The following is a 57,414-nucleotide window of genomic DNA, read 5'->3' on the forward strand; positions in this document are numbered from 1 at the left end:
TGCGCCTGGCCGGTGTGGTCGTCAGTCATTTGCTCGACGTTGCCGTGGTCAGCGGTAATAAGCGCTTCACCACCGACTTTCTCCAGCGCCTCGGTAATGCGCCCGACGCATACGTCCAGGCATTCCACAGCCTTGATCGCGGCTTCCATGATTCCGCTGTGGCCAACCATGTCGCCGTTGGCATAGTTGACGACGATCACGTCATAACGCTGATGTTCGATGGCATCGACAATTTTGTCGGTCACTTCCGGTGCGCTCATCTCAGGCTGCAGGTCGTAGGTGGCGACTTTCGGCGACGGGATCAGAATGCGCTCTTCACCCGGGAACGGTTCTTCACGGCCGCCGGAGAAGAAGAACGTGACGTGGGCGTATTTCTCGGTTTCGGCGATACGCAGCTGGGTCTTGCCGTTGGCCGCCAGGTACTCGCCCAGCACGTTTTTCAGGCTGCCTGCAGCAAAAGCGGACGGCGCAGGAATGCTGGCCGCGTACTGGGTCAGCATCACGTAGTTGACCTTCGGCTGGCGGGCGCGCTCGAAGTCCTTGAAATCGTCTTCGACGAACACACGAGTCAGTTCACGGGCGCGGTCGGCGCGGAAGTTCATGAACACCACCGCATCGCCATCTTCCACGCGGGCGGCTCCGCCAATGCACGCGGCTTTGACGAACTCGTCGTTCTCGTCGCGTGCGTAGGCGGCTTCGAGCCCGGCAACGGCGCTGTCTGCGTGGAATTCGGCGGCACTGTCGACGATCAGGTTATAGGCAGACGAAACCCGGTCCCAACGGTTGTCGCGGTCCATGGCGAAGTAGCGGCCGACGATCGTGGCGGTACGGCCCTTGCCCAGACGGGCGAAGGTTGCGTCCATTAGCTCGAGGGATTTCTTCGCGCTGCGCGGTGGCGTGTCGCGGCCATCAAGGAAGGCATGCAGGTAGATTTTTTCTGCACCGCGTTTGACCGCCAGTTCAGCCATCGCAACCAGATGATCCTGGTGGCTGTGTACACCACCATCGGACAGCAGGCCCATGATGTGCACGGCCTTGCCGGCGCCGACGGCTTTATCCACGGCGGCGCAAATGGTCGGGTTTTCGAAGAACTCGCCATCGCGAATCGCTTTGGTCACCCGAGTGAAGTCCTGATACACCACGCGCCCGGCCCCCAGGTTCATGTGCCCGACCTCGGAGTTGCCCATCTGCCCGTCCGGCAGACCGACATCCATGCCCGACCCGGAAATCAGGCCATTGGGCATGGTTTGGTAGAGACGATCCATGACCGGCATCTTCGCGGCCAGAATGGCATTGCCCTTGTGGCTTTCGCTGTGTCCGAAGCCATCCAGGATGATAAGAACCAGAGGTTTTGGCGTGGCAGTCATAGAACCCACTCGATGCTGATTGGATAAAGAGATGAACAAAGTACAAGGGAACGGCATTTTAAGGACAAGTTCAAACGGCGTCACTGCCGTACGGACTTTGGCCGACCTTGGCTGCTGTGTATACTGGCCGACATTTTAACGCCCTGGAACCTACTGATGGTTGCTCACCTGCTTGAATTCGCCACTAACCACTATTTGATCACCGGTGCCTTCGTCATTCTGCTGGGACTGCTGATTGCTTACGAAATGAGCAAGGGCGGCGCCAGCCTGAGCACTCGCGAGCTGACCGCACTGGTCAACAGCGATCAGGGCGTGGTCATCGACGTGCGCTCGAAAAAGGATTACACCGCAGGGCATATCGTCGGCTCCCTGAATTTCCCACAGGACAAGGTACTGACCCGTACCGCCGAACTGGAGAAATACAAGGACAAGACGTTGATCATAGTCGATGCAATGGGGCAGCATGCTGGCACCACCGCCCGCGAGCTGCTCAAGTCCGGCTTCAAGGCGGCCAAGCTGTCCGGCGGCATTTCCAGCTGGCGCGGCGATAACCTTCCTCTGGTGAAGTGAACATGGCTCAAGTCATCGTCTATTCCAGCGACTACTGCCCGTATTGCATACGTGCCAAACAGCTTCTGCAGAGCAAGAGCGTGGCCTTCGAGGAAATCCGCGTCGACGGCAAGCCGCAGCTGCGTGCCGAAATGACCAAGAAGGCCGGTCGTACTTCCGTACCGCAAATCTGGATCGGCTCGACCCACGTGGGCGGCTGCGATGACCTGTTTGCTCTGGAGCGTGCCGGCAAGCTCGATGCGCTGCTGGCCTGATATCCCTTAATCTTTCAGCCTAATCTGACAAGGATCCGAGATGACCGATCAACCGAACAACGACGCCGTTGCCAACGAAGAAAACGGCCCACAATTTTCCCTGCAGCGTATCTACGTTCGCGACCTGTCGTTCGAAGCGCCAAAAAGCCCGGCGATCTTCCGCCAGGAGTGGACGCCGACCGTCAGCTTGGACCTCAACACCCGTCAGAAGCAGCTGGAAGGCGATTTCTACGAAGTCGTGCTGACCCTGTCCGTGACCGTCAACAACGGCGACGAAGTTGCCTTCATCGTTGAAGTGCAACAGGCCGGTATCTTCCTGATCAAGGGCCTGGACGACGGCGCAATGAGCCACACCCTCGGCGCATTCTGCCCGAACATCCTGTTCCCTTACGCTCGCGAAGCCATCGACAACCTGGTCGTACGTGGCTCGTTCCCTGCGCTGATGCTGGCTCCGGTGAACTTCGACGCCTTGTACGCGCAAGAACTGCAACGCATGCAGGAAGCTGGCGAAACGCCGACTGTTCAGTAAGCGTTACCGCTGCAAAAAAAAGCGCCTTTCGGGGCGCTTTTTTGTGTCTGTTCAAGAATGGCGGCTGGGCCAAATGGATGCTTTTTATCGCGAAGGAAACCGACGAAGTCGGGCCGGAAACAGGAGCGAAGGACTTTGCTCACTTTGGTCCCTCAAAGTGAGTCGCCGAGGGGCGAAAAGGTGACCTGAGTCGAGCCTGAATCTCACTGAATCGCAGAACCGCTATGTGATGCGGAGCATCAGTCTGATTAAGCAAATGCCACACTTAGGCCTAAGCAAATCCGTGCTGACGCCATGCCTCATAGACGGCCACGGCCACTGTATTGGACAGGTTCAGGCTGCGGCAGCCTTCACGCATGGGCAGTCGCAGGCGATGCTCGCTGCTCAGCGAGTCAAGAATATCGGCGGGCAGGCCACGGCTTTCCGGACCGAACAGAAAGGCATCGCCTGGCTCGAAGCTCGCATCATGAAAAGGCCGCGAGCCTTTGGTGGTGAAGGCAAACAACCTCGGGTTGCCGATCTTCTCCAGGCAGCTTGCCAGGTCAGCATGTGTCTGCAGCGTGGCATACTCGTGATAATCGAGCCCGGCACGGCGCAGGCGCTTGTCGTCCAGCTCGAAACCCAAGGGTTCGATCAAATGCAGGGTGCAGCCACTGTTGGCGCATAGCCTGATGACATTGCCGGTATTCGGCGGAATTTCTGGTTGAAAAAGGATGACGTGAAACATGCACGGCTCCGAACGAAAGGACGGGATGCATTCTACCCTTGAAGAGGACCCGAGACCGAAGCTATGGCCGCGTGTTCTTGGTTCCATGGCGATTGTCGGGTTTACCGTGGGCACGATTATCGGCCGTCTGCAGCAGCCTGACCCGGTTGAACTGGAGCAGATCGAAGAATTGCCTGCCGGTCTGGCGCTCTGGTTCAACGAAGAACCAAAGTATCGCGGCGCGACGGTGGATGGTGCCGTGGTACTCAACGTCGATGCGTCAGGACAGCCGTGGACGGGCCAACTGAGGTTCGACAATAGGGTTGCGCGCTGGAAGGTGGAACGGGGAGAGAAGGGGTTGGTGCTGACGCTCCTGGCAGCCCGTCCACTTCATGGCGACTGGCGCACTGAGAAGGTGGACGGGCGCTGGAGACTTGAGGTCAGTCTCCGGGAGGAATAAAAGAGGGGAATCCCCGGCCTGCCTGTACCAAGGTCCCCAAAACTGGTGATGTAATACCTATTGCAGGGGGCGTGCCAGTTTTCAAATCGTTTCAGAAAAAACGCATCCGCGTGTGAGACGGGTCCTCTCTGTGTGATGCCATGCTTTATTTGTGCGGCGCATAACTCTTTGAATTATAAATATTTATACATGTTCTTCGAGTGCCGAAGGTGATTTGGCTATAGAACGGAGCCGTAGTGCAGCGTCGCTCATCCCTCGTAACGTAGTACATGTTCCAGCCTTCCGGTTTTCAGGAGTGCACTCAATTTGCGCACCACGAGGGTGCAAAAAACCATACTGATGCACTCATTCATTCGAACTCGATGATGGACCGTCCCAGTCTCATGCATAAATGAGCCGTTTGCGCATTCGCCAATCGGCTGGCTGTTACAGCGCCCGACACCAGAATTGCCTTTTTGTTCACGTGGGCTACAGTGAAGGACAGCTCGGAAGGCCGAAAAACGCTTGAAAATGGCCCCAAAAAGCAAAGTGAAAAAAAATTTTTGTGCTTGAACGAGGTGCGCCGTCAAAGTGATGACAACTGTCACATTAACTGACTAATCTCCCCGAAGTTCCCGTAATACAAGGCTTTCGCCAGTTTTGCATCTGTACTCTACTGGCGGAGATCGAGACCGGTGAAGGTGCATTTTTCCGGTCGGGCGCACGAAAATGATAGATCTGACGAACGGTACCAAAATAAGTTTTGGGAAATGGGTAGTTAGGTCGATACACTCCGTGACGTCTTTGCTGACACGAGTTGTGACATATGACTGGATGTTCTCAAGATCCCAGCGATGGTTTCTTCAGCGCATAAGGGTATTGCACCAACGTGTTGTCATCGACAAAAGCGGTCTAGTCAAAAGTCAGGGCGAACAGAATCCATTGATCTCGGATCGGGACTGTCGCCTATCGCTAATCCGTGGGTCAGGGCCAAGCCCGGCACCATGGATATAAAAAATTAGATTCACGAGGAGCGTAGTAATGAAGAAGTCCACCCTGGCTTTGGCCGTCACCGTTGGTGTATTGGCTCAGCAGGCCAGCGCAGCTGGTTTCCTGGAAGACAGTAAAGCGTCCGTCAGTTCTCGTACCCTGTATTTTGACAACGATTTCCGCGAAGGCACTACCCACAACAACCGTGAGACGGCCACTGGCCTGAAATTCGACTACCTGTCGGGCTTCACTCAAGGTACTGTCGGTTTTGGTCTGGACGTCCAGGGCTTGGTCGGTGTTCACCTTGATGGCGGCCGTGGCAACCACGCTCCTGCAGCGAACGGCGGCATTCTGCCTACCGACAGCGACGGTTCTGCTGTCAGCGAATGGAGCCGTCTGGGCGCCAACGGCAAGGTACGCTTCTCGAAAACCGAGCTGAAAGTCGGTAACGCATTGGCACCTAACCTGCCAATTCTGGTCAGCAACGATGGTCGTCTTCTGCCTCAGGCTTTCCAGGGCGGCATCCTGACTTCCAAGGATCTGGACAACGTCACCTTCACTGCCGGTCAGCTGAACAAATCCATCGGCCGTGCTTCGAGCAACTGGACTGACCTGTCCATTGCCGGCGCTTCCGAGACTGCCGATCAGTTCCGCTTCGCTGGTGCTGACTGGAAAGTCACCAAAGACCTGACCCTGCAGTACTACTACGCTAATCTGGAAGACTTCTACAAGCAGCACTTCCTCGGTTTGGTACACGTTTACCAAATCGACGCCAACCAGTCCTTCAAGACTGACCTGCGTTATTTCAACAGCAGCTCTGACGGCAAAAACAGCGACGCAGCAACCGGCTACCGTTTCAACAACAACAACGGTTATGCCAAGAACGCTGGCGAAGTGGATAACTCCACCTGGTCCGCCATGTTTACCTACGCCCTGGGCGGCCATGCGTTCATGGTTGGCCATCAGCAGATTGGCGATGACGGCGGCATGGTTTTCCTGAACCAAGGCAACGTCACCAAGAACGGCACCAGCACTTCGAGTCTTGAAGGCAACGGCGGTTCGAGCTTCTACCTGTTCACTGACTCGATGATCAACGGCTTCAACCGCGCGGGTGAAAACACCACGTTCGGTCAGTACTCGTATGACTTCGCCAAGGTGGGTGTTCCAGGCCTGAAAGCAGCCATCGCTTACCTGCACGCAGACGACATTCGTGATCGCACTACCGGTAAAGAAGAATACTCCGAGTGGGAAACCGACATGCGCGTTGACTACGTGATCCAGAGCGGTCCGATGAAAGGTTTTGGCACCACCCTGCGTCACGGTACTTACCGTGCGGATGGCGACCTGAACAACTCGACCAACACCGATCAAACCCGTCTGATCTTCAACTACACCTACAACTTCATGTAAGTGTATTGATGCTCAAAGAGACCCCGCCCCGTGCGGGGTTTCTTTTGCCTGTTTTTTGATATTCCTGACAGGTCTATAAGGCGCATTATTTATTCTTTTTAACTTTCCTCGACAGGGCGCACAGTAGTGCTATACCAAGGCCTACCTGATAAAGACAAGGAGCAACACCATGACACTGCGACTTGGCGACATCGCCCCTGACTTCGAGCAGGAATCCAGCGAGGGTCGTATCCGATTTCATGAATGGCTCGGCGACAGCTGGGGTGTGTTGTTTTCTCATCCGGCGGACTTCACGCCGGTGTGCACCACAGAACTGGGTTTCACTGCCAAACTGAAAGACGAGTTCGCCAAGCGCAGCGTAAAAGCCATTGCGCTGTCGGTGGACCCGGTCGATTCGCACATCAAGTGGATCGACGATATCAACACCACGCAAAACACCCTGGTCAACTTCCCGATTCTGGCCGATGCCGACCGCAAGGTCTCCGACCTGTACGACCTGATTCATCCCAATGCCAACGACACACTGACTGTGCGCTCGCTGTTCGTGATCGATCCGAACAAGAAGGTGCGTCTGACGATCACCTATCCGGCCAGCACCGGGCGTAACTTCCACGAGATTCTGCGCGTTATCGACTCTCTGCAATTGACCGACAACTACAAGGTCGCCACGCCCGCCAACTGGGTGGACGGTGATGACGTAGTGATCGTGCCGTCGATCAAGGATGAAGCCGAGATCAAGCAACGCTTTCCCAAGGGCTATAAGGCAGTCACGCCCTATCTGCGCCTGACACCACAGCCAAACCGCTGATTTTCGATCTACCAAGCGTGGGGTTATTCGGGCCGATTTATCGGCCCTTTTTTATTGTTCCCTGCCGCTTGCTGCGTCGCTTGACCAACCGCGGACGCAGAGCATGGGCACGATAGCTGAGATTATCGTTCCTCACGCTCCAGCGTGGGAATGCAGGTCGTGACGCTCTGCGTCACAGGTCCGCAACGTGCAGGCAACGGCACTTCCCTTATATTCTTTTATGGAATAACTAAATGAATAAATAAGATTTATAGATATAAAAAAGGGCTGTTAATGTCGTGCCTATTCCCACCTTGCTCGTCCCTCACCGGTCGAGCAGGGGATCACCCCAATAGGTAAAGGAGCGCATATGCGCACTGTCATTTTGCGTCGAAGCCTTGTCGCGCTGTTTGCTGCTGCGGTCGCTCTTGGTGCGGTCACTCAGGCCCAGGCGGAAGATCTGCGCATCGGTTACCAGAAGTACGGCACGCTGGTGCTGCTCAAGGCCAAGGGCTCGCTGGAAAAGCGTCTGGCCGAGCAGGGCGTTAAAGTCCAGTGGACCGAGTTCCCCGGTGGCCCTCAACTGCTTGAAGGCCTGAATGTCGGTTCCATCGACTTCGGCGTCACCGGCGAAACGCCGCCAGTCTTCGCTCAGGCCGCAGGCGCGGATCTGCTGTATGTAGCCTATGAGCCGCCAGCACCGACCAGTGAAGCCATCCTTGTCCCCAAAGACTCACCGATCACCTCGGTCAAAGACCTGAAGGGCAAGAAAGTCGTCCTCAATAAAGGCTCGAACGTCCATTACCTGCTGGTCAGGGCACTGGAGGATGCCGGCCTGAAATACACCGATATCCAGACCGTCTTCCTGCCTCCGGCCGATGCGCGTGCCGCTTTCGAGCGCGGCAGTGTGGATGCCTGGGTCATCTGGGACCCCTACCAAGCCGCAGCTGAAAAGCAATTGCAGGCGCGGACCTTGAAAGACGGCACCGGCATTGTCGACAACCATCAGTTCTATCTCGCCACCAAGCCATACGCGCAGAAAAACCCCAAGGTCATTCAGGCTCTGATCGAGGAAGTCCGTGCGGTGGGCGAATGGTCCAAGGCCAATCCCGATGAAGTGACCCAACAGGTCGCACCGTTGCTGGGGCTGCCGGCCGACATCACCCTGACCTCGGTAAAGCGTCAGGGCTACGGCGCGCAGTTCCTTACCCCGCCGGTGGTGGCGGCACAGCAGAAAATCGCTGACACCTTCTACCAGCTCAAGCTGATTCCAAAGCCGCTCAGCATTGCTGATGTGGTCTGGACACCCCCTGCTGCTGTTGCTCAAGCACAGTGATCGTCAGGCCCTTCGAGGAGACAACTCCATGAGCCTCAGTGCTTCGCAACGCATCGTTCACCGACTGGCGCCCTGGGCTCTTCCTGTCCTGTTGTTGGCAGTCTGGCAGCTATCGGTCAGCGCCGGCTGGTTATCCACACGCATTCTGCCCGCACCCAGCGCGGTCATCGAAGCGGGCATAAACCTGGTCGCCAGCGGCGAAATCTGGACGCATCTGGCGATCAGCGGCTGGCGCTCCGGGATCGGATTCGCCATTGGCGGCGGCATCGGTCTGGCGCTGGGCTTCATTACCGGCCTGAGCAAATGGGGCGAGCGTCTGCTGGACAGCTCGGTGCAGATGATCCGTAACGTGCCGCACCTGGCGCTGATTCCGCTGGTCATTCTGTGGTTCGGCATTGATGAGACCGCCAAGATATTCCTGGTCGCGCTGGGCACCCTGTTCCCGATTTATCTGAACACCTACCACGGCATCCGCAACATCGATCCGGCACTGGTAGAAATGTCCCGCAGCTATGGCCTGTCAGGTTTCAGCCTGTTCCGTCATGTGATCCTGCCGGGCGCCATGCCTTCGATTCTGGTCGGCGTGCGCTTTGCGCTGGGCTTCATGTGGCTGACGCTGATCGTCGCGGAAACCATTTCTGCCAGCTCCGGCATCGGCTACCTGGCGATGAATGCGCGGGAGTTTCTGCAAACCGACGTCGTGGTGCTGGCCATCGTGTTGTACGCCGTACTCGGCAAGCTGGCCGATCTGGCAGCGCGAGGCCTGGAACGTGTCTGCCTGCGCTGGCACCCGGCCTATCAAGTGAGCAAAGGCGGTGCCGCATGACCAGTCTGAAACAGCAACCTCCACACTTGCTGCGTGGCATCCCGCTGGCAGTACGCAAGCTGAAAAAAGCGTTCGGTGCCCGTGAAGTGCTCAAGGACATCGACCTGCACATCCCTGCCGGTCAGTTCGTCGCCATCGTCGGCCGCAGCGGTTGTGGCAAAAGCACGCTGTTGCGTCTGCTCGCCGGCCTCGACAAACCAACGCAAGGCCAGCTGCTTGCCGGCTCTGCACCGTTGGACGATGCCCGCGAAGACACGCGCTTGATGTTTCAGGAAGCGCGCTTGCTGCCCTGGAAAAAGATCATCGACAACGTCGGCCTCGGGTTGAGCGGCGACTGGCGAGCGCAGGCCCTTGAAGCGCTTGAGGCCGTCGGCCTCGCCGAGCGCGCCAATGAGTGGCCTGCCGCATTGTCCGGCGGTCAGAAGCAGCGCGTTGCCTTGGCTCGTGCACTGATTCACAAGCCGCGTCTGCTGTTGCTCGACGAGCCGTTGGGCGCGCTGGATGCCCTGACCCGGATCGAAATGCAGCAACTGATCGAAAAGCTGTGGGGCCAGTATGGTTTCACGGTGCTGCTGGTAACCCACGACGTCAGCGAGGCCGTGGCCATTGCCGACCGGGTGATCCTGATCGAAGAGGGGCAGATCGGTCTCGATCTGCTGGTCGACCTGCCACGTCCGCGTGTTCGTGGTTCGCATCGCCTTGCGGCGCTGGAGGCTGAAGTGCTCAACCGTGTGCTGGCCCTGCCGGGTTCGCCACCTGACCCGGAACCGTTTTCGCCACTGCCTACGCAATTGCGCTGGGCAAATTAACCCTGATACCCAAAGGAAGACATGCCATGACTATTAAAGCCATCAACGTTCGCAATCAGTTCAAAGGCACCATCAAGGAAATCGTCCACGGCGACGTACTGTCGGAAATCGACGTACAGACTGCATCGGGTGTCGTGACCTCGGTCATCACCACCCGCTCGGTCAAGGAGCTGGAGCTGGTCGTCGGCAGCGAAGTCATCGCCTTCGTGAAGTCGACAGAAGTCTCCATCGCCAAGCTATAAACGATGGGCAAAAAACACCCTGGACGGTCCTGACCCTCCGGGGTTTTGTGCTTTTTACCTGGCAGTTATGTGAGGTAGGCGACGTATCGGTTTTGCCGGATGCTGGCAGCTGGCTCTATTTGAAGAAACTGCCATGACCTCTTCAACCCAGTAAAGCAGCTTCATCGAGGCCGAGTAAAAGACGAGGAGGGCATCAAATAGGCTTTGCCAGAAGAGATCCTGTCGTGAGGAGTGCACACCAAAAATATTATGCTGCACTTAAAGCTGCCGATATTAAAAAGCCTAAGGAAACTCTGAAAAAGACTTCCAAATCTGGTGAAATACGCCAGTCCCAAGCACTGAACGGTTGAGTCCCGATGAAGCAGATGTCCTTCGCTGACGCCGAATACGCTGGCAAACGCAAACAAACCCGCCGTGAACGCTTCCTGATCGAGATGGATCAGGTCGTGCCCTGGAATGGCTTGGTCAAACTGATCGAGCCACACTATCCAAAGGGCGAAGGTGGTCGCCCTGCCTATCCGTTGATGGCGATGTTGCGGGTTCATCTGATGCAAAACTGGTTCGGCTACAGCGATCCGGCCATGGAAGAATCGCTCTACGAAACCACAATTCTGCGACAGTTTGCAGGACTGCACCTGGATCGGATTCCGGACGAAACCACGATCCTCAATTTCCGCCGACTGCTGGAGAAACATGAGCTGGCCGGTGGGATTTTGCAGGTCATCAATGGCTATTTGGGCGACCGTGGTTTGTTGCTGCGCCAGGGCACCGTGGTCGATGCAACGATCATCCATGCGGCGAGTTCGACCAAGAACGAGGACGGAAAACGTGACCCTGAAATGCACCAGACGAAGAAAGGAAATCAATATTTCTTCGGGATGAAAGCGCACATCGGTGTCGATGCCGAATCCGGTTTGGTGCATAGCGTGGTGGGCACGGCGGCGAATGTAGCTGACGTAACTCAGGTCGACCAGTTACTGCACGGAGAAGAAACTTACGTCTCTGGCGACGCGGGCTACACCGGTGTCGAAAAGCGTCCCGAGCATCAAAATCGCCAAATGATATGGTCGATTGCAGCGCGGCCCAGCAGTTATAAAAAGCATGCAAAGGAAAGTCTGATCGGGCGCATGCGTCGCAAAATCGAATACGCGAAAGCTCAACTGCGCGCCAAGGTTGAGCATCCGTTTCGAGTGATCAAACGCCAGTTTGGTTATACGAAAGTACGCTTCCGAGGCCTGCTGAAAAACACTGCGCAGCAGACCACGCTATTTGCTCTGTCCAATCTGTGGATGATGCGAAAACGACTGCTGAATACAGGAGAGGTGCGCCTGTAATGTGGACAATTGACGCTAAAAAGCGCTTGTCCGAAGAAAAAAGAGGAGTTGGGCGAGGCAAAGGTCTGATTTTCGATTGAAACGACGTTTTTTGAAACTTTGAAGCAACGGGAGGGTTAAAAAGTCTGCCTACTTCAGACCTTCCCTAAGCCTGATAGTCCTATTTATATTAATGGCACGCTAGAAACTGAAGCTTTCGCTGCAAGAATTAAGTATTTTCAAGAGAAGATAAATTATAGGTCCAGGATTGAAGGTACTGATAATTAGAATTCAACCACCTATGCTGATCAGGTCGCGGCATTGAAGCGAGAAAAAAGAGACCAGGCTAAGTATCTACAGAACCCGAGAGAACAAATAAATCCACTCGGTCGTAATTCTCAATCTGCCCTCTTCACCAAAAACACCGGCAAATACAACCCCAGATAAGCATCAAATACCCGCATCCCTTCCTCAGCCATGCGCGGTGTGATCTCGTCATGCAACTGCACCGACCGCGCATACACGCGATCCCCCAGTTCCATGGCCAGCGCAAACACGTCTACATCGTCCGGCAGTGCGGGCAACTGGAAGTGGCGGTCAAACACTTCAAGCATCAAGTGCCCTAGCTCAATATCGTGCTGGCGGTCGGCCTGGTTGATTTCGGTCAGGCCGTGCTGGGCAAGGATCAATTGGCGGGCGGCGGCGTCGGCGTTGTAGATGGCCAGCATGCGCAGTTCGACGATGCGTGACAGGTCGCGCCAGGTGGTGAGCTGGTCGTGATCAATGGGGGCCTGCAGCGACGCGCGAAAGGCGGCGTGGATGTCGGCGGTCAGTGCTTCAAGCAGTGCAGGGACGCTGGCGAAGAAGTGGTACACCGACGAGGGCGGAATGCCGGCGCGCTCGGCAACGCTGTAAATCGACAGGCTGGCCACTCCTTGTTCGGCAAGCAGCGTGCGCGCGGCGTCGAGAATCGAATCGATTCTGGCCTGGCTGCGTGCTTGAGGTTTGCGAGGCGTGGCGGGGCGTGTCATGGGCGTGGCTCTTGGTTGGGCTGCGGGCATTGTAAGGGATTCTGACGGGATGAATCGCTGTCGTCGCCAAACGATCATCGCTCCCACGCTGGAACGATAGGTGCCGGGGGGCACACCAAACAAAAACGCCGCAAGGCTCAAAGCCTGCGGCGTCTTGTACTACTCGGCCTCAATCAGACCGTATGCAGATACCAGTTGTACTCAAGGTCGGAGATGGAGTGTTCAAACTCTTCCAGCTCGCTCTCCTTACAGGCCACGAAGATGTCGATGTATTTCGGGTCGATGTACTTGGCCATCACCGGGTTGTCGTCCAGCTCGCGCAGTGCATCACGCAGGTTGTTCGGCAGGCTTTGTTCATGCTGCTCGTAGGAGTTGCCTTCTACCGGGGCGCCAGGCTCGACCTTGTTGACCAGGCCGTGGTACACGCCCGCCAGGACCGAAGCCATCACCAGATACGGGTTGGCATCGGCACCGGCAACGCGGTGTTCGATACGTACCGCGTCGGCGGTGCCGGTCGGTACGCGAACGGCGACCGTACGGTTGTCCAGACCCCAGGTCGGCGAGTTGGGCACATAGAACTGCGCACCGAACCGGCGATACGAGTTGACGTTCGGGCACAGGAAAGCCATTTGTGCCGGCAGGGTCTCGAGCACACCGCCGATTGCATGACGCAATGCGGCGTTCTGCTCGGGATCCTCGCTGGTGAAGATGTTCTTGCCATCACGATCCAGGATCGAGATGTGAACGTGCAGACCATTACCCGCCTGACCCGGATAGGGCTTGGCCATGAAGGTCGTGTCCATCTCGTGATCGTAGGCGATGTTCTTGATCAGGCGCTTGAGCAGTACGGCGTAATCGCACGCCTTGATCGCGTCGGCGACGTGATGCAGGTTGACTTCGAACTGGGCCGGGGCGCTTTCCTTGACAATGGCGTCGGCAGGAATGCCTTGTTCCTTCGCACCTTCGAGGATGTCCTGAAGGCAGTCGACGTATTCGTCGAGGTCGTCGATCAGGTAGACCTGTGTCGAGTGCGGGCGTTTGCCGGAGATCGGCGAGCGGGGCGGTTGTGGGCGACCGTTCACGTTCTCCTGATCGATCAGGTAGAACTCCAGCTCGAACGCTGCGCAGATGGTCAGGCCCATTTCGTCGAATTTGGCGACGACCTGGCGCAATACCTCACGCGGGTCGGCGAAAAACGGGTCGCCTTCGAGTTCGTGCATGGTCATCAGCAACTGCGCGGTAGGGCGCTTTTGCCATGGCTCGTTGCACAGGGTGTCAGGGATGGGATAACAGATTCGGTCAGCATCACCGATGTCCAGGCCCAGGCCGGTGCTTTCCACCGTGGAGCCATTGATATCCAGAGCAAATAAAGAGGCAGGCAGGTTGATGCCCTTCTCGTAAACCTTATGGAGGCTGGTGCGTTCGATGCGTTTGCCACGCACCACACCATTCATATCTGCAATCAGAAGGTCAACGTACAGAACCTCAGGATGTTCCTTAAGGAACGCGTTCGCTTCGTTAAGCTGAACGGCACGCGGGGGTACCGACATGATGCAACACCTTTGTTGTTAACAATATCAATCATCAATGATTGCGGATCTCAGTCAATCCGAAAGCCATGATGAAGTCAATAGAGCCTTTTTTTGCCCTAAAACTGCGCCATATGGCCTTTTTTGCCGCTATTTAGGGCGTTTTATTCCGTTTCTGACCGCTGTTAAATACGAGCTAGAGCGGCCTGTCTTCTATTTTTAACGGGTTGTTGTATAAAAAAATGAACGAGGCTAAGCTCGATCGCAACCCAGTAGAGCAACAATAGCGGGGGTCCTATGCTTCACCTTTCCCTGGTCGACACGCGACTATCAAGTCCGTACAGCGCTCATCATGCCTGTGATATCGGTGCTCGTGGTGGGTTGCCACACTGTGCGACACCCCTGAACGGCTATCGAAGCCAGTCTGCTCTACTCTCAGCGCTGGACATTACCACTATAACGGCGTCGTCAGTGTGACCGCTGCCGTCTGGAAATCCGGCCCCGCAGCTGTCACCTTACCCCTAATCGGCGTCTGCCGAAACGAGTTGTACATCATGACGCCGATGCGTCTGGAACGCCTGATCACGATCAGGACAATAAAACCCTGAGGTATTTATGAGTACCAACCTCGACCAGCTCACCGATTGGTTGAAAGAACACAAGATTACCGAAGTCGAATGCATGATGTCCGACCTCACCGGGATTACGCGCGGCAAGATCTCGCCGACCAACAAGTTCATCGCTGAAAAAGGCATGCGCCTGCCTGAAAGCGTGCTGTTGCAGACGGTGACCGGCGACTACGTAGAAGACGATATCTACTACGAGCTGCTGGACCCGGCTGACATCGATATGATCTGCCGTCCCGACCAGAACGCGGTGTATCTGGTGCCCTGGGCGGTCGAGCCCACTGCGCAGGTGATTCACGACACCTACGACAAGCAGGGCAACCCCATCGAGCTGTCGCCGCGCAACGTGTTGAAGAAGGTCCTCAAGCTCTACGCCGATCAGGGCTGGCAGCCAATCGTGGCGCCGGAGATGGAGTTCTACCTGACCAAGCGTAGCGACGACCCGGACTATCCGCTACAGCCACCGATCGGGCGCTCCGGGCGACCGGAAACCGGGCGTCAGTCGTTCTCGATCGAAGCGGCCAACGAATTCGATCCGCTGTTCGAAGACGTCTATGACTGGTGCGAACTGCAGAACCTGGACCTGGACACGCTGATCCACGAAGACGGCACGGCGCAGATGGAAATCAACTTCCGTCACGGTGATGCCTTGTCGCTGGCCGACCAGATTCTGGTGTTCAAGCGCACCATGCGCGAAGCCGCCCTCAAGCACGACGTCGCGGCGACCTTCATGGCCAAGCCGATGACCGGCGAGCCAGGCAGTGCCATGCACTTGCACCAGAGCATCATCGACATCGAGACCGGCAAGAATATCTTCTCCAACGAAGACGGGACCATGAGCGAGCTGTTTCTGAACCACGTCGGTGGTCTGCAGAAGTTCATCCCCGAGCTGTTGCCGCTGTTCGCACCCAACGTCAACTCGTTCCGGCGCTTTCTGCCCGACACTTCGGCGCCAGTGAACGTCGAGTGGGGCGAAGAGAATCGCACCGTCGGCCTGCGTGTGCCGGACGCCGTACCGCAGAACCGTCGCGTGGAAAACCGTTTGCCGGGTGCCGATGCCAACCCTTATCTGGCCATCGCCGCCAGTCTGCTGTGCGGCTTCATCGGCATGGTCGAAGGCATCAATCCGAGCGCACCGGTGGTCGGGCGGGGTTACGAGCGGCGTAATCTGCGTCTGCCGTTGACCATCGAAGACGCACTGGAGCGTATGGAAAACAGCAAGACCATCGAAAAATACCTGGGCAAGAAATTCATCATCGGTTACGTCGCGGTCAAGCGCGCCGAGCATGAGAACTTCAAGCGCGTGATCAGTTCGTGGGAGCGGGAATTCCTGCTTTTCGCCGTCTGATCACGCAGAGCGCCGCTGCGATTGATGCGCGGCGCTCTGCTAACTGACCTGATCAAAGGAAGTGCTGCATGAGTGCCAATAACCCGCAAACCCTCGAATGGCAGGCCCTGAGCAGCGAGCATCACCTGGCACCGTTCAGCGACTACAAACAATTGAAAGAGAAAGGCCCGCGCATCATCACCCGTGCCGAAGGCGTTTATCTGTGGGACAGCGAGGGCCACAAGATCCTCGATGGCATGTCCGGCCTGTGGTGTGTGGCCATCGGTTATGGCCGCGAAGAACTGGCCGACGCAGCCAGCAAACAAATGCGCGAGCTGCCGTACTACAACCTGTTTTTCCAGACCGCCCACCCACCCGTGATGGAGTTGGCCAAGGCCATTTCCGAGATTGCACCGCAGGGCATGAACCATGTGTTCTTCACCGGTTCAGGCTCTGAAGGCAATGACACGATGCTGCGCATGGTTCGTCATTACTGGGCGCTGAAAGGCCAGCCGAACAAGAAAACCATCATCAGCCGCGTCAATGGCTACCACGGCTCCACCGTCGCCGGTGCCAGCCTGGGAGGCATGACGTACATGCACGAGCAGGGCGACCTGCCGATTCCGGGGGTGGTGCACATTCCCCAGCCATACTGGTTCGGCGAAGGCGGCGACATGACGCCGGACGAGTTCGGTATCTGGGCTGCCGAGCAACTGGAAAAGAAAATTCTCGAACTGGGCGTCGAGAACGTCGGTGCGTTCATTGCCGAGCCGATCCAGGGCGCAGGCGGTGTGATCGTCCCGCCCGATTCCTACTGGCCGAAGATCAAGGAAATCCTTTCCCGCTACGACATCCTGTTCGCCGCCGATGAGGTGATTTGTGGTTTCGGGCGTACCAGTGAGTGGTTCGGTAGCGATTTCTACGGCCTCAAGCCGGACATGATGACCATCGCCAAAGGCCTGACCTCCGGTTATGTACCGATGGGCGGCCTGATCGTGCGCGATGAAATCGTCGCGGTGCTCAATGAGGGCGGCGATTTCAATCATGGCTTTACCTACTCCGGGCACCCGGTGGCTGCGGCGGTGGCGCTGGAGAACATCCGTATCCTGCGCGAAGAAAAGATCGTCGAACGGGTCAAGTCGGAAACGGCACCGTATTTGCAAAAGCGTTTGCGTGAGTTGAGCGATCATCCGCTGGTGGGCGAAGTCCGGGGTGTCGGTTTGCTGGGGGCCATCGAGCTGGTGAAGGACAAGACCGCCCGCGAGCGCTATACCGACAAGGGCGCGGGAATGATCTGTCGAACCTTCTGCTTCGACAATGGCCTGATCATGCGGGCTGTGGGCGATACCATGATCATTGCGCCACCGCTGGTGATCAGTTTTGCGCAAATCGATGAGCTGGTCGAGAAGGCGCGCAAATGCCTGGATCTGACGCTGGCGGTGTTGCAGGGCTGAAAACGCAAAAAAAGCGTCGATTCAAGCGCAATGTGCATTGTTTGAGGGGCTTCGGCTTGAAAGCCTGCCCAGGAAGTTGCCAGACTAATGGCTACACGCCGCTAACTGACGGTCAGTGATAAAAATACATTGGAGCTACGCATGAAAAAATTTGGCAAGACCCTTCTCGCGCTGTCCCTGATGGGCGTTGTGGCCACTGCTGCGCAGGCCGATGACAAAGTGCTGCACGTCTATAACTGGTCCGATTACATCGCGCCGGACACCGTTGCCAAATTCGAGAAAGAATCGGGCATCAAGGTGGTCTACGACGTTTTCGACAGCAACGAGACGCTTGAAGCCAAATTGCTTGCTGGCAAATCCGGCTATGACATCGTCGTGCCGTCCAACAACTTCCTGGCCAAGCAAATCAAGGCCGGCGTTTATCAGGAGCTGGACAAGTCCAAGCTGCCGAACTGGAAGAACCTCAACGAATCGCTGCTCAAGGCCGTGTCGGTCAGCGATCCGGACAACAAGCACGCATTCCCGTACATGTGGGGTTCGATCGGTATCGGCATCAACCCGGACAAGGTCAAGGCTGCGCTGGGCGCCGATGCGCCGGTCAATTCCTGGGACCTGCTGTTCAAGCCGGAGAACGCTGCCAAGCTGAAGTCGTGCGGCATCAGCTTCCTCGATTCGCCGACCGAAATGCTGCCGATTGCCTTGCATTACCTGGGCTACCCGACCGATTCTCAGGACAAAAAGCAGCTCGCTGAAGCTGAAGCGCTGTTCATGAAGATTCGTCCATCGATTGGCTATTTCCACTCGTCCAAGTACATCTCGGACCTGGCCAACGGCAACATCTGCGTCGCAGTCGGCTATTCGGGTGATATCTACCAGGCCAAATCCCGCGCTGCCGAAGCCGGTGGCAAGGTGAAGGTTGCCTACAACATTCCGAAAGAAGGCGCCGGCAGCTTCTATGACATGGTCGCCATTCCCAAGGATGCCGAAAACGTCGAGGGTGCCTACAAGTTCATGACCTTCCTGATGAAGCCGGAAATCATGGCCGAGATCACCAACGCCGTACGCTTCCCGAACGGTAACGCGGCGGCTACGGCGCTGGTTGACAAGGAAATCACCAGTGACCCTGGCGTTTATCCACCTGCCGACGTACAGGCCAAACTGTATGCAATCGCTGACCTGCCTGCAGCTACGCAGCGGATCATGACCCGCAGCTGGACCAAGATAAAGTCAGGTAAATAAGCCTGTCATCAAACCTGTGGATGCTGCGTAGCCTCGGCCGCGCAGCAGCCAGCAGACAGGAATATTGCCTAAACCTTTGCTGGTTGGGCTCATAGACGGTAAGTTGCGCGCCGGTTTGGTTTTCCGGACGCCCTCCGGCGCTCAGGCCCCTCTGTTAAAAGGACTCATTCTTTGTCTATTTCTATTCTTTCCAAAGCCTTGCTGGCGGCTGCCGGGCTGACACTGTCGATCAGTGCCCAGGCTGAGTCCACCGTGCATATTTATAACTGGTCCGATTACATCGGCAAGACCACCCTGGCGGACTTCGAAGCCGCTACCGGCGTCAAGCCGATGTATGACGTGTTCGACTCCAACGAAACCCTGGAAGCCAAGCTGCTCGCCGGACGCACAGGTTATGACGTGGTGGTGCCGTCCAATCACTTCCTCGGCAAGCAGATCAAGGCCGGTGCGTTCCAGAAGCTCGACAAGTCGCTGCTGCCCAATTACAAGAATCTCGACCCGGCGCTGCTCAAGCGTCTGGAGAAGAACGATCCGGGTAACCAATACGCCGTGCCGTACCTGTGGGGTACCAACGGCATCGGTTACAACGTCGAAAAGGTCAAGGCCGTGTTGGGCGTCGACAAGATCGACTCCTGGGCCGTGCTGTTTGAGCCGGAGAACATCAAGAAGCTCTCCAGCTGTGGCGTAGCGTTTCTCGACTCCGCCGATGAGATGTTGCCTGCGGTGCTCAACTACATGGGGCTGGACCCCAACAGCACTAAGGAAGCTGATTACAAGAAAGCCGAAGCCAAGCTGCTGGAGATTCGTCCTTACGTGACCTATTTCCACTCGTCCAAATACATCACCGACCTGGCTAACGGCGACATCTGCGTCGCCGCAGGTTTTTCGGGGGATGTGTTCCAGGCCAAATCCCGGGCTGAAGAAGCGGGCAAGGGCGTGAAGATCGCCTACAGCATCCCGAAAGAGGGCGGTAACCTGTGGTTCGACATGCTGGCGATCCCGGCGGACTCGAAAAACATCAAGGAAGCCAGTGCCTTCATCAACTACATGCTCGACCCCAAGGTGATCGCCAAGGTCAGCGATGAAGTCGGTTACGCCAACCCCAATCCCGCCTCCGGCGAGTTCATGGACCAGAGCATCCGTACCGATGAAGCGGTTTATCCGCCTCAGGAAGTGCTGGACCGCCTGTTCGTGAATAGCGAGTTGCCACCCAAGGTGCAACGTCTGATGACCCGCAGCTGGACCAAGGTCAAGTCGGGCAAATAAAAATCCAGCACCCGGCCATATGGGCCGGGTTGCCTACCTGTTGGGAGTTTCACCCATGGCAGTTGCCTCCGGCGCCTACAAGAAAGCCATCGAAGGCGGTCAGCAACCCAAAGAGGTGCTGGTCAGGATCGATCGGGTCACGAAGAAGTTCGACGAGACGGTCGCGGTGGACGATGTGTCCCTGCAGATCAACAAGGGCGAGATCTTCGCCCTGCTTGGCGGCTCTGGCTCCGGCAAATCGACACTGCTGCGCATGCTGGCCGGGTTCGAACGGCCAACCGAAGGCCGTATCTACCTCGACGGTGTCGACATCACCGACATGCCGCCGTACGAACGCCCGATCAACATGATGTTCCAGTCCTATGCGCTGTTCCCGCACATGACCGTGGCGGACAACATCGCCTTCGGCCTGAAGCAGGACAAGCTGGGCAAGCCGGAAATCGAAGCCCGCGTGGCGGAGATGCTCAAGCTGGTACAGATGACCCAGTATGCCAAGCGCAAGCCGCATCAGCTGTCCGGCGGTCAGCGTCAGCGTGTGGCCCTGGCCCGTTCGCTGGCCAAAAAGCCCAAGCTGTTGCTGCTCGACGAGCCGATGGGCGCGCTGGACAAGAAACTGCGTTCGCAGATGCAACTGGAACTGGTAGAGATCATCGAGCGCGTCGGCGTGACTTGTGTAATGGTGACTCACGATCAGGAAGAGGCCATGACCATGGCCGAGCGCATCGCGATCATGCACCTGGGCTGGATCGCGCAGATCGGCAGCCCGATCGACATCTACGAGACCCCGACCAGCCGTCTGGTCTGCGAATTCATCGGCAGCGTCAACCTGTTCGAAGGTGACGTGATCGAAGACATGGAAGCCCACGCGCTGATCCGCAGTCCCGAGCTGGAGCGCAATATCTATGTCGGCCACGGCGTCAGTACGTCGGTGGAAGACAAGCACATCACCTACGCACTGCGTCCTGAGAAGCTGCTGATCACCACCGAGCAGCCAGGCTTCGAGTACAACTGGTCGCGCGGCAAGGTCCACGACATCGCCTATCTGGGCGGTCATTCGGTGTTCTACGTCGAGTTGCCGGGCGGCAAACTGGTGCAGTCGTTCGTCGCCAACGCCGAGCGTCAGGGCGCACGGCCTACCTGGGGCGATGAAGTCTACGTGTGGTGGGAAGACGACAGCGGCGTGGTACTGCGCTCATGAAAATCCGCAAGATCAAGCGCGCGTTCGAGCGCATAAAGCCCAACGGGCGGCAGATGGTCATCGGCGTGCCGTTCCTCTGGCTATTCCTGTTCTTTGCCCTGCCGTTTCTGATCGTGCTCAAGATCAGCTTCGCCGAGGCCGACGTCGCGATCCCGCCGTACACCGAAATCTTCAGCTACGCCGACGAAAAGCTGCAGATGGTCCTCAACTTCGCCAACTACACCCTGCTCAGTGGCGATGACCTGTACGTTTCGGCCTATCTGGGCTCGCTGAAGATGGCCTTCATCAGCACCTTGCTGTGCCTGCTGATCGGCTATCCGATGGCCTATGCCATCGCCAGCGCGCGCAAGGACCTGCAAACCGTGCTGTTGCTGCTGATCATGATGCCGACTTGGACGGCGATCCTGATCCGCGTCTACGCCTGGATGGGCATCCTCAGCAACAACGGGCTGCTCAATGCATTCCTGATGTGGCTTGGGCTGATCGACGCGCCGTTGCAGATCCTCAACACCAACCTGGCGGTGTACATCGGCGTGGTCTATTCCTACCTGCCGTTCATGATCCTGCCGCTGTACGCCAACCTTGTGAAGCACGACACCAGCCTGCTGGAAGCCGCGTCCGACCTGGGTTCGAGCACCTTCAACAGTTTCTGGAAAATCACCGTACCGCTGTCCAAGAACGGTGTGATCGCCGGCTGCATGCTGGTATTCATTCCGGTGGTCGGCGAGTTCGTGATTCCCGAGCTGCTCGGCGGCCCGGAAACCCTGATGATCGGCCGCGTGCTGTGGCAGGAATTCTTCAACAACCGTGACTGGCCGGTGGCTTCGGCGCTGGCGGTCATCATGCTGCTGGTGCTGATCGTGCCCATTATCCTGTTCAACCGCAGTCAGGCCAAAGAACTGGAGGGCAAGGCATGAACCGCTTTCGATTCTCGAACCTGATGTTGGTTCTGGGTTTGCTGTTCATCTATGCGCCGATGGTGATTCTGGTCATCTACTCGTTCAACGCCTCGCAGCTGGTGACGGTCTGGGGCGGCTGGTCGGTGAAGTGGTACGTCGGCCTGCTGGACAACTCGCAACTGATGGGCTCGGTGATGCGCTCGCTGGAAATCGCCTGCTACACCGCCGTTGCTGCGGTGGCGCTGGGAACGATGGCTGCGTTTGTGCTGACCCGCATCAGCCGCTTCAAGGGCCGCACGTTCTTTGGCGGGCTGGTTACAGCTCCCCTGGTCATGCCGGAAGTGATCACCGGTCTGTCGCTGTTGCTGCTATTCGTGGCCATGGCGCAATTGATCGGCTGGCCGCAGGAACGCGGCATCATGACCATCTGGATCGCGCACACGACGTTCTGTGCGGCCTATGTGGCGGTGGTGGTGTCGGCGCGCCTGCGTGAGCTGGACCTGTCGATCGAAGAGGCTGCAATGGACCTGGGTGCCCGTCCGTGGAAAGTGTTCTTGCTGATCACCATCCCGATGATCGCGCCATCGCTGGCTGCCGGGGGCATGATGTCCTTCGCGCTGTCGCTGGACGACCTGGTGCTCGCCAGCTTCGTCTCCGGGCCCGGCTCGACGACCTTGCCGATGGAAGTGTTCTCTGCCGTGCGTCTGGGCGTGAAGCCTGAAATCAACGCCGTGGCGAGCCTGATCCTGCTGGCCGTGTCACTGGCAACCTTTCTGGTCTGGTTCTTCACCCGCCGCGCCGAAAACAACCGCAAGCGTGCGATCCAGCAGGCTATCGAGGAAAGCGCGGCAGACGCCTGGAAGCAGCCTGATCCGAGGCGTGCTCCGGCGGCCTGAAAACCTGATCGTGCCCGGAGGGCGTGGGAGCGAGCTTGCTCGCGAACTGCCGGGTACCGGCAGCAACTAGCTATCTCGGTTTATCGCTCCCACGCTCCAGCGTGGGAGCGCAGCTCTGGACGCTCTGCGTCCGATCTTGATAGCGCGGTGCTACGCAGACTTGTGACGCGGAGCGTCACGAAAGGCATGCCAATGCAGAGCATTGGCACGATAGTCAAACCCGGTTGTGCCTGATGTACCGTACGTGAAGGTTTCACTGTCGGTTCCGACAGCTCGCGAGCAAGCTCGCTCCCACGCCCTCCGGGCAGAAGCCCCGTTTCCGGACTCGGCGCAAAGCGTGTCGCTAGGCCCCCGGCACCAGCCGCAAAACCCCTTCCGTATGCTCGGCCACGTCCTTCTCGCTGAAGCGCTGTGGCACGTACCCGCCGTTCACGAAAGCCTTGGCCTGATCCGAGTAGTGCTTGTCGAACGGCACGCCGCTTTGTCCCACCGGATTTATCCCCAGGCTGTGCGCCGGGTCGGCGAAGTCGATCAGGCGGCGGGTCGAGGGGCCGTAGCCGACTGGCCACGGGGCAGGACGGATGCTCGATGACAGGTTGTTCGGCACCTCATGCGTGCCCGGCGCGGCATACGGGCCGACGTTAAAGATCATGTCCAGCGGCTTCTGCGAACCCAGCGGGTGGCCTTGAGTCAAGGTATGCGCCTTGCCCCACACCCATTCATCCGGGTTGGTGCCGTACAGCGACCTCAAGTGCGAAACAGTGGCGCGCCAGGCCACCTTGACGGTGTTGGCACGGCTTTCTTCGTGGGGTGAATTGCGATTGTTCCACCACGGCGAGTCGGCATCGGCGGCCAGGCGCGGCAGCGCGGCGTCTAGGGCGCGGGTCGACAGCAGGGTTTCAAACATCGCGTCGCCCAGTTCGTCGTGAAAGGTCTCTTCAGTCAGGTCGAACAGGAACTGATTGAACAGCGTGGCACCCACCGAATTGACCGGGTAATCACCTTTCCAGCTGGCTAGTCGCTCCACGAGTGCCAGTTCGTCCGGGTCGCTGAGAGCGCTGCGCAGTACCGGAATCAATGGCCTGAGAATGCTCGGTGCATAGTCGGTCTGCGTGCCCAGTTGCAGCGCCTTGCTGGCGGCCAAGTCCCATTTGATGCTGGAGTCACTGAGTTGCCGGTTCAGCGCCTGGCCACGTTCGGCCGGGTTGTAGTAGCCGGGAATCGGCATGCCGGTCGGCGACTGCGGCTGGAAGTTGGCCGACACGATGTAGCCACGCGCCGGGTTTTCTTCGTGCGGGTTGGCGCTGAACGGGTAAAAGCCGAGCTTATCGGCCTGTGCCGTGCTGCCGTCCAGAATGAAAGTGGGGTTGACGCCCTGCGGACGGATCGGCAGTTGTGCGGCCGCCCACCAGCCGATATCGCCTTTGGCGTTGGCCCAGACGATATTGAGGCCCGGCGACTGAATCTTCTCGGCCGCGCTACGCATCTTGTCCAGCGTATCGGCGCGGTTGGTCTCATAGAAACCGTCCAGCACCGGGTTGGCGGATGCCAGAAACGACCACCACATCGCGATTGGCGTCTGGCCGGCGTTCTTGCCCATCACATTGTTGACGATCGGTCCGTGCGGCGATTCGAGCAGCGTCAGTGTGACCGGGGCCTGGCCCTTGACGGTGATTTGCTGCTCGGTGCGTTTCATGTCCACCCATTGCCCGTGGTACCAGACCTGATTCGGGTTGTCCGGGTTGGTCTTCTCGGCGATCAGATCCACGTCGTCGTTCTGAAACATGGTCAGGCTCCAGCCGAAATCCATGTTATGGCCCAGCAGCGCGAACGGGTTAAGCGCCGGAAAGTGCCCGTACAGTTCGAAACCCGGCGCCGATAGCTGCGCTTCGTACCATATCGAAGGCACCGAGAAGCGGATGTGCGGGTCGCCTGCGAGAATCGGCTTGCCGCTTTGCGTGCGGCTGCCGGAAATCACCCAGGCGTTGCTACCCTCGAATTGCGGCAGGCCAGCATCTTCAAGTGTCTTGTGACTCAACTGCGCCAGTTGATTCAGACCCTTCCAGTCGGCGTCGGCCAGTGCCGGTTTCGAGTCGAGCATGCCGTCCGGGTGCCAGTCCAGGTCGAAGACTTTCAAGTACTCCGGGCCGAGCTGGTCGCGGACGTAGGTCAGCAGTGGCTCGGTTCTGAACGCCGCAGCAAAACTGTAAGCCAGATAGCCGGCGATGCTGACCGTGTCTTGTGTGGTGAACGGCCGTCTGGGAATGCCCAGCGCGTCGAACTCCATGGGCCTTGCGTGGGTATCCTGATACTGGTTGATGCCGTCGATGTAGGCTTCCAGCGCTTTCCAGGTGGGGGTGTTCTTGTCTTGGTGTGCGACATACGCATCCGCATGTTCACGAATGCGCAGGCTGCGAAACAGCTTGTCGGTCTCGAGCAGATTCGGCCCCAGTACTTCTGCCAGCTCACCGCGTGCCAGGCGACGCAGCATTTCCATCTGGAACAGCCGGTCCTGAGCATGGGCATAGCCGAGCGCGCGGTAAAGGTCGGCTTCGTTCTCGGCGCGGATGTGCGGCACGCCACGCTCGTCGTAGCGCAGGGTGACGGGGGCCTGAAGACGGCTCATGGCGATCTCGCCGTCACGTACCGGCAGTTTGCTATTTACGTACCAGCCCGCGCCACCCGCAAGCAGGGCGAAGATGATGGCTAGAATGAAGAGGCTGCGTTTCATCCGGTTTCTCTGTAAATGGCGTAGGCGGGAATTAAGACTATCGTTGTGACGCAGTTGATTCGATGAAACCCGACACAAGAGCCCGTTCGAAACGGCTTCAGGGCGAATTCGGGCAGGTGAGCTCGCGAGCATCTCCCAGTGTGCAGACAGCAATGTGCACGTTCAATGACAGATGTCTGCGATTACAGCCGCGTAGCTTGCCATGCCGGGGCAGACAGAAGAATATCGTTACACAACTTTACGAGTCATTTGTTGAAATCTGGAAACCACATGTCCGTCACGTTCGACCCCGATAACCTGCGTGCCAGCCTGCTGCCGCTGAGCGTTATTGATCCGCTTTCCATGGAGGGACTGGCCTATCAGCGCTTCTACGGTCTTGCCGGACTGTGTGGCGAAAACGTCATACGCAGCTGGCTGGGGCGCCTCGATGTGGCGGGCTATGAGGTGGTCGGGCAGGTCTGGCTGCCTGACAATCCGGTCGCCACGCTGTTTCTGTTTCACGGCTTCTATGACCACATGGGCCTGTACCGGCATGTGATCGAGTGGGCTCTGGAGCAAGGCTTTGCCGTGATCGCCTGCGACCTGCCGGGGCATGGGCTGTCGAGCGGCAGTCGCGCCTGTATCAATGACTTCGCCGAGTACCAGTTGGTGTTGCAACGCCTGCTGCTCGAAGCTGAAGGTCTTGGGCTGCCACATCCCTGGCACCTGTGCGGACAAAGCATGGGCGGTGCCATCGTGACGGATCACCTGCTTCATCAGGGGGCAGACTCGCCCGCGCAGGGTGAGGTGATCCTGCTGGCACCGCTGGTCAGGCCGCGTGCGTGGGGCTGGTCGCGTCTGAGTTATCACCTGCTCAAACCGTTCGTGAAGGGCATTGCCCGCCGTTTCACCGAAAACTCCAATGCACCCGCGTTCCTGCCTTTTCTGATGGCCGATCCGTTACAGCCGCTGCGACTGCCCACGGCTTGGGTCGGCGCGCTGGCGCAATGGATCGTGCGTGTTGAAAGCGCGCCGCGCAGCCTGCGCAGCCCGCTGATCATTCAGGGTGAGGCGGACATGACGGTCGACTGGTCGCATAATCTGGCGATTCTGAAAGACAAATTCAGCCAACCGCAGATTCTGATGCTCGGGCATGCCCGGCATCATCTGGCCAACGAAACGCCAGAGCTGCGGGCTCGGTATTTTGATTTTCTGAAAGGGCGACTTCGTTAGACTTTTTCAGCCTTGCCGGCCTGCAGCGCCTTGACCTGTCGGCGCAGGCGATAGTTTTCAAGGGCCAGTACGACGAGCATCAGCGCCCCAAACACGGCAAAGGCGTCCTGCCCCAGAGAGCTCCAGAACAGCCAGGAGAAAAAGGCCATTACGATACCGGTGGCGAGCAAAGCCAATGAGTCTTTCATACGCTGGTGTCCATTCCTTTGACCTCAGGCGCTTGAAGGCCTGAACGGTTTTTACTGTCCGGGATTCAGGCTCGACGCACTCTGTCCGACGGCCAGCCCTGCACGAATCGCGGCAAGAGCGGCCTGGTAATAGGCTTTGCCTTCCGGCGACTCGGCGAAGGTCGAGAATTCTTCGAGCTCAGGGTCCGACAGGTCGCGATAGACGTACAGCAGCGTGTTGTTCAGGTCAGCACTCATCTGCGCCATCAGGCGCTCGCGCTGGCCTTCGAGCATGCCCTGCGCCTGTCCTCCGCCCAGCAGGCCGGGGATCATCTGGCTCAGGCTGTCGGCGGCAACGCCTGCGATGGCAAGACTGACTTCCGCGCCGGCCTCTCTGGCAGGCAGTGCCTGGGCCAGATGGCCGATCAACAACTGACGGGTCGCGTCCGCTTCGATATGCGGCAGCCCCTGGGCATGTTTGGCCAACTGATCGGCGCGGGTGGCGGTCAGCTCGGCATTGACGATCTTGCGGCCCAGCGGTGACTGGAAAAACTGCAGTGACGGGGCAGGGTCCTTGAGGCTTTCACGCAGGCGCTTCGACGCGCGCTGGTCCATGGCCTGGGGGGCGAAACGCTGATTGCTGTTGTTGACCAGCGCTTGATAAACCGCAGGCGGCAGGTTGTTGCTGTAACGCTGTTGGGCAGCCTTGAGGGCATCGTTGAAATGCGCGCGCTGTTCCGGCCAGCCTGCAGACTTGTACAACTGATCGTAGCTGTCTGCCCAGGCAGGTGAGGTGCAGAACATCAACAGCAAAACAAACAAACGACGCATTGGGGACTCCTGTCGGCAGGCCGCTATTCTCCCGGTGTTAGCGTGGATTTGTCGAGTTATGAGTGCCTTCGGTGAATGAAATCTCATGCGTTTGATACCGCATGTATAAGCCTCTGTCCGATTTCAGGGCTTATGGATACTATGCACGCCATGCGCATACCCTCTGACCACCCACTGCTGTTACGAATCGTCGACGATCTGGCCGCCAACGGCTGGTCGCAGCAGAATATTTTCCTGCCCGAAGCTCTGACTCTGGAACTTGAGCAAGAGTGCCGCAAACGTGCAGCCGAAGGCGAGCTCGAGCCTGCCGCGATCGGCAAGGGAACCGCGCTGGAAATACGCGAGGGCATTCGTGGCGACCGCATTCAGTGGCTCGAGCCGGGGCAGGTGCAGTGCTGCGACCACTATCTTGAGCTGATGGACAGTTTGCGTCAGGCGCTCAATCGCGGCCTTTTCCTCGGCCTGGAAGATTACGAAAGCCATTTTGCGCTGTATCCGCCGGGTGCCCGCTACCTCAGGCATGTGGACCGATTCCGCGATGACGACAGGCGCATGGTGTCGGCGGTGCTCTACCTCAACAACGCCTGGCTGCCCGAGCACGGCGGTCAGTTGCGCATGTACCTCAAGGACGAGGTGGCTTACGACGTTCAGCCTACGGGCGGCTGTCTGGTGGTCTTTCTGTCCGGCGAAATTCCCCATGAAGTCATGCCCGCCAGTCGTGATCGTCTGTCACTGACGGGGTGGTTCAGACGCCGGGGCAACGAGCTGTTCCAGTGACCTGCGGGCTGCGTTCATGAAAACAGTTTCATCAACGCAATGAGCCATTGGGCATGACTGCGGTCTATCGTGAGCACTCCTGAACCGACGGATTCGTCGTGTGAGGGTCGACTTACGTCAACTGCAGCCGGAGCAATCATGAAATCCCTATTTTCTGGAACGATGGTCGCCGGACTGTTGCTCAGCGCATCCATGCTGGCCAGCGCCGCCGATATACCCCGCACCGCAGCCCCTGAAGGCGCCGAGGTGTACATCATCTCGCCCAAGGACGGTGAAACGGTCACCTCACCGTTCAAGGTGCAATTCGGCCTCAAGGGTATGGGCGTCGCGCCTGCGGGTGTCGATGTGCCCGAGACCGGTCACCATCACCTGCTGATCGACGTGAAGGACCAGCCGGCGATGAATGCACCCCTGCCGGTCAGCGACAACATCCGCCACTTCGGCAAAGGCCAGACCGAAACCGAAATCAACCTGCCGCCGGGCCAGCACACCCTGCAATTGCTGATGGGCGACAAAGGCCACATGCCGCTGAACCCTTCGGTCGAGTCGAAGAAGATCACCATCAATGTGAAGTAGGGCTGTCAGTGCTTGTGTGACGCAGAGCGTCACGAACGGCATTGCCACGCTGGAGCGTGAGGAACGATTATCGCAACTATCGTGCGACGCTCTGCGTCGCATGCCTTTCTGGACGCTCTGCGTCCTCTTGCGACGCGGAGCGTCGTGAACTGCATTCCCACGCTGGAGCGTGAGGAACGATCGGTACCCGCAAGACCATCGCTCGTGCCCACACGGGGTGGGCACGGCGCTCGGATCAGAACAAAACGCGGCTGCGGATGGTGCCTTTGATCTGTTGCAGCTTGGCCTGGGCGAGGTCGGAGTATTCGGCGTCGACGTCGATGACCACGTAGCCGACTTTCTCGTTGGTCTGCAGGAACTGACCGGAGATATTGATACCGTTTTCGGCGAAGACCTTGTTGATCTCGCTGAGCACGCCCGGGATGTTTTCGTGGATGTGCAACAGGCGGTGCTTGCCAGGGTGCGCAGGCAGGGCCACTTCCGGGAAGTTGACCGAGGACACCGACGTACCGTTGTCGCTGTACTTGACCAGCTTTTCCGCCACCTCGAGACCGATGTTGGCCTGCGCTTCGGCTGTGGAACCACCGATGTGCGGCGTCAGGATCACGTTGTCCAGACCGCGCAGCGGGCTTTCGAAGATGTCGTCGTTCGAGCGCGGCTCGACCGGGAACACGTCGATGGCGGCGCCGATCAGGTGCTTGTCCTTGATAGCGTCAGCCAGTGCGTCCAGCTCGACCACCGTGCCACGCGCGGCGTTGATCAGGATGCTGCCCTTCTTCATCGCGCGGATTTCTTTTTCGCCGATCATCCACTGGGTTTCCGAGGTTTCCGGAACGTGCAGGGTGACGATATCGGACATGCCCAGCAGCTCGTTCAGGCTCGACACCTGAGTGGCGTTGCCCAGCGGCAGTTTGGTCAGCGTGTCGTAGAAGTACACCTGCATGCCCAGACCTTCGGCCAGCACCGACAGCTGCGTACCGATCGAGCCGTAACCGATGATGCCCAGCTTCTTGCCACGGATCTCGAAGGAGTTGGCCGCGCTCTTGATCCAGCCGCCACGGTGGCAGGAAGCGTTCTTCTCGGGGATACCGCGCAGCAGCAGGATGGCTTCGGCCAATACCAGTTCGGCGACCGAACGGGTATTGGAGTAGGGCGCATTGAATACTGCGATACCGCGCTCGCGTGCCGCGTTCAGGTCAACCTGGTTGGTGCCGATGCAGAAGCAGCCGACCGCAACCAGTTTCTTGGCGCAATCGAACAGCTCTTCGGTCAACTGAGTACGGGAGCGGATACCGATGAAATGGGCGTCGGCGATCTTTTCTTTCAGTTCGGCTTCCGGCAGAGACTTGGTGTGGTACTCGATGCTGGTGTAGCCGGCTGCCTTGAGGACGTCGACAGCGGATTGATGGACGCCTTCGAGAAGAAGGAACTTGATCTTGCTCTTGTCGAGGGAAGTCTTGCTCATCTGCGTAAACCTGTGTCCCGAAGAAAATTGGCAGGGGGGGGCCGGATCGGCTCTGGGCACGACTCGCGGGGGGCGTATGCTAGCATATGAGCCCCGCGAAACCTCATCCCGAACGTGAACCGTTCTCAGGATGCCCATGAATCGTTCGAGAGTTGATTCAATGACCGATCGCGTTTTGATTGATGAGCTGCAGACCCTGGTTGACCCCGGCAAGGTACTCACCGATGCCGGTTCTCTGGAAACTTACGGCAAGGACTGGACCAAGCAGTTTACCCCTGCGCCACTGGCCATCGTATTCCCCAAGACCACCGAACAGGTGCAGGCCATCGTACGCTGGGCCAATGAGCGGCTCGTGGCGCTGGTGCCTTCGGGTGGACGCACCGGGCTTTCGGCGGCCGCGGTGGCTGCCAACGGTGAAGTGGTCGTCTCGTTCGATTACATGAACCAGGTGCTGGATCTGAATCTCACCGACCGCACGGCGGTCTGTCAGCCTGGCGTGATCACCCGGCAATTACAGGCGCTGGCTGAAGAGAGCGGCCTTTATTATCCGGTCGACTTCGCTTCTTCGGGCTCCAGTCAGATCGGCGGCAATATCGGCACCAATGCGGGCGGTATCAAGGTCATTCGCTACGGCATGACGCGCAATTGGGTCGCGGGCCTCAAGGTGGTCACCGGCAAGGGCGACCTGCTGGAGCTGAACAAGGACCTGATCAAGAACGCCACCGGCTACGATTTGCGCCAGTTGTTCATCGGTGCCGAAGGTACGCTGGGCTTTGTCGTCGAAGCGACCATGCGCCTCGACCGTGCGCCGAAGAACCTCACCGCGATGGTGCTGGGCACCTCGGACTTCAACTCGATCATGCCGGTGCTGCATGCCTTTCACGGCAAGCTCGACCTGACCGCCTTCGAATTCTTCTCGGACAAATCCTTCGCCCGGGTCATGGCGCGCGGAGATGTGCCGTCGCCTTTCGACACGCCATGCCCGTTCTATGTGTTGCTGGAGTTCGAAGCGACCACCGACGACCTGGCCGATCAGGCCCTGGCGACCTTCGAGCACTGCGTCGAGCAGGGTTGGGTGCTGGACGGCGTGATGAGCCAGAGCGAACAGCAATTACGCAACCTGTGGAAGCTACGCGAGTACATCTCCGAAACCATCTCGCACTTCACACCGTACAAAAACGATATCTCGGTCACTGTCTCGAAAGTGCCGGAGTTTCTGGCTGAAATCGACGCGATCGTTGCCGAACACTACCCAGACTTCGAAGTGCTCTGGTACGGCCACATTGGCGACGGCAACCTGCACCTGAACATCCTCAAGCCTGAGGGCCTCGACAAGGACGAGTTCTTCGTCAAATGTGCCCGGGTCAACAAGTGGGTGTTCGAGACCGTCGAAAAGTACAACGGCTCGATTTCGGCCGAGCATGGCGTCGGGATGACCAAACGTGACTATTTAACGTACAGTCGCTCGCCGGTCGAAATCGAATACATGAAGGCGTTGAAAGCGGTGTTCGATCCCAACGGGATCATGAATCCCGGCAAAATCTTCGCCGTTTGATCCGTCGCAACCATTTGATCCGTCGCAACAATAAGCAGGCTGCCTCTTACAGCCTCAGGAGACGTCATGAGCTACCAGCACAAATATGTCGATGGCACCAACATTCACTTCCCGCTGGGTAAAGTGGTCTGCATCGGGCGTAACTACGCCGAACACGCCAAGGAACTGGGCAACGCGGTGCCTACCGAGCCGCTGCTGTTCATGAAACCCGGCAGCGCGGTGGTTGCGCTGGAGGGTGGCTTCACTATCCCGGCAGACCGCGGTTCGGTGCATTACGAAGCCGAGATCGTGGTGTTGATCGGCAAGCCCCTGAGCAAGAACCCTTCGCGCGAAGAAGTGCTGGACGCGATCAGCGGCTTTGCGCCCGGCCTGGACCTGACGTTGCGTGATGTCCAGTCGCGTCTGCGTGAGAAAGGCCTGCCGTGGGAGCTGGCCAAGTGTTTCGACGGCGCTGCGGTGATTCCGCCGTTCGTGCCCGCCGAGACCTTCCCTGACCTGGAGGACATCGGTATCCGCCTGACCCTCAATGGCAAGGTGGTTCAAGACGGCAACAGCAACATGATGCTCAACCCGATCGTGCCGATGATCCAGCACATGGCAGCCAACTTCTCGCTGCAGGCCGGCGACCTGATCATGACCGGCACGCCTGCCGGTGTCGGGCCGTTCGAAGCCGGCGACCAGATCGCGCTGGAACTGGTCGGGCGGACGCCGTTCGAGAGCGTCGTCAGGTAATCCGACAGCATCTTCAAGCTGCACCCAAAGCCACGCGGGATCACTCCCGGGTGGCTTTTGTCTGTGGAGTGACTGATAGTTCAGCCGATTTTGCGTTTTTTTCACACCTGTTCTGGATAATCCGGCCGTCCCTGCAAGGGCACCACGTCGTCATGAAGTCTCATTTGCTCAGGAACACATGAATGGCCAGTACTGCCGCAACGCCGCCTCGTAACAAAAAACGCTTCGCTTACTTACGCAACATGCGCTGGTACTCGTGGTTGTTAGTGGTTGCCTTGCTGGGCTATGGGCTGGCCTTCATCATGCATTGGGATGATCGCGCGCTGCTCTGGTTTCAGGAGCGGTTCGAGAGCAAGGCAGGTCGTCACGCCAGTATCTGGCTGCCGGACTACCATGTGGATATCGACGCAAAGGTGCTGCCGGGCATGGAAAAGGACGAGGCGTCGGACCTGTCCTATAACCCGGTCACCAAAACGCTGTTTGCGGTCATGGGCAAAAATGCGTTTCTGGTGGAGCTGACGCTCACGGGCGATGTACTGCGCAAGATCCCGCTGGTGGGCTGGAGCAATCCGGAAGGTGTTGCCGTCATGAACGATGGCCTGATTGCGATCACTGACGAGCGCCAGCACAAGCTGACCATCGTTAAAGTGAACGCTGACACCACCACCCTGAACATCGCGGATTTCCCCCAGTACGAACTGGGCAAGTCCGCCAACCAGAACAAGGGCTTCGAAGGTATCGCCTGGGACCCGCAGCGTCAGCAGCTGATACTGGGCGAGGAGCGACCTCCCGCGCTGTACACCTGGAAAAGTGATGGCAGTGACGTGCTGAAAGGCGACAAGCAACCGCTGTCGAGTCGCTCGCTGGACATGCGCAATCTGTCGTCATTGAGCATCGACCCGCGCACCGGCCACATGCTCGCGCTGTCTGCCGATTCGCACTTGTTGCTGGAAGTCGACGAGCAAGGCGAGCAGGTAAGCTTCATGACCCTGCTGGGCGGCATGAACGGTTTGAAGGACACAATTCCGCGCGCAGAAGGCGTGGCCCTTGATGAGGCCGGTACGCTGTACATGGTCAGCGAACCGAACCTGTTCTATTCGTTTCACCGGGCGCTTCACAAGCACTGAGCCAGGACGGCAACTACACAGGTCGCCGATACACATTCGGCAAAAATATAGCACCATGCCATTAAGCTTGCTTTCAGGATGGCATGGTATCAATCCCGTCCGCTCAATCTGTCCGAGTCACCCTTGATGCGTCGCTCTACTCGCTCTTTAGTCCTGCTTCTGGCCCTTGTACCCCTGATCGTTGTGTTCGTGATCGCCAATCAGCGATACCGCTATGTTGAAAGTGCCCTGTTCGACTGGCAGGTGTTCTGGCAGTCCGACTCGCTTCAGTCCATTGGCCTGGATCAGTACCGCGTCGTCACCGAAGCGCAGGTGATCGACGGGCTGCAGGATGATGTCTCGGGCCTGAGCTACGACCCGGACCGCAAGAGCCTGTTTACGGTGACCAACCAGAACCCCGAACTGGTCGAGCTGAGCCTGGACGGTCGTGTGCTGCGGCGCATTCCGCTGGTCGGGTTCGGTGATGCCGAGGCTGTCGAATACATCAGCCCGGGCACTTATGTGATCAGCGATGAGCGCCGGCTCCGGCTGATTCAGATTCACGTCGATGACAACACCAAAAGTCTGGACGCCGCCCAGGCAGAACAATTGACGCTGGGCATCACCGCCAGTGGCAACAAGGGCTATGAAGGGCTGGCCTATGATTCGGTCGGCAAGCGCCTGTTTGTCGCCCGCGAGCGTGATCCGGTGCAGATCATCGAAGTGCGCGGCTTTCCCAGGACCAACTCCGAGGCTCCCGGCAATCTGCAGGTCATCTCCAACAGCAAGCGCGACGGCCGACTGTCGGTTCGTGACCTCTCCAGCCTGCAATTCGATGAAACCAGCGGCCATTTGCTGGCGTTGTCCGATGAGTCAAAGCGCATTCTTGAACTCGACACCAGCGGTCATCCGATTGGCAGCGGCTCGCTGGCAAAAGGGGCGATGGGGCTGAGCAAGGACGTGCCGCAGGCTGAAGGGATGGCTATGGACGGAGAGGGCGCGCTGTATCTGGTGAGCGAGCCGAACCTGTTTTACGTGTTCCGCAAGCCTTGAGCCTGTGAGGGTCATGCCCACCTTGCGTGGGCACGACCGGTTTTATCAGCGCGTCAGGGTTTTCACGCCTTCGGTGGTGCCCAGCAGCAACAGGTCGGCCGGACGGGCGGCGAACAGGCCATTGGTGACCACGCCGACGATGGCGTTGATCTGTGCTTCCAGCTCCACCGGATTGGTGATGCTCATGTTGTGCACATCAATGATGATATTGCCGTTGTCGGTTAGAACACCTTCGCGATAAACCGGGTCGCCGCCCAGTTTTACCAGTTGTCGCGCAACGTGGCTGCGGGCCATCGGAATGACTTCGACCGGCAGCGGGAACGCTCCCAGCACCGGCACCAGCTTGCTGCCGTCGGCGATGCAGATGAAGGTCTTGGCCACGGCCGCGACGATTTTCTCGCGAGTCAGTGCCGCGCCGCCGCCCTTGATCAGGTTCAGGTGCTCGTCGCTTTCGTCGGCTCCGTCGACATAGAACTCCAGGTCGCTGACCGTGTTCAGCTCATAGACCGGAATGCCATGCGCCTTCAGGCGCGCCGCAGTGGCTTGCGAGCTGGCGACGGCGCCGTCAAAGGCGGCCTTGTGCTTTGCCAGTGCGTCGATGAAGCAATTGGCTGTGGAGCCGGTGCCGACGCCCACAATGCTTTTGTCATCGAGCTTCGGAAGGATGAAGTCGACAGCTGCCTGAGCGACTGCCTGTTTGAGTTGATCCTGGGTCATGCGGGCTCCACGGTGCCTGATGTAGGTAGAAGAGGGGGATGCAAAAAAGGCCCGCATTATAGCGGCGACTGCGCCGCAAAGCCCTGTCATTCGTATGGTCGTCTTTCGGTGCGCAGAGTAGACTTCCCGACCTTGCCCGCTTCGTCAGTGATGCCACCCCGATGCTTGAACAGTACGTCAAGAAAATCCTCACCTCCCGCGTCTACGACGTTGCCATCGAAACGCCGCTGCAAGGCGCTCGCCAGCTGTCCGAACGGCTGGGCAATCAGGTGCTGCTCAAGCGCGAAGACCTGCAGCCGGTGTTCTCGTTCAAAATTCGCGGCGCGTACAACAAGCTCGCGCAATTGCCCGCAGAGCAGACTGCACGGGGCGTGGTGACGGCATCGGCGGGTAATCATGCCCAGGGCCTGGCGTTGGCGGCACGCGAATTGGGGATCAAGGCGACCATCGTCATGCCGCGCACCACGCCGGAGATCAAGGTCGAAGGTGTGCGCTCGCGGGGTGCCACCGTGGTGCTGCACGGCGATTCCTTCCCGGAAGCGCTGGCCTACTCGCTGAAGCTGGTCGATGAGCAGGGCTTCGTCTACATCCATCCGTATGACGACCCCGACACCATCGCCGGGCAAGGCACTGTGGCGATGGAGATTCTTCGTCAGCAACCGGGCCAGCTGGATGCGATCTTTGTTCCGGTCGGGGGCGGCGGTCTGATTGCCGGTATCGCGGCGTATGTGAAATACCTGCGCCCGGAGATCAGGGTGATCGGCGTCGAGCCGGACGACTCCAACTGCCTGCAAGCGGCGATGGCCGCCGGGGAGCGCGTGGTGCTGAGCCAGGTCGGACTGTTTGCCGATGGCGTGGCAGTGGCGCAGATCGGCCACCACACCTTCGAAGTGTGCCGCCATTATGTCGATGAAGTGATCACCGTCAGCACCGACGAGATCTGCGCGGCGATCAAGGACATCTACGACGACACCCGTTCGATCACCGAGCCCTCCGGCGCGCTGGGCGTGGCCGGGATCAAGAAATATGTCGAGCAGCGCGGCGTCAGCGGCCAGACGCTGGTGGCGATTGATTCAGGGGCCAACGTCAACTTCGACCGCTTGCGTCACGTGGCCGAGCGCGCCGAACTGGGCGAAGGCCGCGAGGCGATCATTGCGGTGACCATCCCCGAACAACCGGGCAGCTTCAAGGCGTTCTGCGAGGCCATCGGCAAACGGCAGATCACCGAATTCAACTACCGCTACCACACCGATCGCGAGGCGCACATCTTCGTCGGCGTGCAGACCCATCCCGAGAACGACCCACGCAGCGCCCTGATCGCCAGCCTGACCGGCCAGGGCTTCCCGGTGCTGGACCTGACCGACAACGAACTGGCCAAACTGCACATCCGCCACATGGTTGGCGGGCATGCCGAGCGGGTCAATGATGAAGTGGTGCTGCGCTTCGAGTTCCCGGAGCGACCGGGCGCGCTGTTCAACTTCCTCAACCGTCTGGGCGGCCGCTGGACCATCTCCATGTTCCACTACCGCAACCACGGCGCTGCTGACGGCCGGGTGGTTGCCGGGCTTGTGGTGCCCGAGGAAGAGCGGCATCTGGTCGGTGCTGCGCTGGATGAGATTGGTTACCCGTATTGGGACGAGAGCGAGAACCCGGCGTACAGGCTGTTTCTGGGCTAAGGCCGGGATATCTCGTGCTCCTCACGCTCCGCGTCACAAGAGGACGCAGAGCGTCCAGACCGGCATACCCACGCGGAGCATGGGCACGATGGGGGTCTGACTGACAACTATCGTTCCTCACGCTCCAGCGTGGGAATGCAGTTCACGACGCTCTGCGTCGCAAGAGTACGCGGAGCGTCCAGACCGGCATGCCCACGTGGAGCACGGGCGCGATAGCGCTTAAGGCACGGCTCTTGTGTCCACACTGCTAAACTCACCCAAGCCCGATTCCAGAGGAACACCGCGTCATGGAACCCATCACCACCCTTAACACCCTGCACATCGTCGCCATCGCGTTGTTGCTGATCAGCGCGCTGGTGTTGGCCAGCGGGGTGGTCAAGGTGCGTCTTGAAGGCGACACGACCGTGCAGAATCGCCTGCTCAAGCGGCCATTGCTGTTTTTCTGGGTGTTGATGGCCGTTTGCCTGGCGACGCTGCCGTTCAGTGGCTGGTGGCTGGTGCATTTGAAAGGCCCGTCACTGGGCCAGACCTGGGTGCTGGGCAGCAGCGTGCTTTACACCCTGGGGCTGTGCAGTTGGGTCTGGCTGGTGGCCAGGCTCAACCGCTTGCGTCTTGGTGCCAAAGGTGGCAAGCGCGGCTTCACCTTGGCGCTGACGGTGATCAGCGTTGTGTGCTTCGTGGCAATGGCCGGTCTGACGGGCTTCAAACCGGCCTGAGTATTGCCAGCACTCAGTGGCGCAGGGTAATCACCGGCCAGCCGCGTCGCTCGGCTTCGGCACGCAATTTATCGTCCGGATCGACCGCGACCGGGTTGGCCACCTGCTCCAGCAGAGGCAGGTCGTTCATCGAGTCACTGTAGAAATAGCTGCCCTCGAGGCTGAGCGCGTTGTCTTCCAGCCACTGGTTGAGGCGTGTCACCTTGCCTTCACGGAAGCAGGGCACACCCGTGGTACGACCGGTATAGCGTCCATCCACCATTTCGCACTCGGTCGCCAGCAGGGTATCGATGCCCAGCTGCGCCACGATAGGTGCTGTCACAAAGCGGTTGGTGGCGGTGATCACCACCAGCTTGTCGCCAGCCTCTCGGTGTTTGGCGATCAATTCCAGCGCCTTGGGCAGCATCATTGGTTCGATGCAGTCGCGCATGAACTCGCGATGCCACTGCTCAAGCTGCGCCATGTCAGTGTTGCCCAGAATCTCCAGGGTAAAATTCAGGTAGTCGGTCATGTTCAGCGTGCCGGCCAGGTAATCCTGATAGAACTCGTCGTTGCGGGTCTTGTAGGTCGCGGCATCAAGGATCCCGCGCCGGCACAGGTAATCGCCCCAGGCGTGATCGCTGTCGCCGCCCAGAAGGGTGTTGTCGAGGTCGAATAAAGCCAGGCGCATAGGGTTACTCGCTGAAATAGTTGAAAAAAGAGCCCCAGAATACGAGGTTTTCACAAGTCTTCACATAAGGTGATAAGCCTCGTTGCTGGTTTGATCGCCTTTGTGGAACAATGCGGCGACATGCGTTTGCGAGGTTGTTGCCGTGATCGACCCCGATGGTTTCCGTCCTAATGTCGGGATTATTCTGACAAACGATGCTGGTCAGGTCCTATGGGCTCGGCGTATTAACCAGGATGCCTGGCAGTTTCCTCAAGGGGGTATCAACCCGCAGGAGACGCCGGAAGACGCGCTTTATCGCGAATTGAATGAAGAAGTCGGTCTGGAACGACATGATGTGCAAATACTTGCCTGCACTCGGGGCTGGTTGCGCTATCGTCTGCCGCAAAGACTGGTCCGTACCCACAGCCAGCCGCTGTGTATCGGCCAGAAGCAAAAATGGTTTCTCCTGCGCCTGATCTCCAACGAGCAGCGGGTGCGGATGGATTTGACCGGTAAACCGGAGTTCGATGGCTGGCGCTGGGTCAGTTATTGGTACCCGTTAGGCCAGGTGGTGACATTCAAGCGCGAGGTGTATCGACGCGCACTCAAAGAGCTTGCCCCGCGCCTCTTATCGCGCGACTGACACGGAGTTCGACCCCGAGCCATGCTCAATACGCTGCGCAAGATCGTCCAGGAAGTTAACTCCGCCAAGGATCTCAAGGCGGCGTTGGGCATTATTGTGTTGCGCGTCAAGGAGGCCATGGGCAGCCAGGTCTGCTCGGTCTACCTGCTCGATGCCGAGGTCAACCGCTTTGTCCTGATGGCTTCCGAAGGTCTCAACAAGCGCTCCATCGGCAAAGTCAGCATGGCGCCGAATGAAGGCCTTGTTGGTCTGGTCGGCACGCGTGAAGAACCGCTGAACCTCGAAAACGCCGCAGATCACCCTCGTTATCGCTACTTCGCCGAGACCGGTGAGGAACGCTACGCCTCGTTCCTGGGCGCGCCGATCATCCACCACCGGCGCGTGGTTGGCGTGTTGGTCATCCAGCAAAAGGAGCGCCGTCAGTTCGACGAGGGCGAAGAAGCCTTCCTGGTCACCATGAGCGCGCAACTGGCGGGCGTTATCGCGCATGCCGAAGCCACCGGCTCGATCCGCGGTCTGGGTCGTCAGGGCAAAGGCATTCAGGAAGCCAAGTTCGTGGGTGTCGCCGGTTCGCCGGGTGCTGCGGTCGGTGTCGCCGTGGTCATGCTGCCGCCTGCCGATCTGGAAGTGGTCCCCGACAAGACCGTCACTGACATCGCCGCTGAACTGGCGCTGTTCCAGAACGCGCTGGAAGGCGTACGCAATGACATGCGCACCCTGTCAGCCAAACTGGCCACCCAGTTGCGTCCCGAAGAGCGGGCGCTGTTCGATGTCTACCTGATGATGCTTGACGACGCCTCGCTGGGCAGCGAAGTGACCGACGTCATCAAGACCGGTCAATGGGCGCAGGGTGCCTTGCGCTCGGTGGTCAGTGAGCACGTCAAACGTTTCGAGCTGATGGACGATGCCTACCTGCGCGAGCGGGCGTCGGACGTCAAGGACCTGGGCCGCCGTCTGCTGGCTTACCTCCAGGAGGCGCGACAACAGGCGCTGGTCTATCCCGATAACACGATTCTGGTCAGCGAGGAGCTGACCCCGGCCATGCTCGGCGAAGTGCCGGAAGGCAAACTGGTCGGCCTGGTGTCGGTTCAGGGTTCCGGCAACTCCCACGTCGCGATTCTGGCGCGGGCCATGGGCATTCCCACGGTCATGGGCCTTGTGGACTTCCCTTACTCCAAGGTCGATGGCATCGATCTGGTGGTCGACGGCTATCATGGCGAAGTCTTCACCAACCCCAGCGAAATCATGCGCAAGCAGTTCGGCAAGGTGGTGGAGGAGGAGCGTCAGCTCTCCCAGGGCCTGGATGCCCTGCGCGAACTCCCTTGCGTCACTCTCGACGGGCATCGCATGCCGCTGTGGGTCAACACCGGTCTGCTGGCGGACGTGGCGCGTGCGCAACAGCGTGGCGCCGAAGGGGTGGGCCTGTACCGCACCGAAGTACCGTTCATGATCAACCAGCGCTTCCCGAGTGAAAAGGAACAGCTGGCGATCTACCGCGAGCAACTGGCCGCCTTCCATCCACTGCCGGTGACCATGCGTAGCCTGGACATCGGTGGCGACAAGTCGCTGTCCTACTTCCCGATCAAGGAAGACAACCCGTTCCTCGGCTGGCGCGGTATTCGCGTCACCCTCGACCACCCGGAAATTTTCCTGGTCCAGACCCGCGCCATGCTCAAGGCCAGCGAGGGCCTGAATAACCTGCGCATTCTATTGCCGATGATCTCCAGCACCCACGAAGTGGAAGAAGCGCTGCACCTGATCCACCGCGCCTGGGGCGAGGTGCGCGACGAAGGCACCGACGTTCCCATGCCGCCGGTGGGCGTGATGATCGAAGTGCCAGCCGCGGTCTACCAGACTCGCGATCTGGCGCGTCAGGTGGACTTCCTCTCGGTCGGCTCCAACGATCTGACTCAATACCTGCTCGCGGTCGACCGCAACAACCCGCGCGTGGCCGATCTCTATGATTACCTGCACCCGGCAGTGCTTCAGGCGCTGCAAAGCGTGGTGCGTGATGCCCACGCCGAGGGCAAGCCGGTGAGCATCTGCGGCGAAATGGCGGGTGACCCGGCAGCAGCGGTACTGTTGATGGCGATGGGCTTCGACAGCCTGTCGATGAACGCCACCAACCTGCCGAAAGTGAAGTGGATGCTGCGCCAGATCAACCTCAGCAAGGCCAAGGAACTGCTGGCGCAACTGATGACCAACGATAACCCGCAAGTCATCAGCAGTTCTCTGCAACTGGCGCTGAAAAACCTCGGCCTGTCGCGGATGATCAACCCCAGCTCGGTCAAAGGGCACTAAGCGCTACTAATGCTTTCGTGAGCAAGCTCACTCCCACAGGGGTACACATGCACCTTTGGGGCGGGCCGGTCGACGTTCGTTTGTTCGCCAAGAGGCCGGTACAGACTCCGGGGAATGGGGCGTTTGGGCTACTGCCTTCGTGAGCAAGCTCACTCCCACAGGGGGTACACATGCACCTTTGGGGCGGGCCGGTCAGACCTTTATATAACGCTGTGCGCGGAAGCGCTAAGCGTACGGCTGAACACATCAGGCGTATCTTTTTTCATTTCGTTCAGGCGGCTTCCATCGGTCGCCGCTAGAGCATCCTGCCGGGCTCCGGTAACATGCGCGCCTGATTCAGTCGCTCGCAAGGGCGTTCCAATTGAGGAGTCGCAATGCTGCCTTACCCGCAGATTGACCCGGTAGCCGTCGCTATCGGCCCGCTGCAAATTCACTGGTACGGTTTGATGTACCTGGTCGGTATCGGCGGCGCCTGGCTGCTTGCGTCGCGTCGCCTGAACAAGTTCGACCCGACCTGGACCAAGGAAAAACTCTCCGACCTGATTTTCTGGCTGGCCATGGGCGTGATTGTCGGTGGGCGGCTGGGCTACGTGCTGTTCTACGACCTGTCGGCCTACATCGCCAACCCGCTGCTGATCTTCGAAGTCTGGAAGGGTGGTATGGCGTTCCACGGCGGCTTTGTCGGCGTGATGATCGCGGCCTGGTGGTTTGGCAAACGCAACGGCAAAAGCTTCTTCCAGCTGATGGACTTCGTTGCTCCGCTGGTGCCGATCGGCCTGGGTGCCGGGCGTATCGGCAACTTCATCAATGCCGAGCTGTGGGGCAAGCCGACCGACGTGCCGTGGGCCATGGTCTTTCCGCCGTTCAGCGACCCTGCGCAACTGGCGCGTCATCCTTCGCAGCTGTATCAGTTCGCGTTGGAAGGCGTTGCGCTGTTCATCATCCTCAATCTGTACGCCCGCAAGCCGCGTCCAACCATGGCCGTTTCCGGCATGTTTGCGCTGTTTTACGGGATCTTCCGCTTTGTGGTCGAGTTCGTCCGCGTCCCTGACGCCCAGTTGGGCTACCTGGCATGGGGCTGGGTGACCATGGGTCAGATCCTCAGCCTGCCGATGATCATCGCCGGCCTGTTCCTGATCTGGCTGGCCTACAAGCGCGAACCGTCTGCCAGCAAGGCAGCGGCTTAATACCGAAACGCCGGGTGTCAGCACCCGGCGCGTTCAACAAGGCAGGTGATTTATGAAGCAATATCTGGAACTGGTCGCTCATGTGATCAAGCACGGGACCTTGCAAGCCAACCGTACCGGCGTGAACACCATCAGCTTTCCGGGTGCGATGCTGCGTTATGACTTGCAGGAAGGTTTTCCGGCGATCACCACACGGCGCATGGCCTTCAAATCGGCCATCGGCGAGATGGTCGGCTTTCTGCGTGGCGTGAACAACGCCGCCGAATTCCGCGAACTGGGCTGCAAGGTCTGGGATCAGAACGCCAACGAAAACACTCAGTGGCTGAACAACCCGTTCCGCAAGGGCGAGGACGATCTGGGCGAAATCTATGGCGTGCAATGGCGCAAGTGGCCAGCCTACAAGCGTATCGATGCCGGCAATGTCGCGGCCATCGAACTGGCGCTGGGCCAGGGGTATCGTCAGATTGCCGAATCCGAAGAAGACGGTCAGTCGTTCGTGGTCCTGTACAAGGCCATCGACCAGATTCGCCAGTGCGTCGACACCATCATCAACGACCCAGGCAGCCGCCGCATCCTGTTCCACGGCTGGAACTGCGCACAGCTCGATGAAATGGCCCTGCCGCCGTGCCACCTGCTGTACCAACTGCACCCGAACCCGCAGACCCGCGAAATCTCGCTGACGCTGTACATCCGCTCCAACGATCTGGGCCTCGGCACGCCGTTCAACCTGACCGAAGGCGCCGCGCTGCTGAGCCTGATCGGCCGCCTGACCGGCTACACCCCACGCTGGTTCACCTACTTCATCGGCGACGCCCACGTGTACGAAAACCATCTGGACATGCTCAACGAACAGATGACCCGCGAGCCGTACCCGATGCCGAAACTGGTCATCTCCGATCGTGTACCCGAGTTTGCCAAGACCGGTGTGTACCAGCCTGAATGGCTGGAACTGATCGAGCCTTCGGACTTCACCCTGGAAGGCTACCAGCACCACCCGGCAATGACGGCGCCGATGGCGGTCTAAGAGGGCTTCGCGCTATGACCTTCTCGTTCCCGCCTGAGGAACGAGAGGTGTCAAACCCCTCTCAATGCCCATGACTCCTCCCCACATGTGAAGGCTCGCCCTCTGGCGCTGCCACAGCCCCCGTCACTTCCAGCCTCTCCAGTATCGCGCAATGTTCTGTCGTGCCATCGCTGCAGCGGCGGCGCAGGTCGAGCAGTTGTTCCTGGAGCGCTTGCAGGCTTGCGACTCGGGCGTTGACGTGTTCGATGTGTTCGTCGATCAGGGCGTTGACGTTTTCGCACTGGTCCTGCGGGCTGTCGCGCAGGTTGAGCAGGTTGCGGATTTCTTCGAGGGTCATGTCCAGGCTGCGGCAATTGCGGATGAACGACAGGCGCTCCATGTGCGCCTGGGTATACAGCCGGTAATTGCCGTCACTGCGGGCGGGGGCGGGCAGCAGGCCTTCGCGTTCGTAATAACGGATGGTTTCGACCTGGGTGTCGGTCAGTTTTGCCAGTTCGCCGATTTTCATTTCGACTCATCTCGTTTGAGTGCTTGACCCTATAGTGGCTACAGGGTGTTCACTTGGCAACAAGCAGAATCCTGGAGCCACAACGAATGGGCACGACGATCAAGAATTCCCCCGCACATGACCACGATCATGACCATGATCACGGCGAGCACGCACACGAGCAAAAGCCCGTGGAGCATGCCCATTCGTGCTGCTCCAGCGATGCACAGCCCGCTGTAGTGACCTTTGGCGAAGCGTCTGCAGCGGGTGGTCGTCTGAGCAGCTTTCGTATCGAGGCGATGGATTGCCCCACCGAGCAGACGCTGATCCAGAACAAGCTGGGCAAGCTGGCCGGTGTGCAGAAGCTGGAATTCAACCTGATCAACCGCATGCTGGGGGTCTGGCACGACCTGCCGTCCACCGACCCGATTCGTGAGGCTATCAGTTCACTGGGCATGCAGGCCGAGCCGATCGAGGAAGGTGCAGCGTCTGCCGACTCGGCGCCGGTGGTGAAGAAACACTGGTGGCCGCTGGCGTTGTCCGGCGTTGCGGCGCTGGGTGCAGAAGTGGTCCATTTTGCTTCACTCGGCCCGACTTGGGTGGTTGCTTTGCTGGCGCTGGTGTCGATCTTCAGTTGCGGGCTGACGACCTACAAGAAGGGCTGGATCGCACTCAAGAACTTCAACCTGAACATCAATGCGCTGATGAGCATCGCGGTGACCGGCGCCATTCTGATCGGTCAGTGGCCGGAAGCGGCAATGGTGATGTTCCTGTTTACCATCGCCGAGTTGATCGAAGCCAAGTCACTGGACCGCGCGCGCAATGCGATCAGTGGCCTGATGCAACTGACGCCTGAGCTTGCCACCGTCAAGCAGGCGGATGGCAGCTGGCAGGAAATCGAAGCCAAAAACGTCGAACTGGAGGCTATCGTCCGGATCAAGCCGGGCGAGCGTGTCGGGCTCGACGGTAAAGTGGTGTCCGGCAGCTCGACGATCGATCAGGCATCGATTACCGGTGAAAGCCTGCCGGTGGAAAAGACTGTCGGCGACAAGGTTTTCGCGGGCACCATCAACCAGGCCGGTTCGCTGGAGTATCGCGTCACCGCCGCCGCAAACAACTCGACGCTGGCGCGCATCATTCATGCGGTAGAAGCGGCTCAGGGTTCGCGTGCGCCGACCCAGCGCTTTGTCGACAGCTTTTCCCGTATCTATACGCCAGTGGTGTTCGTCGTTGCGTTGGCATTGGCGTTGGTCGCGCCGCTGTTCTTCGGCGGCGAATGGTATGACTGGATCTACCGGGCGCTGGTGCTGCTGGTGGTGGCCTGCCCATGTGCGCTGGTGATTTCCACGCCGGTGACCATCGTCAGCGGTCTGGCAGCGGCGGCGCGCAAGGGGATTTTGATCAAGGGTGGCGTCTATCTGGAAATGGGCGAGAAGCTCGATTACCTGGCCTTGGATAAAACCGGCACGTTGACCCACGGCAAACCGGTGCAGACTGATTATGTGCCATTGAACCCTGCTGTTGCCGACAGTGCCCCGGTGATTGCCGCGAGCCTTGCCGGGCGTTCAGATCACCCGGTTTCCCAAGCGATTGCCAAGGCCGCCGATGGCAGCCTGACGCTGCATGAAGTCAGCGCGTTCGAGGCGCTGGGTGGGCGGGGTGTGAAAGGCGAGATCAACGGCCAGATGTATCACCTGGGCAACCATCGCCTGGTGGAGGAGTTGGGCCTGTGTTCGCCGGAGCTGGAAGCCAGACTCGATGCGCTGGAAATGCAGGGCAAGACCGTGGTGCTGTTGCTTGATGCCTCTGGCCCGATCGCGCTGTTTGCCGTCGCCGATACGGTGAAGGAGACCAGCCGCGAAGCCATTGCCCAGTTGCACGATCTGGGCATCAAGACGGTCATGCTGACCGGTGATAACCCGCACACCGCCAAGGCGATTGCCGATCAGGTCGGCATCGATGAAGCGCAGGGTAATCTGCTGCCTGCCGACAAGCTCAGTGCGATCGAGGCGCTTTACGGCCGTAATCACCGGGTAGGCATGGTGGGCGACGGTATCAATGATGCCCCTGCGCTGGCCCGTGCGGAGATTGGTTTCGCGATGGCCGCTGCAGGCACCGATACGGCTATCGAGACAGCAGATGTCGCCCTGATGGACGATGATCTGCGCAAGATTCCAACATTCATTGCGCTTTCACGCCGGACGTCGGCGGTGCTGAAACAGAACATCGTGTTGGCCATTGCGACCAAGGTGCTGTTCATCGGCATCACCTTCGCGGGCCTGGCGACCATGTGGATGGCGGTGTTTGCCGATATGGGCGTGAGCTTGCTGGTGGTGTTCAACGGTTTGCGCTTGCTCAAGAAGTGATCAGTCGGCAACGTTGAAGGGCGGACGCGGAGCGTCCGGAACGGCATTCCCACGCGGAGCATGGGAACGATAATCATGGCCACCGGCTTCGATCACTGGCTATCGCTCCCACGCTCCGCGTGGTAGCGCCTTTCTGGACGCTCTGCGTCCGCCTTCATCAGCCAAAGCGCTCCTGGCCCCAGGCGATGAAGGTTTCCAGCAGTGGCTTGAGCACGGCGCGGGTCGGCTCGGCCAGGTCCGGGCGGTAGTGGAAGGGCACGAATTCGTCCATATAGGTGCTTTGCGCCAGCTCCAGCTGTACCGCGTGGATGTTGTTGGCCGGGCTGCCGTAGTGGCGGGTGATGTGGCCGCCCTTGAAGCGCCCGTTCAACACATGGCTGTAGTCCTTGGCCGCTGCGCAGACCTGCTCCAGTCGGCTGGCCAGTTCCGGGTCGCAGCTCAGACCATTGAAGGTGCCCAGGTTGAAGTCCGGCAGGCGGCCGTCGAACAGGTGCGGGATGTGGCCGCGAATCGAGTGGGCGTCGAACAGTAGCGCATAACCAAACTCGTCACGCATGCGCTGCAGTTCCTGCTCCAGCGTCTGGTGATACGGCGTCCAGATCTGTTGCAGATACCGCGCTCGTTCCTCTGCGCTGGGCGTCTGGCCGTCTTTGAACAGTGGTACTCCGTCGAACAGGATCGATGGAAACAGGCCGGTGGTCGCACCGGCGTACATGGGCTTGTCGTCAGACGGCCTGTTGAGGTCGATGACAAAGCGCGAGTATTCGGCGGCCAGGGTGCTGGCGCCCAATTCAGCGGCGAAGTCATACAAACGCGGAATGTGCCAGTCGGTGTCCGGCAGGCTCAAGGCTTCGTCCACCAGTGCGGCTTCGACCACCGGGGTCAGTTTCAGACCGGCATGCGGCATGCTGATCAGCAGCGGAATACGGCCACGCTTGAATGTCAGAACGTTATCCACAGGGCTCTCCTTCAGATCGATGATTCGACGCCATGGCGCACGATACGTTTGTCCAGATCGCCGCCCAGCCAGTAGGCCAGATCAGCCGGCCGTTCAATGTTCCAGGCGACGAAATCCGCCACCTTGCCGACCTCCAGCGAGCCGTGGGTCGCGCTCATGCCCAACGCCCTGGCGGCATTGAACGTCACCCCCGCCAGTGCTTCTTCGGGCGTCATGCGAAACAGGGTGCAGGCCATGTTCAGCATCAGGCGCAATGACAGGCCCGGCGAGGTGCCAGGGTTGAGGTCGGTGGAAATCGCAATCGGCACGCCGTGCTTGCGCAGCGCGTCCATCGGCGGCAGTTGCGTTTCACGCAGGAAGTAAAACGCCCCCGGCAGCAGCACCGCGACGGTTCCGGCAGCCGCCATGGCGATGGCGTCGTCCTCGGTCATGAACTCCAGATGATCCGCCGACAGCGCCTTGTAGCGCGCTGCCAGGCTCGATCCACCCAATGACGACAGCTGCTCGGCATGCAGTTTGACCGGCAGTGCCAACTGCCCTGCGGTGATGAACACTTGCCCGACCTGCGCAGGTGAAAACGCCAGGTATTCACAGAAAGCATCCACCGCATCGACCAGCCCTTCGGCTGCCAGCGCCGGGAGCATGTCGTTGCAGATGTGGTTGATGTAATCGTCGGCGCGATCGGCGTATTCCGGCGGCAGCGCATGGGCGGCCAGGCAGGTGGCACGCACGGTGACTGACTGGGTGTTGCCCAGACGACGAATCACCCGCAGGATCTTGCGCTCGTTTTCCAGGTCCAGCCCGTAGCCCGACTTCATCTCGACGGTCGTGACGCCGTCCTTGAGCAAGTGCCGCAAGCGGCGCTCGGCACTGGCGTACAGCTCATCTTCACTGGCGGCGCGAGTCGCACGCACCGTGCTGGCAATACCGCCGCCCGCTGCCGCTATTTCTGCGTAGCTGACGCCCTGCAGACGCTGTTCGAACTCGCCGCTGCGGTTGCCGCCGAACACCGTATGGGTGTGACAGTCGATCAGGCCGGGCGTGACCCATGCACCGCCCAGATCGATGCAGTTGTCATGTTCCGGCTCGGCCAGCTCGGCCTGAGGCCCGATCCACTCGATGAGCGCTCCGGAGGTCACGATGGCGGCATGCTCGATGATCGAGTATTTGCCGTGCGCCATGCTTGCGATGTGACAGTTTTTCCAGAGCGTTTTCATTCCAGGCCTCGTTGATCAATGAGTGTTGTTGAGCGCCTTGGGCTTGACCCACACAGCGTAGGCGATGAGCAGCAGCACGATCCAGATTGCGCCGACGATCAAGGCTGCACGGTTGTCCGGGAAATAGCCCAGCACGCCGAAGATGAACAGCATGAAGGCGATGGCGGCCGCAGGCCCGTAAGGCCAGAACGGCACGGCGAATTTCAGCTGTGCCGCTTCCTCGCGGTGCATCGAGCGGCGCATGGCGACCTGCGTCAGCAGAATCATCAGCCAGACCCACACGGTGGCGAAGGTGGCCAGCGACGCGATCAGCAGGAACACATCCTTGGGGATCAGGTAGTTGAGCAGCACGCCGCCCAGCAATGCGATGCCCATGACCAGCACGGTCATCCACGGCACGCCATGGCGTGAAACGCGGGCAAAACTGGCGGGCGCCTGACCATCACGGGCCAGGCCATACATCATGCGGCCTGCGCCGAAGATGTCGCTGTTGATGGCCGATACGGCCGCCGAGATCACCACGATGTTGAGGATGGTCGCCGCCGAAGCGATACCCAGGTTGTCGAAAATCTGCACGAACGGGCTGCCCTGCGTGCCGATCTGCGGCCACGGGTAGATGCACATCAGCACAAACAGTGTCAGCACGTAGAACAGCAGAATGCGCAGCGGTACGGCATTGATCGCCTGCGGCAGGCTGCGTTGCGGGTCCTTCGCTTCGCCTGCGGTAATGCCGATGATTTCAATACCGCCGAAGGCAAACATCACCACCGCGAACGAGGCGATCAGACCGGTGACACCGTTGGGCATGAAGCCGCCGTGTGCCCACAGGTTGCTGATGCCGATTTCGGTGCCGCTGGTCGAGCTGCCGATACCGAAGATCATGATGCCGAAGCCTGCAACGATCATCGCCACGATGGCGCTGACCTTGAGGATCGACAGCCAGAACTCGGTTTCACCAAAGACTTTTACGTTGCACAGGTTGAGCGCGCCGATCAGAAAGACGATGCCCAGCACCCAGATCCAGCGGGGTACTTCCGGAAACCAGAAGCCCATGTAGATGCCGAATGCGGTCACGTCGGCGAGGCAGACGATGATCATTTCGAACGCGTAGGTCCAGCCGAGCACGAAGCCGGCCAGCGGGCCCATGTAGCGCGTGGCGTAATGGCTGAACGAACCGGACACCGGGTCGTGGACCGCCATTTCGCCGAGCGCGCGCATCACCATGTACACCGCCGCGCCGCCGATCAGGTACGCCAGCAGTACGGCAGGCCCGGCCTGTTGAATCGCCGAGGCCGAGCCGTAGAACAACCCTGTGCCGATGGCAGAGCCCAGGGCCATGAAGCGGATGTGGCGGGCGGATAACCCGCGTTTCAAACCATCTTGTGACGTCATTTCAGGTCCATTTCATTACAGGTATGGCAAAAGCCGCGAGAACGCCTGCATCCGGCCTCCCGCAGCGATGACCAAAGCGAGCCCTGCCAGGCTCGCGGTGCATCACAGACTGGGTAGCAGACGTGCAGGAACCAACGGGTTCAGGCAAGTGGAGGACAACAGCTGACTGGCAGCTTCGATGTCCGGTGCAAAAAAGCGGTCCTTTTCATAGAACGGGACCTTGCTGCGCAACAGGCTGCGGGCTTGCTCCAGCTTCGGAGAGGTTTTCAGACCCTCACGCAAGTCCAGACCCTGGCAGGCAGCCAACCATTCTACGGCAAGAATCCCGCGAACGTTTTCTGCCATTTCCCATAAGCGCTTGCCGGCGGCCGGGGCCATCGACACATGGTCTTCCTGATTGGCCGAGGTCGGCAGGCTGTCGACACTGTGCGGATGGGCCAATGCCTTGTTTTCACTGGCCAGCGCGGCGGCGGTCACCTGCGCGATCATGAACCCGGAATTGACGCCGCCGTTGGCCACCAGGAAGGGCGGCAGCTGCGACATGTGCTTGTCCATCATCAGCGAAATGCGACGTTCGCTGAGCGAGCCGATCTCGGCAATGGCCAGCGCGAGGTTGTCCGCCGCCATGGCGACCGGCTCGGCGTGAAAATTACCACCGGATATGACGTCGTTCTCGGCGGCGAACACCAGCGGGTTGTCGGACACCGCGTTGGCTTCGATTTCCAGCACCTCGGCGGCCTGACGCAGTTGGGTCAGACACGCGCCCATGACCTGTGGCTGGCAGCGCAACGAGTAGGGGTCCTGAACCTTGTCGCAGTTGCGGTGCGACTCGGACACGCCGCTGCTTTCGCCCAGCAGGTCACGGTAGCAGGCTGCCGCGTCGATCTGCCCGCGCTGACCGCGTGCGGCATGAATGCGCGCGTCGAAGGGCGAGCGCGAGCCGAGCACGGCTTCAACCGTCAGCGAGCCGCAGGTCAGGGCTGCAGCGAACAGGTCTTCGCCTTCGAACAGGCCGCGCAATGCGTAGGCGGTAGACACTTGCGTACCGTTGAGCAGTGCCAGCCCTTCCTTGGCTGCCAGGGTCAGCGGTTGCAGCCCGGCAGCCGCCAGCGCATCGACGTCGTTCAGCCATTCGCCCTTGTAGCGCGCCTTGCCTTCGCCCAGCAGCACCAGCGACATGTGCGCCAGCGGTGCAAGGTCGCCGGAAGCACCGACCGAGCCCTTGAGCGGAATATGCGGGTAGACCTCGGCATTGATCAGCGCAATCAGGGCGTCGATGACCACTCGCCGAATGCCCGAGAAGCCGCGGCTCAGGCTGTTGACCTTGAGCACCATGATCAGACGCACCAGCTCATCGCTGATCGGCTGACCGACACCGGCCGCATGCGACAGCACCAGCGAACGCTGCAGGTTTTCCAGGTCTTCGCTGGCAATCCGCGTCGAAGCCAGCAGACCGAACCCGGTGTTGATGCCGTAGGCGGTGCGGTTCTCGGCCAGAATGCGCTCGACACAGGCGACGCTGTCGTCGATCTGCTGGTCTGCGCTGCTGTCCAGCGTCAGGCTGACCGGCTGCAGATAAATACCGCGCAGTTGCGCCAGGGTCAGTTTGCCGGGGATCAGGTTCAGCGTCTTGGCAGATAAGGTGGTCACGATGCTGCTACTCCTTGATGAATGTCAGCGACGGCTGGTGGCCATACGCTGTTTTTATAGGCCTGCCGCGTTGTTACGGCAGTGCTGGAAAATCCTTTCCAGCGACGCTTCGTCTTTGATCAGGGCCGCGCTGCTGGCGATGTCCGGAGCCAGCCAGCGGTCTTCGTCGTAGGCCGGGATGCGCTCGCGCAGCAGTCGCCACGCGGCACCGGTGCCCACGCCAAAACCCTGTGTCTTGAGAAATTCGAATGCCTGGGCCGCGAGCAAATACTCGATGGCCAGAATCTGCGTGGTATTGCCCAGCACCTTGTGCAGCTTGAGCGCGGCGCTGGTGCCCAGGCTCAGGTGATCCTCCTGCAGGCCGGAGGTCACGTAGTTGTCGACCACAGCCGGCTGCGCCATCTGGCGGTTTTCCGCGCACAGCGAAGCGGCGACGTACTGGACGATCATCATTCCCGAGTTGACCCCCGGCTGGGTGACCAGAAACGCCGGCAGGCCGCTGACCATCGGGTTGATCAGGCGGTCCAGGCGCCGTTCGGCGATCGAGCCCAGCTCGGCCATCGCCATGCACAGCAGGTCTGCCGCCATGGCCACCGACTGGCCGTGTGGATTGGCCTGGGACACCACTCGGAAAGCGTCGGGCGTGCCGAGCAGCAGCGGGTTATCGGTGACTGAATTGAGCTCGATCTCGACCTGGCGAGTGGCGTGAGCCAACTGGTCGCGGGTGGCGCCATGCACCTGGGGAATCGAACGAATACTCAGCGCATCCTGGGTCCGAATGCCTTCGCTGCTGGCGAGCACTTCGCTGCCTGCCAGTAACGTGCGCAGGTTCTTGCCCACCTGTTGCATGCCCGGATGCGGCTTGAGGGCGAGGATGCTTGCATCGAACGCGTCCAGCTGGCCGCGCAGGGCTTCGAAGCTCATCGCGCCGATCACGTCGGCCCACTGGCTCAGACGCTCGGCGTCGGCGATGGCCAGACAGCTCAGGCCGGTCATGCACGGTGTGCCGTTGACCAGGCACAATCCGTCCTTGGCGCCGAGGATGACCGGAGCCAGACCTTCTTCGTTCAAGGCCTGCTCAGCCGGGACGATCTGCCCGCGATAGCTGACCTGGCCGATGCCCAGCAACGCGACGCCGACGTGCGCCATGTGCGTCAGGTAACCCACCGAGCCCTGCGCCGGTACTTGCGGCGTGATGCCCCGGTTGAGCAGGGCCAGTAGCGCTTCGACCACTTGCCGGTGAATGCCGGACTTGCCCTGACTGTAGTTGAGAATCGCGGCGCAGATGATTGCGCGGGTCTGCTCGTCGGCCAGTGGCGCACCGACGCCGCAGGCATGGCTGAGCAGGGTATTGCGCGACAGGCGACTGAGCTGTTCGCCTTGCAGTGACACATTGCACAGCGCGCCGAGCCCGGTGTTCACGCCATAGGCGCGCTCGCCGCTGACGACGATGCGCTGCACGATGGCCTGAGCGTTGTCGATCCGTGCCCAGGCAGCATCCGACAGGACCAGTCTTGCGCCATGCCGGGCCACGGCGACCACGTCCTGCCAGCCTGCAGGTGCTTCACCGATGACGATCTGTTCTGCTCGCGACATCTGCAACGGTCCTTAAAGGGTGGCTACGCGACGCTGAACGAAACGATCCACGTAATCGTCGGCGGGCGAGTGGAGAATTTCTTTCGGCGTACCGACCTGAATCAATCGACCATCCTTGAGGATCGCGATGCGATTGCCGATGCGCACGGCCTCGTCCAGATCGTGGGTAATGAACACGATGGTCTTGTGCAGGCTGGCTTGCAGCTCCAGCAACTGGTCCTGCATCTCGGCGCGGATCAACGGGTCGAGGGCGCTGAATGCTTCGTCCATCAGAATGATGTCGGTGTCGGCCGCCAGCGCGCGGGCCAGACCCACACGCTGACGCATGCCGCCAGAAAGCTGGTGCGGGTATTTGTTCTCATAGCCCTTGAGGCCTACGGTGGTGATCCAGTGCAGCGCGCGTTCCTGACACAGCGCCTTGCTCTCGCCACGCACGGTCAGGCCGTAGGCCACGTTGGCCAGCACGGTCTTGTGCGGCAGCAGGCCGAAGCTCTGGAACACCATGCTGATCTTGTGCCGGCGGAATTGGCGCAACGCCTCCATGTCGTAACGCAGGATGTCTTCGCCATCGACCAGAATCTCGCCGCTGGTGGGGTCGATCAGCCGGTTGAAATGACGCACCAGCGTCGATTTTCCCGAGCCGGAGAGGCCCATGATGACGAAGATTTCGCCGCTGCCGATCGACAGCGACAGGTCGTTGACCCCGACCACACAGCCGGTCTGGGCCAGCACCTGGTCCTTGCTCTGGTTTTGCCTGATCAACTCCAGCGCTTCTTTCGAGCGGTTGCCGAAGATCTTGAATACGTTTTTGACGACGATTTTGTTCGGTTCCACGCTGCTCATTTGTGCGCCTCATGCCGTGGGCGGCCATAGGCCTGCGTGATACGGTCGATGACGACCGCCAGAATGACAATGGCCAGGCCCGCTTCCAGCCCGCGCCCGACGTTGAGGGTCTGAATGCCCACCAGCACGTCTTCGCCAAGCCCGCGTGCGCCGATCATCGAGGCGATCACCACCATCGACAGCGCCATCATGGTGGTCTGGTTGATACCGGCCATGATGCTCGGCATCGCCAGCGGCAGTTGCACGCCGAACAGTTGCTGCCAGCGATTGGCGCCGAACGCGTTGATGGCTTCCATCACTTCACCATCCACCTGACGAATGCCCAGATCGGTCAGACGAATCAGCGGCGGTGCGGCGTAAATTACGGTGGCGAAGATCGCCGGCACCTTGCCCAGACCGAACAGCATCAGCACCGGGATCAGGTACACGAAGCTGGGCATGGTCTGCATGATGTCCAGCAGCGGCATCAGCACCGAGCGCAGCCGATTGCTGCGTGCCGAGAGGATGCCCAGCGGAATGCCGATCAGCACCGCGATGATCGTGGCGACCAGCATCAGCGCCAGCGTCTGCATCAGCTTGTCCCACAACCCGACCGCACCGACCAGAAACAGCAGGCCGACGATGACCAGCGTCGTGACGATCTTGCGTGTCGCGTGCCAGGCAATACCGCCGACGATCATCAGCATCAGCCACCACGGCGCCATGCGCAGCAGGCCTTCGAGGTTGACAATGGCCCATAGCAGGGTGTCGGAAATGTGCCGGAACACATCGCCGTACTGCGTGACCAGTGAGTCGACGCCATCGTTGACCCAGTTGGCGATCGAGAAAGTGAAGCTTTCAGGAAACATAAGCGGCTCTCAAATGAGGTGTGTCGGGTCAACGACGGGGCTGTCGAACCTTACAGTCCGACAGCCCGGTCGTTTACAACGAAGCGTCCACCTTCTTCGCGGCGTCTTCGCTGACCCATTTGTGCCAGACTTCGGGGTGCTCTTTCAGGAAAATCTTCGCCAGCTTCGGCGATTCGATGCGTTCCTTGGCCATGCGCCCCAGGTTCTGGTTGAGCAGGTCGATAGGCAGGTTGACCTTTTCCAGGATGGCGACCAGTTCAGGGGCCTCATCGTGGAACACTTTGGACACGCCGACCTTGATATCGATCGTCTTGTTGACCCCGGCTTTCTCTTCCAGACGCACCAGGTCTACCTGACCCATGAGCGGCGTGGGTGACCAATAGTAGGCCAGGATCGGTTCGCCACGTTTGTAGCTGGAGAGAATCGCCGCATCCAGCGCCGGGCCGGTGCCCGGGCGGAAGTTGGTGTATTTGCTTTCCAGGCCGTAGCTCTTGAGCATTTCGCTGTTTTCCAATTCACAGGTCCAACCCGCCGGGCAGTTGTAGAAACGCCCTTTGGATGGCTCTTCCTGATCCTTGAACACGGCTGAATACTGGGCCAGATCGCTGATGGATTTCAGGTTGGGTGCCTTGGCTTCCAGCTTGCGTTTGGCATCGCCTTCGATCACATAGCGCGGCACGTACCAGCCTTCCACTGCGCCGACGATCGGCGCGCCGACACCAACCACTTTCCCGGCAGCGGCGGCCTTGTTCCAGACCTCGCTGCGACCGACCCATTCTTCGGCAAAGATCTGGATATCGTTGGTGCCCAGGGCGTTTTCCATGGCGATGGAATTGCCGGGCAGGGCGTCAACCGTGCAGCCGTAACCCTTGTCCAGAACGACCTGCAGAATGTCGGTCAGCAGCATCGCGCTTTCCCAGTTAAGACCGGCGAATTTCACCGGCTTGCCTGATTCGCACCAGCCGGCAGCCTGACTTGCGCCTGCGCTGGCGAGCAGGCCAGCGGATACCAGGGTGGTCAGCAGGGCCTTTTTCATATTCATTGTCGATGCTCCTAAGCCTGAAATGGATGACGGCAGCTTCAAGTAGGCATCCGGCCCGTGGGCATGCTCATGCCCGTCCCCGACGTGTGCCGGCCTGATGGCCGGCAACGTTGTCAACGTCCGATCATTGGCAGGTTCAAGCCCTGCTCTTTGGCACAATCGATAGCGATGTCGTAACCGGCATCGGCATGACGCATCACCCCGGTGGCCGGGTCGTTGTGCAATACGCGGGCGATACGCTCGGCGGCTTCATCCGTACCGTCGCAGACGATCACCATGCCGGAATGCTGCGAGAAGCCCATGCCGACGCCTCCACCGTGGTGCAGCGAGACCCAGGTCGCACCGCTGGCGGTATTGAGCAGGGCATTGAGCAGCGGCCAGTCGGAGACGGCATCGGAGCCATCGCGCATGGATTCGGTCTCGCGGTTGGGGCTGGCGACCGAGCCGGAGTCCAGGTGGTCGCGGCCGATTACCACCGGTGCCGACAACTCGCCACTGCGGACCATTTCGTTGAAGGCCAGGCCCAGCTTGGCGCGCTGGCCCAGACCGACCCAGCAGATACGCGCTGGCAAGCCCTGAAAGCTGATTCGCTCGCGGGCCATGTCCAGCCAGTTGTGCAGGTGCTCGTCATCCGGGATCAGCTCTTTGACCTTGGCGTCGGTCTTGTAGATGTCCTGCGGATCGCCCGACAGCGCGGCCCAGCGGAACGGCCCGATGCCACGGCAGAACAGCGGACGGATGTAGGCGGGCACGAAACCCGGGAAATCGAAGGCATTGGTGACGCCGACTTCCTTGGCCATCTGGCGAATGTTGTTGCCATAGTCGAAGGTCGGAATGCCGGCTTGCTGGAAGGC

General features: G+C 59.5%; 52 protein-coding genes (2 of these 52 only partly in view). 32 read left to right on the top strand and 20 right to left on the bottom strand.

All coding sequences use genetic code 11. The annotated features are described in order from the left end of the window. Window positions 1–1,367 carry the 5' portion of a 2,3-bisphosphoglycerate-independent phosphoglycerate mutase gene (gene gpmI, locus PCPL58_RS03775; RefSeq protein ID WP_065348847.1) on the bottom strand. Its footprint begins 166 nt before the window's first position, so the window shows 1,367 of its 1,533 coding nt (coding positions 1–1,367); its start codon is at window positions 1,365–1,367; its stop codon lies beyond the left edge, outside the window. 156 nt (window positions 1,368–1,523) lie between these two features. Here gpmI and PCPL58_RS03780 point away from each other — a divergent pair, with 156 nt between their 5' ends. From PCPL58_RS03780 to secB, 3 genes are read left to right on the top strand one after another with little or no spacing between them, the layout of a single operon-like run. After that, complete coding sequence (locus tag PCPL58_RS03780) at window positions 1,524–1,937, top strand: rhodanese-like domain-containing protein (protein WP_003318290.1); 414 nt, start codon at window positions 1,524–1,526, stop codon at window positions 1,935–1,937. 2 nt (window positions 1,938–1,939) lie between these two features. Next, window positions 1,940–2,191, top strand: a complete 252-nt coding sequence (grxC, locus tag PCPL58_RS03785; protein ID WP_002551467.1) for a glutaredoxin 3 — start codon at window positions 1,940–1,942, stop codon at window positions 2,189–2,191. A 40-nt stretch (window positions 2,192–2,231) separates the two neighbouring features. Continuing rightward, the gene (gene secB / locus PCPL58_RS03790) at window positions 2,232–2,720 is read left to right on the top strand and encodes a protein-export chaperone SecB (RefSeq protein ID WP_003372189.1); all 489 of its coding nucleotides are present in this window, start codon (window positions 2,232–2,234) and stop codon (window positions 2,718–2,720) included. A 271-nt stretch (window positions 2,721–2,991) separates the two neighbouring features. Here the strand turns inward: secB and trmL are convergent, their stop codons facing one another. Further along, the gene (trmL, locus tag PCPL58_RS03795; RefSeq protein WP_002551469.1) at window positions 2,992–3,447 is read right to left on the bottom strand and encodes a tRNA (uridine(34)/cytosine(34)/5-carboxymethylaminomethyluridine(34)-2'-O)-methyltransferase TrmL; all 456 of its coding nucleotides are present in this window, start codon (window positions 3,445–3,447) and stop codon (window positions 2,992–2,994) included. Between trmL and PCPL58_RS03800 the strand changes: the two genes are divergently transcribed. The 8 genes from PCPL58_RS03800 (at window position 3,446) to PCPL58_RS03835 (ending at window position 11,599) form a co-directional block, all read left to right on the top strand. Continuing rightward, window positions 3,446–3,886: a hypothetical protein gene (locus tag PCPL58_RS03800; protein ID WP_003372188.1), complete on the top strand. Its 441-nt coding sequence runs from the start codon at window positions 3,446–3,448 to the stop codon at window positions 3,884–3,886. The genes trmL and PCPL58_RS03800 overlap by 2 nt on opposite strands. A gap of 1,020 nt (window positions 3,887–4,906) precedes the next feature. Beyond that, window positions 4,907–6,265: an OprD family porin gene (locus PCPL58_RS03805; protein ID WP_044310201.1), complete on the top strand. Its 1,359-nt coding sequence runs from the start codon at window positions 4,907–4,909 to the stop codon at window positions 6,263–6,265. Between the two features lie 169 nt (window positions 6,266–6,434). Further along, a complete protein-coding gene (locus tag PCPL58_RS03810) occupies window positions 6,435–7,073 on the top strand; it encodes a peroxiredoxin (protein ID WP_065348848.1) in 639 nt (212 codons plus the stop codon). A gap of 349 nt (window positions 7,074–7,422) precedes the next feature. Beyond that, window positions 7,423–8,388, top strand: a complete 966-nt coding sequence (locus tag PCPL58_RS03815; protein WP_065348849.1) for a sulfonate ABC transporter substrate-binding protein — start codon at window positions 7,423–7,425, stop codon at window positions 8,386–8,388. A gap of 28 nt (window positions 8,389–8,416) precedes the next feature. Then, window positions 8,417–9,214: an aliphatic sulfonate ABC transporter permease SsuC gene (gene ssuC, locus PCPL58_RS03820; protein ID WP_065348850.1), complete on the top strand. Its 798-nt coding sequence runs from the start codon at window positions 8,417–8,419 to the stop codon at window positions 9,212–9,214. Further along, the gene (gene ssuB, locus PCPL58_RS03825) at window positions 9,211–10,023 is read left to right on the top strand and encodes an aliphatic sulfonates ABC transporter ATP-binding protein (RefSeq protein ID WP_003427335.1); all 813 of its coding nucleotides are present in this window, start codon (window positions 9,211–9,213) and stop codon (window positions 10,021–10,023) included. Before ssuC ends, ssuB begins: the two co-directional genes overlap by 4 nt. A gap of 26 nt (window positions 10,024–10,049) precedes the next feature. After that, window positions 10,050–10,265 (top strand): TOBE domain-containing protein, encoded by a 216-nt coding sequence (locus PCPL58_RS03830; protein ID WP_002555770.1) that lies wholly within the window; start codon window positions 10,050–10,052, stop codon window positions 10,263–10,265. Window positions 10,266–10,621: 356 nt separating this feature from the next. Further along, complete coding sequence (locus tag PCPL58_RS03835) at window positions 10,622–11,599, top strand: IS5 family transposase (RefSeq protein ID WP_065348561.1); 978 nt, start codon at window positions 10,622–10,624, stop codon at window positions 11,597–11,599. Between the two features lie 377 nt (window positions 11,600–11,976). On the opposite strand, the gene PCPL58_RS03840 is transcribed toward PCPL58_RS03835, so the two are convergent. Both PCPL58_RS03840 and PCPL58_RS03845 read right to left on the bottom strand, forming a co-directional pair. Further along, window positions 11,977–12,609 (bottom strand): TetR/AcrR family transcriptional regulator, encoded by a 633-nt coding sequence (locus tag PCPL58_RS03840; RefSeq protein ID WP_003434680.1) that lies wholly within the window; start codon window positions 12,607–12,609, stop codon window positions 11,977–11,979. 173 nt (window positions 12,610–12,782) lie between these two features. After that, a complete protein-coding gene (locus PCPL58_RS03845; RefSeq protein WP_065348851.1) occupies window positions 12,783–14,159 on the bottom strand; it encodes a glutamine synthetase family protein in 1,377 nt (458 codons plus the stop codon). Window positions 14,160–14,753: 594 nt separating this feature from the next. Between PCPL58_RS03845 and PCPL58_RS03850 the strand changes: the two genes are divergently transcribed. From PCPL58_RS03850 to PCPL58_RS03880, 7 genes are all read left to right on the top strand, one after another. Continuing rightward, the gene (locus PCPL58_RS03850) at window positions 14,754–16,112 is read left to right on the top strand and encodes a glutamine synthetase family protein (protein ID WP_002555767.1); all 1,359 of its coding nucleotides are present in this window, start codon (window positions 14,754–14,756) and stop codon (window positions 16,110–16,112) included. A 68-nt stretch (window positions 16,113–16,180) separates the two neighbouring features. Beyond that, entirely contained in the window at window positions 16,181–17,545 is a 1,365-nt protein-coding gene (locus PCPL58_RS03855) for an aspartate aminotransferase family protein (protein ID WP_065348852.1), read from the top strand. 141 nt (window positions 17,546–17,686) lie between these two features. Then, complete coding sequence (locus PCPL58_RS03860; RefSeq protein ID WP_003382101.1) at window positions 17,687–18,784, top strand: polyamine ABC transporter substrate-binding protein; 1,098 nt, start codon at window positions 17,687–17,689, stop codon at window positions 18,782–18,784. A 171-nt stretch (window positions 18,785–18,955) separates the two neighbouring features. Continuing rightward, the gene (locus tag PCPL58_RS03865) at window positions 18,956–20,050 is read left to right on the top strand and encodes a polyamine ABC transporter substrate-binding protein (protein ID WP_065348853.1); all 1,095 of its coding nucleotides are present in this window, start codon (window positions 18,956–18,958) and stop codon (window positions 20,048–20,050) included. Window positions 20,051–20,105: 55 nt separating this feature from the next. Next, window positions 20,106–21,248, top strand: coding sequence for a polyamine ABC transporter ATP-binding protein (gene potA, locus PCPL58_RS03870; RefSeq protein ID WP_003372162.1), 1,143 nt, complete (start codon window positions 20,106–20,108; stop codon window positions 21,246–21,248). Further along, on the top strand, window positions 21,245–22,165 hold the full coding sequence (locus tag PCPL58_RS03875) for an ABC transporter permease subunit (RefSeq protein ID WP_003372160.1): 921 nt from the start codon (window positions 21,245–21,247) through the stop codon (window positions 22,163–22,165). Before potA ends, PCPL58_RS03875 begins: the two co-directional genes overlap by 4 nt. After that, window positions 22,162–23,043 carry an ABC transporter permease subunit gene (locus PCPL58_RS03880; protein ID WP_003318275.1) on the top strand — a complete coding sequence of 294 codons (882 nt, stop codon included), beginning with the start codon at window positions 22,162–22,164 and terminating at the stop codon, window positions 23,041–23,043. Before PCPL58_RS03875 ends, PCPL58_RS03880 begins: the two co-directional genes overlap by 4 nt. Before the next feature lie 343 nt (window positions 23,044–23,386). Here PCPL58_RS03880 and PCPL58_RS03885 read toward each other — a convergent pair whose 3' ends face one another. Continuing rightward, window positions 23,387–25,774, bottom strand: a complete 2,388-nt coding sequence (locus PCPL58_RS03885) for a penicillin acylase family protein (RefSeq protein WP_065348854.1) — start codon at window positions 25,772–25,774, stop codon at window positions 23,387–23,389. Window positions 25,775–26,044: 270 nt separating this feature from the next. Between PCPL58_RS03885 and bipL the strand changes: the two genes are divergently transcribed. Next, complete coding sequence (bipL, locus tag PCPL58_RS03890) at window positions 26,045–26,986, top strand: phospholipase BipL (protein ID WP_003372156.1); 942 nt, start codon at window positions 26,045–26,047, stop codon at window positions 26,984–26,986. Here the strand turns inward: bipL and PCPL58_RS03895 are convergent. After that, complete coding sequence (locus tag PCPL58_RS03895) at window positions 26,983–27,174, bottom strand: hypothetical protein (protein ID WP_003372153.1); 192 nt, start codon at window positions 27,172–27,174, stop codon at window positions 26,983–26,985. The genes bipL and PCPL58_RS03895 overlap by 4 nt on opposite strands. Before the next feature lie 51 nt (window positions 27,175–27,225). Further along, window positions 27,226–27,984: a DUF2059 domain-containing protein gene (locus PCPL58_RS03900; RefSeq protein ID WP_003372151.1), complete on the bottom strand. Its 759-nt coding sequence runs from the start codon at window positions 27,982–27,984 to the stop codon at window positions 27,226–27,228. Between the two features lie 141 nt (window positions 27,985–28,125). Here PCPL58_RS03900 and PCPL58_RS03905 point away from each other — a divergent pair, with 141 nt between their 5' ends. Further along, window positions 28,126–28,761, top strand: a complete 636-nt coding sequence (locus PCPL58_RS03905) for a 2OG-Fe(II) oxygenase (RefSeq protein WP_003372149.1) — start codon at window positions 28,126–28,128, stop codon at window positions 28,759–28,761. Between the two features lie 138 nt (window positions 28,762–28,899). Beyond that, window positions 28,900–29,337: a DUF4399 domain-containing protein gene (locus tag PCPL58_RS03910; RefSeq protein WP_011269266.1), complete on the top strand. Its 438-nt coding sequence runs from the start codon at window positions 28,900–28,902 to the stop codon at window positions 29,335–29,337. A gap of 235 nt (window positions 29,338–29,572) precedes the next feature. On the opposite strand, the gene serA is transcribed toward PCPL58_RS03910, so the two are convergent. After that, window positions 29,573–30,802: a phosphoglycerate dehydrogenase gene (gene serA, locus PCPL58_RS03915; protein WP_002555754.1), complete on the bottom strand. Its 1,230-nt coding sequence runs from the start codon at window positions 30,800–30,802 to the stop codon at window positions 29,573–29,575. A 160-nt stretch (window positions 30,803–30,962) separates the two neighbouring features. Between serA and PCPL58_RS03920 the strand changes: the two genes are divergently transcribed. The 4 genes from PCPL58_RS03920 to PCPL58_RS03935 all read left to right on the top strand — a co-directional run bounded on the left by PCPL58_RS03920 (window position 30,963) and on the right by PCPL58_RS03935 (window position 35,248). Beyond that, window positions 30,963–32,357 carry an FAD-binding oxidoreductase gene (locus PCPL58_RS03920; protein ID WP_003372145.1) on the top strand — a complete coding sequence of 465 codons (1,395 nt, stop codon included), beginning with the start codon at window positions 30,963–30,965 and terminating at the stop codon, window positions 32,355–32,357. Window positions 32,358–32,423: 66 nt separating this feature from the next. Then, the gene (locus PCPL58_RS03925; protein WP_065348855.1) at window positions 32,424–33,089 is read left to right on the top strand and encodes a fumarylacetoacetate hydrolase family protein; all 666 of its coding nucleotides are present in this window, start codon (window positions 32,424–32,426) and stop codon (window positions 33,087–33,089) included. 182 nt (window positions 33,090–33,271) lie between these two features. Next, the gene (locus PCPL58_RS03930) at window positions 33,272–34,216 is read left to right on the top strand and encodes an SdiA-regulated domain-containing protein (protein ID WP_003372142.1); all 945 of its coding nucleotides are present in this window, start codon (window positions 33,272–33,274) and stop codon (window positions 34,214–34,216) included. Between the two features lie 126 nt (window positions 34,217–34,342). After that, window positions 34,343–35,248: an SdiA-regulated domain-containing protein gene (locus PCPL58_RS03935; protein WP_057453657.1), complete on the top strand. Its 906-nt coding sequence runs from the start codon at window positions 34,343–34,345 to the stop codon at window positions 35,246–35,248. Between the two features lie 45 nt (window positions 35,249–35,293). Here the strand turns inward: PCPL58_RS03935 and rpiA are convergent, their stop codons facing one another. Then, window positions 35,294–35,965, bottom strand: coding sequence for a ribose-5-phosphate isomerase RpiA (gene rpiA / locus PCPL58_RS03940; RefSeq protein WP_003343875.1), 672 nt, complete (start codon window positions 35,963–35,965; stop codon window positions 35,294–35,296). 161 nt (window positions 35,966–36,126) lie between these two features. Between rpiA and ilvA the strand changes: the two genes are divergently transcribed. Next, complete coding sequence (ilvA, locus tag PCPL58_RS03945; protein WP_060708400.1) at window positions 36,127–37,641, top strand: threonine ammonia-lyase, biosynthetic; 1,515 nt, start codon at window positions 36,127–36,129, stop codon at window positions 37,639–37,641. Window positions 37,642–37,928: 287 nt separating this feature from the next. Continuing rightward, the gene (locus tag PCPL58_RS03950) at window positions 37,929–38,357 is read left to right on the top strand and encodes a DUF2269 family protein (protein ID WP_065348856.1); all 429 of its coding nucleotides are present in this window, start codon (window positions 37,929–37,931) and stop codon (window positions 38,355–38,357) included. Window positions 38,358–38,370: 13 nt separating this feature from the next. Here PCPL58_RS03950 and PCPL58_RS03955 read toward each other — a convergent pair whose 3' ends face one another. Then, entirely contained in the window at window positions 38,371–39,027 is a 657-nt protein-coding gene (locus PCPL58_RS03955) for a histidinol-phosphatase (protein ID WP_065348857.1), read from the bottom strand. 142 nt (window positions 39,028–39,169) lie between these two features. Here PCPL58_RS03955 and PCPL58_RS03960 point away from each other — a divergent pair, with 142 nt between their 5' ends. The 4 genes from PCPL58_RS03960 (at window position 39,170) to PCPL58_RS03975 (ending at window position 44,161) form a co-directional block, all read left to right on the top strand. Further along, window positions 39,170–39,649: an RNA pyrophosphohydrolase gene (locus tag PCPL58_RS03960; RefSeq protein WP_002555745.1), complete on the top strand. Its 480-nt coding sequence runs from the start codon at window positions 39,170–39,172 to the stop codon at window positions 39,647–39,649. 21 nt (window positions 39,650–39,670) lie between these two features. After that, window positions 39,671–41,950, top strand: a complete 2,280-nt coding sequence (ptsP, locus tag PCPL58_RS03965) for a phosphoenolpyruvate--protein phosphotransferase (RefSeq protein WP_002555744.1) — start codon at window positions 39,671–39,673, stop codon at window positions 41,948–41,950. Between the two features lie 374 nt (window positions 41,951–42,324). After that, window positions 42,325–43,137: a prolipoprotein diacylglyceryl transferase gene (lgt, locus tag PCPL58_RS03970; RefSeq protein ID WP_003432384.1), complete on the top strand. Its 813-nt coding sequence runs from the start codon at window positions 42,325–42,327 to the stop codon at window positions 43,135–43,137. A 52-nt stretch (window positions 43,138–43,189) separates the two neighbouring features. Next, a complete protein-coding gene (locus tag PCPL58_RS03975; RefSeq protein ID WP_065348858.1) occupies window positions 43,190–44,161 on the top strand; it encodes a thymidylate synthase in 972 nt (323 codons plus the stop codon). Window positions 44,162–44,222: 61 nt separating this feature from the next. On the opposite strand, the gene cadR is transcribed toward PCPL58_RS03975, so the two are convergent. After that, entirely contained in the window at window positions 44,223–44,669 is a 447-nt protein-coding gene (gene cadR, locus PCPL58_RS03980) for a Cd(II)/Pb(II)-responsive transcriptional regulator (protein ID WP_010434512.1), read from the bottom strand. Between the two features lie 86 nt (window positions 44,670–44,755). Between cadR and PCPL58_RS03985 the strand changes: the two genes are divergently transcribed. Next, complete coding sequence (locus PCPL58_RS03985; protein WP_065348859.1) at window positions 44,756–47,014, top strand: heavy metal translocating P-type ATPase; 2,259 nt, start codon at window positions 44,756–44,758, stop codon at window positions 47,012–47,014. A 157-nt stretch (window positions 47,015–47,171) separates the two neighbouring features. Here PCPL58_RS03985 and hutG read toward each other — a convergent pair whose 3' ends face one another. The 9 genes from hutG to hutU form a co-directional block, all read right to left on the bottom strand. Then, window positions 47,172–47,972: an N-formylglutamate deformylase gene (hutG, locus tag PCPL58_RS03990; protein ID WP_065348860.1), complete on the bottom strand. Its 801-nt coding sequence runs from the start codon at window positions 47,970–47,972 to the stop codon at window positions 47,172–47,174. 11 nt (window positions 47,973–47,983) lie between these two features. Then, window positions 47,984–49,189: an imidazolonepropionase gene (gene hutI / locus PCPL58_RS03995; protein WP_065348861.1), complete on the bottom strand. Its 1,206-nt coding sequence runs from the start codon at window positions 49,187–49,189 to the stop codon at window positions 47,984–47,986. Window positions 49,190–49,204: 15 nt separating this feature from the next. Further along, window positions 49,205–50,581 (bottom strand): amino acid permease, encoded by a 1,377-nt coding sequence (locus tag PCPL58_RS04000; protein ID WP_003432387.1) that lies wholly within the window; start codon window positions 50,579–50,581, stop codon window positions 49,205–49,207. Window positions 50,582–50,683: 102 nt separating this feature from the next. Next, complete coding sequence (gene hutH / locus PCPL58_RS04005; protein WP_065348862.1) at window positions 50,684–52,231, bottom strand: histidine ammonia-lyase; 1,548 nt, start codon at window positions 52,229–52,231, stop codon at window positions 50,684–50,686. A gap of 54 nt (window positions 52,232–52,285) precedes the next feature. Further along, entirely contained in the window at window positions 52,286–53,827 is a 1,542-nt protein-coding gene (locus tag PCPL58_RS04010) for an HAL/PAL/TAL family ammonia-lyase (RefSeq protein WP_065348863.1), read from the bottom strand. Between the two features lie 12 nt (window positions 53,828–53,839). Next, the gene (locus PCPL58_RS04015; protein ID WP_003432397.1) at window positions 53,840–54,670 is read right to left on the bottom strand and encodes a quaternary amine ABC transporter ATP-binding protein; all 831 of its coding nucleotides are present in this window, start codon (window positions 54,668–54,670) and stop codon (window positions 53,840–53,842) included. Beyond that, the gene (locus tag PCPL58_RS04020; protein WP_003343849.1) at window positions 54,667–55,518 is read right to left on the bottom strand and encodes an ABC transporter permease; all 852 of its coding nucleotides are present in this window, start codon (window positions 55,516–55,518) and stop codon (window positions 54,667–54,669) included. The genes PCPL58_RS04015 and PCPL58_RS04020 overlap by 4 nt, the downstream gene beginning before the upstream one ends. Before the next feature lie 73 nt (window positions 55,519–55,591). Further along, a complete protein-coding gene (locus PCPL58_RS04025; RefSeq protein ID WP_003432399.1) occupies window positions 55,592–56,560 on the bottom strand; it encodes an ABC transporter substrate-binding protein in 969 nt (322 codons plus the stop codon). A gap of 113 nt (window positions 56,561–56,673) precedes the next feature. Then, window positions 56,674–57,414 carry the final stretch of a urocanate hydratase gene (gene hutU, locus PCPL58_RS04030; protein WP_016569239.1) on the bottom strand. 957 nt of this gene lie beyond the right edge of the window, so the window shows 741 of its 1,698 coding nt (coding positions 958–1,698); its start codon lies off the right edge, out of view; its stop codon occupies window positions 56,674–56,676.

The organism is Pseudomonas cerasi, from assembly GCF_900074915.1.
In the GTDB taxonomy this organism is placed as follows: domain Bacteria; phylum Pseudomonadota; class Gammaproteobacteria; order Pseudomonadales; family Pseudomonadaceae; genus Aquipseudomonas; species Aquipseudomonas cerasi.

Coding starts and splice junctions, on each gene's coding strand:
- PCPL58_RS03930 (WP_003372142.1), top strand. CDS start 33,272: ATGGCCAGTACTGCCGCAACGCCGCCTCGTAACAAAAAACGCTTCGCT.
- PCPL58_RS03910 (WP_011269266.1), top strand. CDS start 28,900: ATGAAATCCCTATTTTCTGGAACGATGGTCGCCGGACTGTTGCTCAGC.
- PCPL58_RS03955 (WP_065348857.1), bottom strand. CDS start 39,027: ATGCGCCTGGCTTTATTCGACCTCGACAACACCCTTCTGGGCGGCGAC.
- PCPL58_RS03985 (WP_065348859.1), top strand. CDS start 44,756: ATGGGCACGACGATCAAGAATTCCCCCGCACATGACCACGATCATGAC.
- PCPL58_RS03835 (WP_065348561.1), top strand. CDS start 10,622: ATGAAGCAGATGTCCTTCGCTGACGCCGAATACGCTGGCAAACGCAAA.
- ilvA (WP_060708400.1), top strand. CDS start 36,127: ATGCTTGAACAGTACGTCAAGAAAATCCTCACCTCCCGCGTCTACGAC.
- PCPL58_RS03800 (WP_003372188.1), top strand. CDS start 3,446: ATGCACGGCTCCGAACGAAAGGACGGGATGCATTCTACCCTTGAAGAG.
- rpiA (WP_003343875.1), bottom strand. CDS start 35,965: ATGACCCAGGATCAACTCAAACAGGCAGTCGCTCAGGCAGCTGTCGAC.
- PCPL58_RS03845 (WP_065348851.1), bottom strand. CDS start 14,159: ATGTCGGTACCCCCGCGTGCCGTTCAGCTTAACGAAGCGAACGCGTTC.
- PCPL58_RS04010 (WP_065348863.1), bottom strand. CDS start 53,827: ATGTCGCGAGCAGAACAGATCGTCATCGGTGAAGCACCTGCAGGCTGG.
- PCPL58_RS03885 (WP_065348854.1), bottom strand. CDS start 25,774: ATGAAACGCAGCCTCTTCATTCTAGCCATCATCTTCGCCCTGCTTGCG.
- PCPL58_RS04025 (WP_003432399.1), bottom strand. CDS start 56,560: ATGAATATGAAAAAGGCCCTGCTGACCACCCTGGTATCCGCTGGCCTG.
- PCPL58_RS03895 (WP_003372153.1), bottom strand. CDS start 27,174: ATGAAAGACTCATTGGCTTTGCTCGCCACCGGTATCGTAATGGCCTTT.
- ptsP (WP_002555744.1), top strand. CDS start 39,671: ATGCTCAATACGCTGCGCAAGATCGTCCAGGAAGTTAACTCCGCCAAG.
- PCPL58_RS03880 (WP_003318275.1), top strand. CDS start 22,162: ATGAACCGCTTTCGATTCTCGAACCTGATGTTGGTTCTGGGTTTGCTG.
- PCPL58_RS03840 (WP_003434680.1), bottom strand. CDS start 12,609: ATGACACGCCCCGCCACGCCTCGCAAACCTCAAGCACGCAGCCAGGCC.
- trmL (WP_002551469.1), bottom strand. CDS start 3,447: ATGTTTCACGTCATCCTTTTTCAACCAGAAATTCCGCCGAATACCGGC.
- grxC (WP_002551467.1), top strand. CDS start 1,940: ATGGCTCAAGTCATCGTCTATTCCAGCGACTACTGCCCGTATTGCATA.
- PCPL58_RS03925 (WP_065348855.1), top strand. CDS start 32,424: ATGAGCTACCAGCACAAATATGTCGATGGCACCAACATTCACTTCCCG.
- cadR (WP_010434512.1), bottom strand. CDS start 44,669: ATGAAAATCGGCGAACTGGCAAAACTGACCGACACCCAGGTCGAAACC.
- ssuC (WP_065348850.1), top strand. CDS start 8,417: ATGAGCCTCAGTGCTTCGCAACGCATCGTTCACCGACTGGCGCCCTGG.
- PCPL58_RS04000 (WP_003432387.1), bottom strand. CDS start 50,581: ATGACGTCACAAGATGGTTTGAAACGCGGGTTATCCGCCCGCCACATC.
- PCPL58_RS03855 (WP_065348852.1), top strand. CDS start 16,181: ATGAGTGCCAATAACCCGCAAACCCTCGAATGGCAGGCCCTGAGCAGC.
- PCPL58_RS04020 (WP_003343849.1), bottom strand. CDS start 55,518: ATGTTTCCTGAAAGCTTCACTTTCTCGATCGCCAACTGGGTCAACGAT.
- PCPL58_RS03805 (WP_044310201.1), top strand. CDS start 4,907: ATGAAGAAGTCCACCCTGGCTTTGGCCGTCACCGTTGGTGTATTGGCT.
- PCPL58_RS03850 (WP_002555767.1), top strand. CDS start 14,754: ATGAGTACCAACCTCGACCAGCTCACCGATTGGTTGAAAGAACACAAG.
- PCPL58_RS03780 (WP_003318290.1), top strand. CDS start 1,524: ATGGTTGCTCACCTGCTTGAATTCGCCACTAACCACTATTTGATCACC.
- lgt (WP_003432384.1), top strand. CDS start 42,325: ATGCTGCCTTACCCGCAGATTGACCCGGTAGCCGTCGCTATCGGCCCG.
- PCPL58_RS03810 (WP_065348848.1), top strand. CDS start 6,435: ATGACACTGCGACTTGGCGACATCGCCCCTGACTTCGAGCAGGAATCC.
- PCPL58_RS03830 (WP_002555770.1), top strand. CDS start 10,050: ATGACTATTAAAGCCATCAACGTTCGCAATCAGTTCAAAGGCACCATC.
- PCPL58_RS03860 (WP_003382101.1), top strand. CDS start 17,687: ATGAAAAAATTTGGCAAGACCCTTCTCGCGCTGTCCCTGATGGGCGTT.
- PCPL58_RS03900 (WP_003372151.1), bottom strand. CDS start 27,984: ATGCGTCGTTTGTTTGTTTTGCTGTTGATGTTCTGCACCTCACCTGCC.
- PCPL58_RS03905 (WP_003372149.1), top strand. CDS start 28,126: ATGCACGCCATGCGCATACCCTCTGACCACCCACTGCTGTTACGAATC.
- PCPL58_RS03815 (WP_065348849.1), top strand. CDS start 7,423: ATGCGCACTGTCATTTTGCGTCGAAGCCTTGTCGCGCTGTTTGCTGCT.
- PCPL58_RS03875 (WP_003372160.1), top strand. CDS start 21,245: ATGAAAATCCGCAAGATCAAGCGCGCGTTCGAGCGCATAAAGCCCAAC.
- hutI (WP_065348861.1), bottom strand. CDS start 49,189: ATGAAAACGCTCTGGAAAAACTGTCACATCGCAAGCATGGCGCACGGC.
- potA (WP_003372162.1), top strand. CDS start 20,106: ATGGCAGTTGCCTCCGGCGCCTACAAGAAAGCCATCGAAGGCGGTCAG.
- PCPL58_RS03950 (WP_065348856.1), top strand. CDS start 37,929: ATGGAACCCATCACCACCCTTAACACCCTGCACATCGTCGCCATCGCG.
- ssuB (WP_003427335.1), top strand. CDS start 9,211: ATGACCAGTCTGAAACAGCAACCTCCACACTTGCTGCGTGGCATCCCG.
- secB (WP_003372189.1), top strand. CDS start 2,232: ATGACCGATCAACCGAACAACGACGCCGTTGCCAACGAAGAAAACGGC.
- serA (WP_002555754.1), bottom strand. CDS start 30,802: ATGAGCAAGACTTCCCTCGACAAGAGCAAGATCAAGTTCCTTCTTCTC.
- PCPL58_RS04015 (WP_003432397.1), bottom strand. CDS start 54,670: ATGAGCAGCGTGGAACCGAACAAAATCGTCGTCAAAAACGTATTCAAG.
- PCPL58_RS03920 (WP_003372145.1), top strand. CDS start 30,963: ATGACCGATCGCGTTTTGATTGATGAGCTGCAGACCCTGGTTGACCCC.
- PCPL58_RS03975 (WP_065348858.1), top strand. CDS start 43,190: ATGAAGCAATATCTGGAACTGGTCGCTCATGTGATCAAGCACGGGACC.
- bipL (WP_003372156.1), top strand. CDS start 26,045: ATGTCCGTCACGTTCGACCCCGATAACCTGCGTGCCAGCCTGCTGCCG.
- PCPL58_RS03935 (WP_057453657.1), top strand. CDS start 34,343: ATGCGTCGCTCTACTCGCTCTTTAGTCCTGCTTCTGGCCCTTGTACCC.